This window comes from Solibacillus sp. R5-41, from assembly GCF_002736105.1.
GTDB lineage: Bacteria > Bacillota > Bacilli > Bacillales_A > Planococcaceae > Solibacillus.
In genome coordinates this window covers 3,354,258-3,410,478 of sequence record NZ_CP024123.1, presented here as the reverse complement: position 1 = coordinate 3,410,478, position 56,221 = coordinate 3,354,258, and the positions used below count along the sequence as shown (strand labels likewise).

General features: G+C 39.1%; 53 protein-coding genes, 40 tRNA genes and 3 rRNA genes (2 of these 96 only partly in view). 76 read left to right on the top strand and 20 right to left on the bottom strand.

Annotated features, from left to right (window positions below; genetic code table 11):
• The 3 genes from yunB to CSE16_RS16955 all read left to right on the top strand — a co-directional run.
• Positions 1-127: the final stretch of a sporulation protein YunB gene (gene yunB / locus CSE16_RS16965; protein ID WP_099424979.1), read on the top strand. Its footprint begins 644 nt before the window's first position; 127 of the gene's 771 nt are visible here — the last part of the coding sequence; its start codon lies beyond the left edge, outside the window; it ends in the stop codon at positions 125-127.
• A 101-nt stretch (positions 128-228) separates the two neighbouring features.
• Positions 229-1,140 carry a lipoyl synthase gene (gene lipA / locus CSE16_RS16960; protein WP_099424978.1) on the top strand — a complete coding sequence of 304 codons (912 nt, stop codon included), beginning with the start codon at positions 229-231 and terminating at the stop codon, positions 1,138-1,140.
• A gap of 87 nt (positions 1,141-1,227) precedes the next feature.
• Positions 1,228-1,572 (top strand): YutD family protein, encoded by a 345-nt coding sequence (locus CSE16_RS16955; protein WP_099424977.1) that lies wholly within the window; start codon positions 1,228-1,230, stop codon positions 1,570-1,572.
• 245 nt (positions 1,573-1,817) lie between these two features.
• Here CSE16_RS16955 and CSE16_RS16950 read toward each other — a convergent pair whose 3' ends face one another.
• A complete protein-coding gene (locus tag CSE16_RS16950) occupies positions 1,818-2,084 on the bottom strand; it encodes a DUF3055 domain-containing protein (RefSeq protein ID WP_099424976.1) in 267 nt (88 codons plus the stop codon).
• Positions 2,085-2,175: 91 nt separating this feature from the next.
• On the opposite strand from CSE16_RS16950, the gene CSE16_RS16945 reads away from it, so the two are divergent.
• Positions 2,176-2,628 carry a DUF86 domain-containing protein gene (locus tag CSE16_RS16945; RefSeq protein WP_099424975.1) on the top strand — a complete coding sequence of 151 codons (453 nt, stop codon included), beginning with the start codon at positions 2,176-2,178 and terminating at the stop codon, positions 2,626-2,628.
• Entirely contained in the window at positions 2,625-3,392 is a 768-nt protein-coding gene (locus CSE16_RS16940; RefSeq protein ID WP_099424974.1) for a TIGR01457 family HAD-type hydrolase, read from the top strand. Before CSE16_RS16945 ends, CSE16_RS16940 begins: the two co-directional genes overlap by 4 nt.
• Positions 3,393-3,480: 88 nt before the next feature.
• Here CSE16_RS16940 and CSE16_RS16935 read toward each other — a convergent pair whose 3' ends face one another.
• The gene (locus CSE16_RS16935; protein ID WP_099425865.1) at positions 3,481-3,717 is read right to left on the bottom strand and encodes a YuzB family protein; all 237 of its coding nucleotides are present in this window, start codon (positions 3,715-3,717) and stop codon (positions 3,481-3,483) included.
• Positions 3,718-3,898: 181 nt separating this feature from the next.
• Here CSE16_RS16935 and CSE16_RS16930 point away from each other — a divergent pair, with 181 nt between their 5' ends.
• Positions 3,899-4,966 carry an NAD(P)/FAD-dependent oxidoreductase gene (locus CSE16_RS16930; RefSeq protein WP_099424973.1) on the top strand — a complete coding sequence of 356 codons (1,068 nt, stop codon included), beginning with the start codon at positions 3,899-3,901 and terminating at the stop codon, positions 4,964-4,966.
• Positions 4,967-5,026: 60 nt separating this feature from the next.
• Here the strand turns inward: CSE16_RS16930 and CSE16_RS16925 are convergent, their stop codons facing one another.
• Positions 5,027-5,356: a YuzD family protein gene (locus CSE16_RS16925; protein ID WP_099424972.1), complete on the bottom strand. Its 330-nt coding sequence runs from the start codon at positions 5,354-5,356 to the stop codon at positions 5,027-5,029.
• 28 nt (positions 5,357-5,384) lie between these two features.
• On the opposite strand from CSE16_RS16925, the gene CSE16_RS16920 reads away from it, so the two are divergent.
• Positions 5,385-5,678, top strand: coding sequence for a NifU family protein (locus CSE16_RS16920; RefSeq protein WP_172954397.1), 294 nt, complete (start codon positions 5,385-5,387; stop codon positions 5,676-5,678).
• 92 nt (positions 5,679-5,770) lie between these two features.
• Here the strand turns inward: CSE16_RS16920 and CSE16_RS16915 are convergent, their stop codons facing one another.
• Positions 5,771-6,463, bottom strand: coding sequence for a DUF2225 domain-containing protein (locus CSE16_RS16915; protein WP_099424970.1), 693 nt, complete (start codon positions 6,461-6,463; stop codon positions 5,771-5,773).
• Positions 6,464-6,672: 209 nt separating this feature from the next.
• On the opposite strand from CSE16_RS16915, the gene CSE16_RS16910 reads away from it, so the two are divergent.
• Complete coding sequence (locus tag CSE16_RS16910; RefSeq protein ID WP_099424969.1) at positions 6,673-7,047, top strand: HesB/IscA family protein; 375 nt, start codon at positions 6,673-6,675, stop codon at positions 7,045-7,047.
• A gap of 187 nt (positions 7,048-7,234) precedes the next feature.
• Here CSE16_RS16910 and CSE16_RS16905 read toward each other — a convergent pair whose 3' ends face one another.
• Positions 7,235-7,726 carry a CarD family transcriptional regulator gene (locus CSE16_RS16905; RefSeq protein WP_099424968.1) on the bottom strand — a complete coding sequence of 164 codons (492 nt, stop codon included), beginning with the start codon at positions 7,724-7,726 and terminating at the stop codon, positions 7,235-7,237.
• Between the two features lie 144 nt (positions 7,727-7,870).
• Between CSE16_RS16905 and CSE16_RS16900 the strand changes: the two genes are divergently transcribed.
• Entirely contained in the window at positions 7,871-8,314 is a 444-nt protein-coding gene (locus CSE16_RS16900) for a MarR family winged helix-turn-helix transcriptional regulator (RefSeq protein ID WP_253896106.1), read from the top strand.
• 220 nt (positions 8,315-8,534) lie between these two features.
• On the opposite strand, the gene CSE16_RS16895 is transcribed toward CSE16_RS16900, so the two are convergent.
• Positions 8,535-9,317: a DUF2785 domain-containing protein gene (locus CSE16_RS16895; protein ID WP_099424966.1), complete on the bottom strand. Its 783-nt coding sequence runs from the start codon at positions 9,315-9,317 to the stop codon at positions 8,535-8,537.
• 390 nt (positions 9,318-9,707) lie between these two features.
• Between CSE16_RS16895 and CSE16_RS16890 the strand changes: the two genes are divergently transcribed.
• Both CSE16_RS16890 and CSE16_RS16885 read left to right on the top strand, forming a co-directional pair.
• On the top strand, positions 9,708-10,913 hold the full coding sequence (locus tag CSE16_RS16890; RefSeq protein WP_099424965.1) for an EAL-associated domain-containing protein: 1,206 nt from the start codon (positions 9,708-9,710) through the stop codon (positions 10,911-10,913).
• Between the two features lie 348 nt (positions 10,914-11,261).
• Positions 11,262-12,473 (top strand): NAD(P)/FAD-dependent oxidoreductase, encoded by a 1,212-nt coding sequence (locus CSE16_RS16885; RefSeq protein ID WP_099424964.1) that lies wholly within the window; start codon positions 11,262-11,264, stop codon positions 12,471-12,473.
• A gap of 94 nt (positions 12,474-12,567) precedes the next feature.
• On the opposite strand, the gene CSE16_RS16880 is transcribed toward CSE16_RS16885, so the two are convergent.
• The 3 genes from CSE16_RS16880 to CSE16_RS16870 are packed head-to-tail and all read right to left on the bottom strand — an operon-like array spanning position 12,568 to position 16,089.
• Complete coding sequence (locus tag CSE16_RS16880; protein WP_099424963.1) at positions 12,568-14,217, bottom strand: acyl-CoA dehydrogenase family protein; 1,650 nt, start codon at positions 14,215-14,217, stop codon at positions 12,568-12,570.
• Positions 14,201-15,712 (bottom strand): class I adenylate-forming enzyme family protein, encoded by a 1,512-nt coding sequence (locus tag CSE16_RS16875; protein WP_099424962.1) that lies wholly within the window; start codon positions 15,710-15,712, stop codon positions 14,201-14,203. The genes CSE16_RS16880 and CSE16_RS16875 overlap by 17 nt, the downstream gene beginning before the upstream one ends.
• Positions 15,709-16,089: a MerR family transcriptional regulator gene (locus CSE16_RS16870; protein WP_099424961.1), complete on the bottom strand. Its 381-nt coding sequence runs from the start codon at positions 16,087-16,089 to the stop codon at positions 15,709-15,711. The genes CSE16_RS16875 and CSE16_RS16870 overlap by 4 nt, the downstream gene beginning before the upstream one ends.
• A 267-nt stretch (positions 16,090-16,356) precedes the next feature.
• Here CSE16_RS16870 and CSE16_RS16865 point away from each other — a divergent pair, with 267 nt between their 5' ends.
• Positions 16,357-16,854, top strand: coding sequence for an NUDIX domain-containing protein (locus CSE16_RS16865; protein ID WP_099424960.1), 498 nt, complete (start codon positions 16,357-16,359; stop codon positions 16,852-16,854).
• A 139-nt stretch (positions 16,855-16,993) separates the two neighbouring features.
• The gene (locus CSE16_RS16860; protein WP_172954448.1) at positions 16,994-17,323 is read left to right on the top strand and encodes a YuiB family protein; all 330 of its coding nucleotides are present in this window, start codon (positions 16,994-16,996) and stop codon (positions 17,321-17,323) included.
• 301 nt (positions 17,324-17,624) lie between these two features.
• On the opposite strand, the gene CSE16_RS16855 is transcribed toward CSE16_RS16860, so the two are convergent.
• Entirely contained in the window at positions 17,625-18,116 is a 492-nt protein-coding gene (locus CSE16_RS16855) for a divergent PAP2 family protein (RefSeq protein ID WP_253896105.1), read from the bottom strand.
• A 120-nt stretch (positions 18,117-18,236) separates the two neighbouring features.
• Between CSE16_RS16855 and CSE16_RS16850 the strand changes: the two genes are divergently transcribed.
• From CSE16_RS16850 to CSE16_RS16840, 3 genes are all read left to right on the top strand, one after another.
• Complete coding sequence (locus CSE16_RS16850) at positions 18,237-19,739, top strand: leucyl aminopeptidase (RefSeq protein WP_099424958.1); 1,503 nt, start codon at positions 18,237-18,239, stop codon at positions 19,737-19,739.
• Between the two features lie 121 nt (positions 19,740-19,860).
• The gene (locus CSE16_RS16845; protein WP_099424957.1) at positions 19,861-20,148 is read left to right on the top strand and encodes a hypothetical protein; all 288 of its coding nucleotides are present in this window, start codon (positions 19,861-19,863) and stop codon (positions 20,146-20,148) included.
• Between the two features lie 119 nt (positions 20,149-20,267).
• Positions 20,268-20,831, top strand: coding sequence for a DUF5366 family protein (locus tag CSE16_RS16840; RefSeq protein ID WP_099424956.1), 564 nt, complete (start codon positions 20,268-20,270; stop codon positions 20,829-20,831).
• 41 nt (positions 20,832-20,872) lie between these two features.
• Here the strand turns inward: CSE16_RS16840 and CSE16_RS16835 are convergent, their stop codons facing one another.
• Both CSE16_RS16835 and CSE16_RS16830 read right to left on the bottom strand, forming a co-directional pair.
• Positions 20,873-22,723, bottom strand: coding sequence for a transglycosylase domain-containing protein (locus tag CSE16_RS16835; RefSeq protein WP_099424955.1), 1,851 nt, complete (start codon positions 22,721-22,723; stop codon positions 20,873-20,875).
• Between the two features lie 121 nt (positions 22,724-22,844).
• Positions 22,845-24,074, bottom strand: coding sequence for an MFS transporter (locus CSE16_RS16830; protein ID WP_099424954.1), 1,230 nt, complete (start codon positions 24,072-24,074; stop codon positions 22,845-22,847).
• 196 nt (positions 24,075-24,270) lie between these two features.
• Between CSE16_RS16830 and CSE16_RS16825 the strand changes: the two genes are divergently transcribed.
• Positions 24,271-24,858: a peptidylprolyl isomerase gene (locus tag CSE16_RS16825; RefSeq protein WP_099424953.1), complete on the top strand. Its 588-nt coding sequence runs from the start codon at positions 24,271-24,273 to the stop codon at positions 24,856-24,858.
• Between the two features lie 21 nt (positions 24,859-24,879).
• Positions 24,880-25,122: a hypothetical protein gene (locus CSE16_RS16820; protein ID WP_099424952.1), complete on the top strand. Its 243-nt coding sequence runs from the start codon at positions 24,880-24,882 to the stop codon at positions 25,120-25,122.
• A 95-nt stretch (positions 25,123-25,217) separates the two neighbouring features.
• Here CSE16_RS16820 and CSE16_RS16815 read toward each other — a convergent pair whose 3' ends face one another.
• On the bottom strand, positions 25,218-26,384 hold the full coding sequence (locus CSE16_RS16815; protein WP_099424951.1) for a MalY/PatB family protein: 1,167 nt from the start codon (positions 26,382-26,384) through the stop codon (positions 25,218-25,220).
• Between the two features lie 80 nt (positions 26,385-26,464).
• On the opposite strand from CSE16_RS16815, the gene CSE16_RS16810 reads away from it, so the two are divergent.
• The 4 genes from CSE16_RS16810 to CSE16_RS16795 all read left to right on the top strand — a co-directional run bounded on the left by CSE16_RS16810 (position 26,465) and on the right by CSE16_RS16795 (position 30,212).
• Positions 26,465-26,725, top strand: coding sequence for a DUF1871 family protein (locus CSE16_RS16810; protein ID WP_099424950.1), 261 nt, complete (start codon positions 26,465-26,467; stop codon positions 26,723-26,725).
• A gap of 324 nt (positions 26,726-27,049) precedes the next feature.
• Positions 27,050-27,424 carry a S1 domain-containing post-transcriptional regulator GSP13 gene (yugI, locus tag CSE16_RS16805; RefSeq protein WP_099424949.1) on the top strand — a complete coding sequence of 125 codons (375 nt, stop codon included), beginning with the start codon at positions 27,050-27,052 and terminating at the stop codon, positions 27,422-27,424.
• Positions 27,425-27,641: 217 nt separating this feature from the next.
• On the top strand, positions 27,642-28,886 hold the full coding sequence (locus CSE16_RS16800) for a Glu/Leu/Phe/Val family dehydrogenase (protein WP_099424948.1): 1,245 nt from the start codon (positions 27,642-27,644) through the stop codon (positions 28,884-28,886).
• 162 nt (positions 28,887-29,048) lie between these two features.
• A complete protein-coding gene (locus CSE16_RS16795) occupies positions 29,049-30,212 on the top strand; it encodes an iron-containing alcohol dehydrogenase (RefSeq protein WP_099424947.1) in 1,164 nt (387 codons plus the stop codon).
• 69 nt (positions 30,213-30,281) lie between these two features.
• On the opposite strand, the gene CSE16_RS16790 is transcribed toward CSE16_RS16795, so the two are convergent.
• A complete protein-coding gene (locus tag CSE16_RS16790; protein ID WP_099424946.1) occupies positions 30,282-31,271 on the bottom strand; it encodes a cation diffusion facilitator family transporter in 990 nt (329 codons plus the stop codon).
• 15 nt (positions 31,272-31,286) lie between these two features.
• Entirely contained in the window at positions 31,287-32,006 is a 720-nt protein-coding gene (locus tag CSE16_RS16785) for an MgtC/SapB family protein (protein ID WP_099424945.1), read from the bottom strand.
• A 292-nt stretch (positions 32,007-32,298) separates the two neighbouring features.
• Here CSE16_RS16785 and CSE16_RS16780 point away from each other — a divergent pair, with 292 nt between their 5' ends.
• From CSE16_RS16780 to CSE16_RS16555, 46 genes are all read left to right on the top strand, one after another.
• Positions 32,299-33,189, top strand: coding sequence for a DMT family transporter (locus tag CSE16_RS16780; protein ID WP_099424944.1), 891 nt, complete (start codon positions 32,299-32,301; stop codon positions 33,187-33,189).
• A gap of 335 nt (positions 33,190-33,524) precedes the next feature.
• Positions 33,525-35,081 (top strand): 16S ribosomal RNA (locus tag CSE16_RS16775).
• Positions 35,082-35,291: 210 nt separating this feature from the next.
• A 23S ribosomal RNA gene (locus CSE16_RS16770) occupies positions 35,292-38,218 on the top strand.
• A gap of 123 nt (positions 38,219-38,341) precedes the next feature.
• A 5S ribosomal RNA gene (gene rrf, locus CSE16_RS16765) occupies positions 38,342-38,457 on the top strand.
• Together the 16S, 23S and 5S rRNA genes with 20 tRNA genes alongside form the textbook arrangement of a ribosomal RNA operon.
• Before the next feature lie 10 nt (positions 38,458-38,467).
• Positions 38,468-38,543, top strand: a tRNA-Val gene (locus CSE16_RS16760).
• A 9-nt stretch (positions 38,544-38,552) separates the two neighbouring features.
• A tRNA-Thr gene (locus tag CSE16_RS16755) sits at positions 38,553-38,628 on the top strand.
• Positions 38,629-38,634: 6 nt separating this feature from the next.
• A tRNA-Lys gene (locus CSE16_RS16750) sits at positions 38,635-38,710 on the top strand.
• An 18-nt stretch (positions 38,711-38,728) separates the two neighbouring features.
• Positions 38,729-38,813 (top strand) — tRNA-Leu (locus CSE16_RS16745).
• A 43-nt stretch (positions 38,814-38,856) separates the two neighbouring features.
• A tRNA-Gly gene (locus CSE16_RS16740) sits at positions 38,857-38,931 on the top strand.
• A 5-nt stretch (positions 38,932-38,936) separates the two neighbouring features.
• A tRNA-Leu gene (locus CSE16_RS16735) sits at positions 38,937-39,025 on the top strand.
• Between the two features lie 19 nt (positions 39,026-39,044).
• Positions 39,045-39,121, top strand: a tRNA-Arg gene (locus CSE16_RS16730).
• Positions 39,122-39,143: 22 nt separating this feature from the next.
• Positions 39,144-39,220: transfer RNA gene (locus tag CSE16_RS16725), tRNA-Pro, on the top strand.
• Between the two features lie 6 nt (positions 39,221-39,226).
• Positions 39,227-39,302 (top strand) — tRNA-Ala (locus CSE16_RS16720).
• 26 nt (positions 39,303-39,328) lie between these two features.
• A tRNA-Met gene (locus CSE16_RS16715) sits at positions 39,329-39,402 on the top strand.
• A gap of 7 nt (positions 39,403-39,409) precedes the next feature.
• Positions 39,410-39,486 (top strand) — tRNA-Ile (locus CSE16_RS16710).
• Between the two features lie 18 nt (positions 39,487-39,504).
• A tRNA-Ser gene (locus CSE16_RS16705) sits at positions 39,505-39,597 on the top strand.
• Positions 39,598-39,652: 55 nt separating this feature from the next.
• Positions 39,653-39,727 (top strand) — tRNA-Met (locus CSE16_RS16700).
• Positions 39,728-39,730: 3 nt separating this feature from the next.
• Positions 39,731-39,806, top strand: a tRNA-Asp gene (locus tag CSE16_RS16695).
• 24 nt (positions 39,807-39,830) lie between these two features.
• Positions 39,831-39,906, top strand: a tRNA-Phe gene (locus tag CSE16_RS16690).
• A gap of 4 nt (positions 39,907-39,910) precedes the next feature.
• A tRNA-Gly gene (locus CSE16_RS16685) sits at positions 39,911-39,984 on the top strand.
• 6 nt (positions 39,985-39,990) lie between these two features.
• Positions 39,991-40,067 (top strand) — tRNA-Ile (locus tag CSE16_RS16680).
• An 18-nt stretch (positions 40,068-40,085) separates the two neighbouring features.
• A tRNA-Asn gene (locus tag CSE16_RS16675) sits at positions 40,086-40,160 on the top strand.
• Positions 40,161-40,172: 12 nt separating this feature from the next.
• A tRNA-Ser gene (locus tag CSE16_RS16670) sits at positions 40,173-40,263 on the top strand.
• A 9-nt stretch (positions 40,264-40,272) separates the two neighbouring features.
• Positions 40,273-40,344 (top strand) — tRNA-Glu (locus CSE16_RS16665).
• A gap of 1,094 nt (positions 40,345-41,438) precedes the next feature.
• Positions 41,439-41,514, top strand: a tRNA-Val gene (locus CSE16_RS16660).
• A gap of 9 nt (positions 41,515-41,523) precedes the next feature.
• Positions 41,524-41,599, top strand: a tRNA-Thr gene (locus CSE16_RS16655).
• 6 nt (positions 41,600-41,605) lie between these two features.
• Positions 41,606-41,681: transfer RNA gene (locus CSE16_RS16650), tRNA-Lys, on the top strand.
• An 18-nt stretch (positions 41,682-41,699) separates the two neighbouring features.
• A tRNA-Leu gene (locus CSE16_RS16645) sits at positions 41,700-41,784 on the top strand.
• A 43-nt stretch (positions 41,785-41,827) separates the two neighbouring features.
• A tRNA-Gly gene (locus CSE16_RS16640) sits at positions 41,828-41,902 on the top strand.
• Positions 41,903-41,907: 5 nt separating this feature from the next.
• Positions 41,908-41,996, top strand: a tRNA-Leu gene (locus CSE16_RS16635).
• Positions 41,997-42,015: 19 nt separating this feature from the next.
• Positions 42,016-42,092, top strand: a tRNA-Arg gene (locus tag CSE16_RS16630).
• Between the two features lie 22 nt (positions 42,093-42,114).
• Positions 42,115-42,191 (top strand) — tRNA-Pro (locus CSE16_RS16625).
• A gap of 6 nt (positions 42,192-42,197) precedes the next feature.
• Positions 42,198-42,273, top strand: a tRNA-Ala gene (locus tag CSE16_RS16620).
• Between the two features lie 26 nt (positions 42,274-42,299).
• Positions 42,300-42,373: transfer RNA gene (locus tag CSE16_RS16615), tRNA-Met, on the top strand.
• 7 nt (positions 42,374-42,380) lie between these two features.
• Positions 42,381-42,457, top strand: a tRNA-Ile gene (locus CSE16_RS16610).
• 18 nt (positions 42,458-42,475) lie between these two features.
• Positions 42,476-42,568 (top strand) — tRNA-Ser (locus tag CSE16_RS16605).
• A gap of 55 nt (positions 42,569-42,623) precedes the next feature.
• A tRNA-Met gene (locus CSE16_RS16600) sits at positions 42,624-42,698 on the top strand.
• A 3-nt stretch (positions 42,699-42,701) separates the two neighbouring features.
• Positions 42,702-42,777, top strand: a tRNA-Asp gene (locus tag CSE16_RS16595).
• Positions 42,778-42,801: 24 nt separating this feature from the next.
• A tRNA-Phe gene (locus CSE16_RS16590) sits at positions 42,802-42,877 on the top strand.
• A gap of 4 nt (positions 42,878-42,881) precedes the next feature.
• A tRNA-Gly gene (locus CSE16_RS16585) sits at positions 42,882-42,955 on the top strand.
• Positions 42,956-42,961: 6 nt separating this feature from the next.
• A tRNA-Ile gene (locus tag CSE16_RS16580) sits at positions 42,962-43,038 on the top strand.
• A gap of 18 nt (positions 43,039-43,056) precedes the next feature.
• Positions 43,057-43,131 (top strand) — tRNA-Asn (locus tag CSE16_RS16575).
• A gap of 12 nt (positions 43,132-43,143) precedes the next feature.
• Positions 43,144-43,234 (top strand) — tRNA-Ser (locus tag CSE16_RS16570).
• A gap of 9 nt (positions 43,235-43,243) precedes the next feature.
• Positions 43,244-43,315 (top strand) — tRNA-Glu (locus CSE16_RS16565).
• A gap of 193 nt (positions 43,316-43,508) precedes the next feature.
• Positions 43,509-44,261: a MerR family transcriptional regulator gene (locus tag CSE16_RS16560; RefSeq protein ID WP_099424943.1), complete on the top strand. Its 753-nt coding sequence runs from the start codon at positions 43,509-43,511 to the stop codon at positions 44,259-44,261.
• A 253-nt stretch (positions 44,262-44,514) separates the two neighbouring features.
• A complete protein-coding gene (locus CSE16_RS16555) occupies positions 44,515-44,853 on the top strand; it encodes a TraR/DksA family transcriptional regulator (protein WP_099424942.1) in 339 nt (112 codons plus the stop codon).
• Between the two features lie 108 nt (positions 44,854-44,961).
• Here the strand turns inward: CSE16_RS16555 and CSE16_RS16550 are convergent, their stop codons facing one another.
• Complete coding sequence (locus tag CSE16_RS16550) at positions 44,962-45,879, bottom strand: 1,4-dihydroxy-2-naphthoate polyprenyltransferase (RefSeq protein WP_099424941.1); 918 nt, start codon at positions 45,877-45,879, stop codon at positions 44,962-44,964.
• A 216-nt stretch (positions 45,880-46,095) separates the two neighbouring features.
• Here CSE16_RS16550 and CSE16_RS16545 point away from each other — a divergent pair, with 216 nt between their 5' ends.
• The 6 genes from CSE16_RS16545 to CSE16_RS16520 all read left to right on the top strand — a co-directional run bounded on the left by CSE16_RS16545 (position 46,096) and on the right by CSE16_RS16520 (position 53,477).
• Positions 46,096-47,478, top strand: a complete 1,383-nt coding sequence (locus CSE16_RS16545; RefSeq protein ID WP_099424940.1) for an isochorismate synthase — start codon at positions 46,096-46,098, stop codon at positions 47,476-47,478.
• Positions 47,471-49,204, top strand: coding sequence for a 2-succinyl-5-enolpyruvyl-6-hydroxy-3-cyclohexene-1-carboxylic-acid synthase (gene menD / locus CSE16_RS16540; RefSeq protein WP_099424939.1), 1,734 nt, complete (start codon positions 47,471-47,473; stop codon positions 49,202-49,204). The genes CSE16_RS16545 and menD overlap by 8 nt, the downstream gene beginning before the upstream one ends.
• Positions 49,186-50,004, top strand: a complete 819-nt coding sequence (gene menH, locus CSE16_RS16535; RefSeq protein ID WP_099424938.1) for a 2-succinyl-6-hydroxy-2,4-cyclohexadiene-1-carboxylate synthase — start codon at positions 49,186-49,188, stop codon at positions 50,002-50,004. Before menD ends, menH begins: the two co-directional genes overlap by 19 nt.
• Positions 50,005-50,024: 20 nt before the next feature.
• A complete protein-coding gene (gene menB / locus CSE16_RS16530; RefSeq protein ID WP_099424937.1) occupies positions 50,025-50,849 on the top strand; it encodes a 1,4-dihydroxy-2-naphthoyl-CoA synthase in 825 nt (274 codons plus the stop codon).
• Between the two features lie 160 nt (positions 50,850-51,009).
• Positions 51,010-52,446 carry an o-succinylbenzoate--CoA ligase gene (locus CSE16_RS16525; RefSeq protein ID WP_099424936.1) on the top strand — a complete coding sequence of 479 codons (1,437 nt, stop codon included), beginning with the start codon at positions 51,010-51,012 and terminating at the stop codon, positions 52,444-52,446.
• A gap of 131 nt (positions 52,447-52,577) precedes the next feature.
• On the top strand, positions 52,578-53,477 hold the full coding sequence (locus CSE16_RS16520; protein ID WP_099424935.1) for a transglutaminase domain-containing protein: 900 nt from the start codon (positions 52,578-52,580) through the stop codon (positions 53,475-53,477).
• Here the strand turns inward: CSE16_RS16520 and CSE16_RS16515 are convergent.
• From CSE16_RS16515 to ytzI, 4 genes are all read right to left on the bottom strand, one after another.
• Positions 53,458-54,414, bottom strand: a complete 957-nt coding sequence (locus tag CSE16_RS16515) for a metal ABC transporter solute-binding protein, Zn/Mn family (RefSeq protein WP_099424934.1) — start codon at positions 54,412-54,414, stop codon at positions 53,458-53,460. The two genes, CSE16_RS16520 and CSE16_RS16515, sit on opposite strands and share 20 nt — an antisense overlap.
• A 224-nt stretch (positions 54,415-54,638) precedes the next feature.
• Positions 54,639-54,872 carry a membrane protein insertion efficiency factor YidD gene (yidD, locus tag CSE16_RS16510; RefSeq protein WP_099424933.1) on the bottom strand — a complete coding sequence of 78 codons (234 nt, stop codon included), beginning with the start codon at positions 54,870-54,872 and terminating at the stop codon, positions 54,639-54,641.
• Complete coding sequence (locus CSE16_RS21600; protein ID WP_172954396.1) at positions 54,869-55,027, bottom strand: hypothetical protein; 159 nt, start codon at positions 55,025-55,027, stop codon at positions 54,869-54,871. The genes yidD and CSE16_RS21600 overlap by 4 nt, the downstream gene beginning before the upstream one ends.
• Before the next feature lie 35 nt (positions 55,028-55,062).
• Positions 55,063-55,215, bottom strand: coding sequence for a YtzI protein (gene ytzI / locus CSE16_RS16505; RefSeq protein ID WP_253896280.1), 153 nt, complete (start codon positions 55,213-55,215; stop codon positions 55,063-55,065).
• Positions 55,216-55,530: 315 nt separating this feature from the next.
• Between ytzI and CSE16_RS16500 the strand changes: the two genes are divergently transcribed.
• Positions 55,531-55,974 (top strand): Dps family protein, encoded by a 444-nt coding sequence (locus CSE16_RS16500; RefSeq protein ID WP_099424931.1) that lies wholly within the window; start codon positions 55,531-55,533, stop codon positions 55,972-55,974.
• A 119-nt stretch (positions 55,975-56,093) separates the two neighbouring features.
• On the top strand, positions 56,094-56,221 hold the 5' portion of the coding sequence (locus CSE16_RS16495) for an NUDIX hydrolase (RefSeq protein WP_099424930.1). The gene runs 340 nt beyond the window's last position; 128 of the gene's 468 nt are visible here — the first part of the coding sequence; it begins with the start codon at positions 56,094-56,096; the stop codon falls past the right edge of the window.

The window sequence follows — 56,221 nt, the reverse complement described above, 5'->3', positions numbered from 1 at the left end:
TAACTCGGCCACGGTTCAACAAAGAATTCCGGTTGCAATTGGCTTAGTTAGAGGCTCTGTACCACATATTTATAGTCAAGGAGAAACACCTCAGCCATCGATTGAGGTTCCGATTCCTTTCGATTAAGGGAGAACTTTTTATACAAAGTGAGTTGTTGCAAAAGGTGGAATATGTTACATTGACAACAGTAATATACCTACTTTTAGTTGAGTGAAAGGGAGAAAAAAATGACATCTTGTAAACCAACTAGCAACAAGGAAGAGCATTTACGCAAGCCGGAATGGTTAAAAATTAAATTAAATACGAATGATGAGTACAAAGCGTTAAAGAAATTAATGCGTGAGAATAATTTACACACTGTTTGTGAAGAAGCGCGCTGTCCAAATATTCACGAATGCTGGGGAGAAAGACGTACTGCAACGATGATGATATTAGGTTCAGTATGTACACGTGCATGTCGCTTTTGCGCGGTCAAAACAGGATTACCAAATGAACTAGATTTGGCAGAGCCGGAACGTGTTGCAGATTCAGTGACCATTATGAACTTAAAGCATATTGTCATCACCATGGTTGCTCGTGATGATTTAAAAGATGGTGGGGCAGAGGTACTTGCTGAAACGGTACGTGCAATTCGCCGTAAAAGTCCTTTAACGTCCATTGAAGTGCTGCCTTCTGATCTTGGTGGTCACGAGGAAAACCTCCAATTATTAATGAACGCCAAACCAGATATTTTAAATCATAATATCGAAACGGTTCGTAGACTAACACCAAGAATTAGAGCAAAAGCTACATATGAGCGTTCATTGGAATTTTTAAGACGTGCAAAAGAAATGCAGCCAACAATTCCAACGAAATCATCTTTAATGATTGGATTAGGTGAAACGGTAGAAGAAATCTATGAAGTGATGGATGACCTTCGTGCAAACAACGTGGATATTATGACAATTGGGCAATACTTACAGCCTACGAAAAAGCATGTGCCAGTGAAAAAATATTATTCGCCGATTGAATTTGGTAAACTCCGTAAAATTGCGATGGAAAAAGGATTTAGTCATTGTGAAGCTGGCCCACTTGTACGCAGTAGTTATCACGCAGACGAACAAGTGAATGCAGCAGCACAAAACAACGAGAAGGTCTGATTACTGGGTTGAACACTAAAAATGAGTGAAAGATTGTACTCATCTAAAAATAATACGTAATATAAGAGCAGATAGGTGGTGTCCAACGTGATTATTGCGGATGGTTTTGTATATGAAATTATTGAAGATATTCGTGAAGGCTTTAATGAAGAAGCATTTATAGCGCGCTATTCCGATATTTTATCAAAGTATGACTATATTGTAGGTGACTGGGGATATGGTCAGCTGAGATTAAAAGGATTTTTTGAAGATAAAAATCAAAAATCTACGTTTGATACAAAAATTAGCACGATAGAAGATTATTTGTATGAATATTGTAATTTTGGCTGTTCTTATTTTATTGTCAAAAAAACAGTGCGTGCACCAGAGCAGAGAGTAGAAGAAACTCTTCAGGAGACTGAGGAAGTTTTAGCTGTGAATCAAGAAGTGTAAACATTAAAATAACAAAAATAAAAAACACAGCTCAGTCAAAATTGAGCTGTGCTTTTTAACCTTTTTCAGCAAAATTCACCTATCCCTATAAGTTGAAAGGTGAATTCAAATTATAAGTTACTTTTTTATAGTTGATTGGATATTTGCTGAAATAAGTAATGTCACCGGCGATGTCACAGTTTTTAAGAATTTTTCGAGCGTGCTCGAAAAAATCTGGACGCAATTATGCCGAGGTATAATTAATATTAGCTCAATAATTCCCTTAAGTATTCCCGCAAATCTTCCGTATCTAATTCACTCCGATTGTAGACCTGTTCTAAATAACCCTCTTCCTCTACGTCATCGGCTCCGATAATTGCAAAGCGTCCAAATTGAATATCAAGGACAAGCACTTTTCCAAAAAATCGACCGCTTTGTACGATTGCTAAATCATAGCGTTGTGTTTTACCCGCAAAGCTAACAAAGCGCGTTTTTGTATCTTCTACATCATCATATAAGAAAAATCGTTCCATTTTGTTATGTACCCCTTCCATATCTAAAGAATATGGTACTATATAAGGGAAAACACTATCAACTTTTATTGACTGAATGGAGGCTTTATCTATGTATTTCGTAGATAGAAACAAAATCACTTTAAATTTAGCGCACTTAGACGAACTGTTAGCGCTTTTCGAGGCGAAAAAGGACTGGCTAGCAGATGACATTAGTAAACTTGCTTTACAACGCATCGGGCATAACTTAATGGAAGCGATGATGGATGTTGGGAACCTGATCATTGATGGCTTTATTATGCGTGATCCAGGGAGTTATGAAGACATTATTGATATCTTTGTCGATGAAAAGGTTATTACACCTGAATTGGATGCGCCTATTAAAGCGGTAGTCGGATTACGAAAAATGATTGTCCGTGAATTTATCGCTGTCGATAATGAGGAAGTTTTTAATGTTCTAACAGAAAACTTACCAGCAATGAAGCAATTTTCTGGGAAAGTCCATGATTATTTGACGAATGAATTAGGTCCTGTTTCAGCATTCTTACCAGAGGATCATCAATGAAATCGTACAAAGCATATTGTTTTGACTTAGATGGCACGGTATATCGAGGGAAAGAGGGCATTGAGTCTGCTGTGGTGTTCATTCACCATTTACAAAGTCAGCAGATTGAGCCGTTTTACTTAACGAATAATTCATCTAAAACACCGGAGCAACTACAACAAAGTTTGCATGAAATCGGAATTACTGCGCCTATTTCGCATATTTACTCGAGTTCACTTGCAACAGCAAAGTATGTAGCAAAAAATTGTCCGGACAAATTGGTTAATGTAATTGGGGAGATAGGTCTTCACACTGCATTAGAGGAAGAAGGGCTTATTATTACGGATGAGCCGTGTTCAATGCTCGTAATGGGAATTGACCGACAAATGACGTATGACAAGCTCGTACACGCAAGCCTTGCTGTTCAGAATGGGGCGAAGTTGATTGGAACAAATGGCGATATTAAGTTTCCAACAGAATATGGCTTTGCACCTGGGAACGGCTCATTCGTTCAATTAGTGTCAAATGTAGCAGGGGTAGAGCCAATCTTTATTGGTAAACCTTCTCCTGTTATGCTGAAAATTATTGCACAGGAGCATGGCTTTACAAAAGAGGACATGCTCATGATAGGCGACAATTATGATACAGATATTTTATGTGGTATCCACTATGGTTGTGATACACTCCATGTAAACACTGGTGTCACACCGACACATATTGTGAAACAAAAAGATAAATCACCAACTTATTGTATAGAAAATTTACTGGCGTTAGTAACAAATTGAGCTAGTTTTTGAAAAACGAACATAAAAAAGGACATTCATGCTTGCGCAGATTTGCAAGCATGAATGTCCTTTTTACATGTAGGGAAAACTACCACATTGGATTTTCTTCAATATATTCATAAATGCGCTTTGTTAGTTCAGCGGGAGATTGTGCTTCCACAACATCGCCATTTACGACTGCATAAAAGGATTGCGCACATTTCGTACAATAGCTTAGGCAACCATATTCAAGCACGTCGATATTCGGATCTCTTTCTAGCGTTTCATACGTTTCCTGAGCACCGTTTGCGAGATTACTAATGCAAAATTCTACTAATGGATTCAAAACCGTCACCTCACTCATAGCAATGCTACTTTTTTTTTGATTATACGTCAATTTCTATGTTTTTGTGAAAAGTTTCACAAGATTACACTGAATATATTGTGAATGTTATCACAAAGGGTTATAATGATTTTGGAAACTTTGTGAACATAACATATAATTCATTTGATTTGAGGGAAAAGCTATGCAGAAACTTGTTTTATTAGGCGGCGGTTATGGCAATATGCGAATCTTACTTCGTCTGTTACCAAACTTACCAGCGGATGTGGAAATTACATTAGTAGATCGTACACCATACCATAGTTTAAAAACGGAATTTTACGCGTTAGCATCTGGAACAACAACGGATAAGGAAATTCGTGTTGCATTTCCAGAAAATGAGCGATTAAAACGAGTGTATGGAGAAATTATTCGAATTGATCGTGAAGAAAAGGCAGTTTATTTAGAAGATGGCCAAGAAATCGAATATGATCAGCTTGTGATTGGTTTGGGCTGTGTGGATAAATACCATGGTGTTCCTGGTGCAGAAGAATTCACATATAGCATTCAAACAATTGCAAAATCACGTACAACGTTTGAAAAAGTTTGTGGATTAGCTCCTGGCTCAACTGTTGCAATTATCGGTGCCGGATTATCAGGTATTGAATTAGCAAGTGAACTTCGTGAAAGTCGCTCGGATTTAAATATTAAATTATTTGACCGTTCAGCTCGTATTTTACGTGATTTCCCAGAAAAATTAAGTCATTATGTGAAATCATGGTTCGTAAAACATAACGTAGAAGTCATTGCAGAATCGAATATTACACGTGTTGAAGAAGGCAAGCTATACAATCATGATGAAGTGATCGAAGCCGATGTGATTGTTTGGACTGCCGGTGTACAGCCTGTAAAAATTGTTCGTGAATTAGATGTTGAAAAAGATAAATTTGACCGTCCTATTTTAACTGAACATTATCATGTTATTGGGGACGAAAACGTATATGTTGTAGGAGATTCAGCTTCTTCACATTTACCGCCAACAGCACAACTTGCAGAAGAACAAGGGGAGCGTATCGTAAAAGTATTACGCCACCGCTGGAATGGTGAGCAATTACCAGAAAAGTTAGCAGAAATCAAATTAAAAGGCTTTATGGGCTCACTAGGTAAAAAACAAGGATTCGTTCATTTAGCAGATACGACTGTAACAGGACGTATTGCCCGATTAATGAAATCAGGTTTGCTTTGGATGTACAAACGTCAAAACGATAATTAACTGCTCTTTCAAGATATATTTAAATAAAATGCCAATTCAACAAGCGAATTGGCATTTCGATTAATCAGCTGGAGTAAATCCTAAATTTTCAAGTTTAGAAAATACAGGCTTCAATTGAATATAGCCCTCTCCCACAACTTCATCATTAATGAGTACAAGTGGATAGAAAAATTCATCCTCTTGAATACGATTGGCATACTCGGCATCGCGATCATTATCAATTGCGCCTTCTATATCAATATAGCGAATTGAAAATGACTGATCTGGGTATTTACGTGCAATTGCAGCTTGTAGCCATTCGTATGTATCCTTTGATGATGGAGCATTTACACAGCTAGCACAAATGATTTCAGTACCATAAATTTCGATAACAGGTTTTACGTTAGACATACAAATTCCGACCTTTCGTAATACAATAATGGATTTTTTCACTTCTTCACATTATAATGATTTTAATGAAGGGAGTCGAGTGAAAATGACAGAAACAGAACAAGTCCAACAAGTACAAGAAGTTTTAGATAAATTACGTCCGTTCTTATTACGTGACGGCGGTGACTGTGAATTAGTAGATATAGAAGACGGCATCGTAAAGTTACGTTTATTAGGTGCATGCGGTAGCTGCCCAAGTTCAACGATTACTTTAAAAGCTGGTATTGAACGTGCACTTTTAGAAGAAGTACCTGGAATTATTGAAGTAGAGCAAGTTTTCTAAGTACAAAGCATAAAATGGAGCGACGGATGAATTTCCTACGCTCCATTTTTTTGATGATTCACTATTAGGTAAGCCGGATTAAGGCAATGTCATTAGTGCGCGGAATGCTCGCGTGCCTGTCTTAATAATTCCCATTGCTCCTTTGCCATTGCTACTAGTTGTCCCTCGCCACCAGTGCGTTGACTTTCGATGACGCGTGAGAAAAAGCGTGTGGCATTTTCATAATCTTCTAAACGACGAGAAAGCTCTGCGATGATATACATAACTCGCACACCAGACATTTGCGTACTGGCGTAATCTTCTGTTGAAAAGCTTTCCATGTAATGGTCGCGTGCAAGTTTTAAAAAGCGCATTTCCTGTCCTGTATTTTTTAGTGAGCGATATAGCCATGCCAACCGTAAAGCGAGACCTGAAGTGATAATATATTTTTCTTTTTTAATTGTGGCGCAAAGAAAAGCTAATTTATATGCTTGGATTGCATCAAATACATTGCGTTCGTTTTTAAAGCTATGGGGAATCCACTTTTCACAGATTTGTTCATCTAACTGTTCTTTTACGCCGGGTGCAAAATATTTAGAGAAATCTTCCGTAAATGAAAAACCGCAATGCTGACAAACAAATACATTATAAAAAAGAGCATTTACGTTTTCATTAGCGTATAAAGGTTGAAAATCTGTTTCTGTATGCGCCACTTTAATGAATTTTGAACGGACCTTAAATGTAGGGAAACTTTTTTTGCAATGCATACAATCTATGTTTTTTTCGTAAAAAGGTGAGATTTCCATTTGATTCATACCCCTCGCTTTTTGAATATGTATCTATTATAGCAATAATACTATAAATGCAGTAACTATTTATTAGGTGTAATTGAATAGTGTGGGTATATTTTCCTCTGGTTAGAAATTTCGTTATAGGGATATTAGCTTTAAAGCACATTTGTTGTCAGAAATGGACTGCAATTGATATGATAAATAATAGAAAGCAGGTGACTGAAATGACAAGTGAAAAACAAGTTATTATTTTAACGGAAGCAGCCGCATTTCAAGTCAAAGAAATGATGGCTCACAACGAAGAAGAACACGCTATTTTACGTGTCGCAGTGAAAGGTGGCGGCTGTAGTGGTCTTTCATATGGAATGGCATTTGATCAAGTAGTGAATGAGGACGATTTTACCGATGAGCAACATGGTATCAAAATTATTGTATCCACAGAAGATGCAGCCATTTTACAAAATACGAAAATTGACTTTAAACAATCGCTCATGGGCGGCGGTTTTACCATTGATAATCCGAACGCACTAGCTTCATGCGGGTGTGGAACGAGCTTTAAAGCTGCAGGACGCGAAAGCACACCTGAAGTTTGTGAGTAAATGAATGTCGTGCTAAGATTGTAAATTACTGTAGAAGTTGATGTATCAACAATCCTTAAAAAGTGAAAATACAACCCTAAAAGATATATTTAGGATTGTACACAACAAGCCTTGTCGATTTGTATGCTGCGAAAGCATAACAAATTGAGGAGGCTTTTTTGCGAGGTGTTGTATAAATAAGTAGTTTTTAGCTAATTTGTGCTAAAACTTGGTCATAAATTTCTTCAGAAGATTTATTTAGTACAATGGAGAATTCAGAAAATATAAGTTCCTGTAAAGAAAGAATTAACTTTTCTTCTTGAGTTGGAAACTTTTTTTCAAGCGCTACATAATCAATCTTTTTGCGTAATAGTGTGTTTAGGAGGTGGGCTTGCTTTTGTCTATCACCAGTTTTGATAATTTCTAAGTGAAGTCTCATACGATGAGTGCTTTGTTCAACCCATTCGATACCTGGGGAAGTAAATGAATGTAAAATTTTGATTGCTTCTTCTTTTTTCATAATTTCTCTTAGCTGTTTACCTTCATTGTCAATAGGGGTACGAATTGTTAAATTTGGATCATTTAGTGGTTCTAAGACGTAGTAAGTTTTTGTAATATCGCTAAAGGTTTGTTCACAAATATCTTTTATAGAACAAAGTCCGTGTGATGAGTAAATGACTACATCGCCAACATTGTACATGTAATTTCCCTCCACAAACAATATTGTCAACTTAGTTGACTAAATTAATTGTAATAAATTTAATGATTTTTGTCAACTTAGTTGACTATGGGGGTTTTCTTTTGTATATTAGTTACGAAAAAATATGGAATGAAGGTGAATGAGTTGAAGTACGAATTGCATAATCCTGATGTAATTGATTTGTTGAGCGAACGTTACGAAATACTTCGACGACTCGCTGAACAAAAGTGGATTAATAATAATAATGTATATATTTCCAATTCAGAATGGTCTATTATGGGGAGAATTTATAAAAAACAACTTACTATTTCAGATGTAGCAAAAGGCGTTGATTTTTCTCGACAAGCCACTCATAAATTTATTAAAAGTTTAGAAGCAAAAGAGTTGGTAGAGGTAAGTAGTGTCCAGCATAGTAAAAAACATAAAGCCATTAACATGACTGAATTTGGTAAGACATGCTATGAAAAAAATATACTTTATAAACGTGAAATTGAACAACAACTGATTCAAACACTTGGTGAAGTAGAAGTGACAAAGCTAAAGGAAATCTTGACTTTGAATTGGGATATTGAGCAATTAAAGGTATGAGCTTTAATCACTTATTCTAAGGCGTTTGTGAGTAAATGATTTTTTTACAATAATGAATGAAGGTGAACATACCGAACTTCATTGTGGAATATGCTAAAAAAACAAAAGGATTTGCATTCAAGAATTTATTTCATATGTGCAAGTCCTTTCTATTTGTTATGTTAGTACTGCATGCGTGTTTTGGCTGCTTTTTTCCCTCTTTTATTTGTTAAAATTATCTTTACATATACTTAATGTTCAGCCAATTTTCTGTTTCTGGGTATGATTTATTTTTCAACAAGTATAAATAAAGGGTCGTTGAGAATTTTTTTACATTCCAAGCTACTCTGTGGTTCTTATAGTAATCTTGTTCCTCGTAATTAAATAAGCGTTCAACCCATCTTTTCAATTCAATATCTGACATGCCTTTTTTTAATAATTTATCAATCACATTCAGTAATCTTTCATCTTCTTCGTCAATGTACGCATAGTCTGTTATAAGGCATTTTCGTATGATGTCTAAGCATTTAGTATGTAAACTTTCACAGCATAATGGGTGGGCAATTACATTCGATAGTAAATCACTGCCGTGAGCAACACTATGTGCCCAACCTTTTCCATCTATGTAACCTCTATAATCAAATTCTTGTTGCATATACTCCACACTTTTGTTCAGAGCGTTTGTAACTAATGTTTTTGAAATCTTTTGTTGTGATGCATCTTTATATAAAATTAGCGCAATTACGAGCGCGGAAAAAGAGCGGACTAATACGCTATCATCCTTCTTGGATTGATTTAAATTAAAATATAGATGATTTTCGTCAAGGCAAGTTTCTAATATATGTTCTGTCATGTTTGTATCAATTTTATCTTCATGTATTACGAAACAAAATGCTTGATAAATCAAATTGTCTCGAATATATGAATCTGGATGACCTATATTATCCAACATAAATTTGATATCAAAATGATTATCGGATTTTCCATGTATTAAGTTTTTTAAAGTCATTATATTATTTTCCAATGCAATGCTCCTTTAAATTTTATAGTGGATTTAGTCCAACCACTTACGTATTAAGCGCAAGGTCAATAAAATATTTAGCTTGTTCCACGTCTTTGCGTGAAACAGAAATCACATATTGGTTTTCAAATTTTGAATTTGATCCAAAATCATTTCGAAATCTGCTTACAGATCAATCCGTTGTAATATCCTTCGCTTTGTAAGAATAGTTCATTCCATTTTTAGATAAAACATCTGAGGTTAACTTGATATTTCTTCCATTATAAGGTAAGCGTAAAAATTTGTAAAACCAATCACTTAAGCTTTTTTGCTAAAATAGGTTTAGCCTTTTGTCATCTTACAGAAGATGAACTATGATTATAAAGAGCACATTTTTGATCGAGGAGGTTTCGAATGGGTGTTTTAGAAATGTTAGATAAGCTAGATCAAATAGAGACGTTATACGAACCAATTTATAGTGCGGATGGTCATCGTATCGTAGCATATGAAGTAATTGGCCAATTAGACGATAGTGAAACGATCATTAATATTGAACAATTTACATATGAAGAAGATGTGCCAGAGGATATTCGATTTGAAGTCGAACTATTATTCGTTCGAAAAACAATTGAATCGGTAAAGCATTTATTGGACGATGTAAATTTATATGTTCCGTGTAATCCAAACTTATTAATGTTGGATTTTGGGGAAAGCTATTTTACAATGCTTAAAGAAATCTTGGCTGAGGACTATTTACCAAATATCACACTTGTTATGGCTGAGCATAAATATGAAGGTAGTATAGAGAAGTTGCAACATGCGATTCGTTATATACAAACATATGGTGTAAAAATTGCGCTTGCAGATGTAGGCTCACAAACACAATTAGAACATGTGTTAATGCTAGAACCAGCTGTACTCAAAATAAATGTCGAGCAGCTAGGTTATAATTTATGGGGTGCTCAAAATCATGTGTTTGCAACAATCCGTTCTTTAGCTGTAAAGATGGGGACGCTTCTTTTAATTGAAAATATTGAAACGGTGTATCAGCTACAGCAAGGGTGGAAAAATGGTGCGAGATTTTATAAAGGTGCTTATTTACAGCAGCCTCATAAAGCATTTTTTGCGCGAGATTCATTAAAGGAGCGTTTCCGAAAAGATTGTGAGCAATTTATCGTAACGGAGAAAAAACACCTTTTACAAAAATATGAAGAAATGAAACAGCTTGAAAAAATGATTGGGACGATTGTCGAGCAGTTACAGCCAACTGGCAAGGATGAAATGAAGTTAAAGAAACTTGCAAATGCTTTACAAGATTGCGCTTTTCGAATTTATATTTGTGATAATAACGGCTTCCAAACATCGCCCAATATTATGTGGGAAAATCGTAAGTGGCATGTACAAGAAGAGGCGAAGGGGAGAAACTGGAGCTGGCGACCGTATTTTCTTTTAAATATTATTAAAATGACGAAAGACCATAAAGGTGAATTATCAGCAGTTTATAGTGATATCGAATCAGGTGAGCTTACAAGAACGTATTCAATGGCACTTGCCAATGCAGAATTTTTATTTATCGATATTACGTATGATTATTTATATGAACATAATATTGTCAATTAGTTGTGTGGGAAATTAATACTGGGGATAATAGGGATAATGATATGAATAAATCCATTTTATTTCGTTAATTTCCCCATTGTAATGTTAGACAATTTTTTTCTTTAGCTATAAATATTTTTGTTGTGTATGCATTCTTATTTCGTTCAAGATTATTAGTTCAATTTGAAGGTATCGATAGAATTCTATTGAAATTCGGGCTGAAAAGGTCTAATATAATAGTTAGGAAAAATTTGTCGAAATTAAGTCGACCTAGCGCATAGCAGTTAGGGAAGTATATACGTGTACTTCTTTTTTTCTTTGTCTTGCGCTAGTATAATATACAATAAAATTAAAGGGGTTCTGATTTAAGTGAAAAGACCAACAATTTTAGTATTAGGCGCGGGTTACGGCGGCTTAACAACTGTTGTGAATTTACAAAAAATGGTGAATGTTAACGAAGTAGAAATCATTCTAGTTAACAAAAATGATTACCATTACGAAACAACATGGTTACATGAAGTAGGAGCAGGAACAATCTCACCAGATAAAGCGCGCTACCCAATTTCTAGCGTTATTAATAGCGGTGTGAAATTTGTACAAGCTACTGTTGAAAGTGTTGATGTAAACACGAAAAAAGTAGGTACAACTGCTGGCGAATTCACTTATGATTATTTAGTATTTGGTCTTGGGTTTGAAGGAGAAACATTCGGCATCCCAGGCTTAAAAGAATACGCATTATCATTATCAAATATCAATACTGCTCGCCAAGTACGTGAGCATATTGAGTACCAATTCGCATCTTGGACATTAGATGAAGTAAAAGATGACAGCAAGCTTACAATTATCGTAGGTGGTGCTGGTTTCACAGGTATCGAATTCTTAGGTGAATTAGGTAACCGTGTTCCTGAATTATGTAAAGAATTTGATATTCCACAAGAAAAAGTACGTGTACTTTGTGTTGAAGCAGCGCCAATGGTATTACCAGGCTTTGATCCACAACTTGTAGAATATGCAAAAACACAATTATCGAAAAAAGGCATCGAATTCTCAATCGGTACACCACTTGTTGAAGCGACTCCAGAAGGCGTTAATATCAAAAAAGGTGAAGATGAATTCGAATTTATTAAAGCTGGTACAGTTGTATGGGCTGCAGGTGTTCGTGGTAACGCATTAGTAGAATCATCAGGTATCGAATCAAACCGTGCGCGTATTGCAGTACGTAAAGATATGCGTGCTCCAGGATTTGACGATGTGTTCGTAGTAGGTGACTGTGCATTCTTATTAAACGAAGAAGCGGGTCGTCCATACCCACCAACAGCACAAATTGCAATGCAACAAGCTGTAAACATTGCGAAAAACATTAAGCACTTAATGAATGACCAAGATACAGAAACATTCGTTTATGATGACAAAGGAGCGGTATGCTCTTTAGGTCATGATGATGCAATTGGTAGTGCAATGGGTCGTAAGTTTACTGGTAAAACAGCATCAGCTCTTAAAAAAGTTGTTGATGACCGTGCATTATTCCTAGTAGGTGGCGTGGGCTTAACACTTAAAAAAGGTAAATTTAAATTCCTTTAATCAATTTTGCTAAGTCATAATTGATTCATTAAAAAACTTGCAACGGAAAGGGCAATCCCTTACCTGTTGCAAGTTTTTTGTTTGGTGAATGACCTTATGAATATTGAACAGCCAGTGGTACTTCACCAAATGATATCGTTTTCCATGTTTGCTGAATATAAATTTGTGCCAGCTGTTGCTCGCGCTTGCCGTGTTTTGTCGCATGCTCTAACACAACAACACTTTCATACAAATCGCTTAATTTTTTCATTAATCCTTTTGCCTCTAATGTTTGAACAGGTGCTGGTAATTTGGTGAATTGATCCATTTGAGTCGTGAGATCTTGCAATCGTACCTTAATAAATTGTACTTCGGCTCCTTGTAATGGTACTAACCGCTGCTCTAGTAAAGTGAGAAGTAGCTGATGGCCTTCTTGCTTAATAATTCGGATTAGTTCATGCGCTAATATATTCGCTGTACCTTCCCATACTGTTAATACTTGTGCATCACGCAGTAAACGTGGTGTGACAAAGTCTTCAATATAGCCATTTCCACCATGCATTTCAATTGCTTCATGTGCAAAATGAATCGCCTGCTCAGCTGTTTCTTTTTTCACGAGTGCAATTAATAAGCGGACAATCAATTGCTGCTCTTGACCGACGCGACCAGAAGAAACATCGTCATATAATTGAATTAAATCAAACAATGTTACAAGTGATGCGTGATGCTTTGCTTTAAGCGTTCCAATTGTTTGTTGAACCATTGGATAATCTAACAAGCGATGTCCAAATGCATGACGGCCAGTCGCGTAGTTTGTCGCTTCATCTAATGCGCGCTTCATAATGCCTAATGATGCGGCTGCATTGCAAATCCGTGATAAATTCAGTGCCTCTAACATGTAGTAAATTCCCTTTGATGGATTGCCGACAACAAATGCCTGTGCCCCATCAAATACGACTTCACCAGAAGGTACGGCACGCACACCTAATTTATCTTTTAAGCGTCGTATGGTAATGCCATTCAATGTACCATCTTCACGCTTCCAAGGTACCGCAAATAACGTTAACCCTTTTGATCCACTTGGTGCATCTTCCATTCTGGCAAGCACCATCGCGACACCACACATCCCTGCATTCGAGGCGAAATATTTTTCACCAAATAAATGATAGTGCTCACCATCTTTGACAGCACGGACAACATTGGCACCTACATCTGAACCTCCTTGACGCTCAGTTAGAAATGTCGCACCTTCAAAAAGTTCTACATCGCCCGTTGCCAAAATATGTGGTAAAAAGCGTTGTTTAACGTCCTCATTTGCGAAATGGTCTAGTAAATATGCTGTCGCCATTGTTAATGTGACCGGGCAATAAAAGCCGGGCTCTGCTTGTGATAATAAATAGCCTTGTGCAAAGCTATATACATAATTTCCTTTTTGATTGAGCTCAGGAATTTTTTTGTGCACATAGCCAACAATTCCTGTTTCATATGTTTCTTTGACCGTATTTTTATAGCCTTCATTAACAATGACCTGGCTGACTTCCTCACCGTATTCATTATAGCGCTGTAATCGAGGTTCGCCTTCACGGTCTGTTACTTTTGCTCGTGCATCAATAATAGTGGCAACATGTTTGCCAAACGTCGTAAGTTCTCTGTTTGCATATTGATAAAAAGGTTCACTCAGCATATCCTGCAAAATTTGCTGTAACGTCGTATCGTGTACGTAAAAGTTTTGTGTACGTTCCTGCTGCTCAGCTAATACCTGCATGGTGGCCATCTCCTTTTAACGTGTGCTTTAAAATTTTCCCTGAAGCATTTCGTGGTAGTACTTCTACTTGCTCATACAGTCGCGGAATTTTATAGCTTGCCAAATGTTTGCATAAATAATCTCGAATTTCTGCTTCCGACACCGTTTGCTTCGCTGCATAGATGACTTTTACAGTTTCACCCCATTCAACGTGGGGAACTCCGATCACAGCTACTTCAAAAATAGGTTCAATTTGTAAGAGTACATCTTCAATCTCTTTCGGATATATCGTGATACCACCTGAAAAAATGACATCCTTTTTTCGATCCACAATATATACATATCCATCTTCATCTATTTTTGCTAAATCTCCAGAACGAATCCAACCGTTCTGCAAAGTTACTTGTGTAGCTTCAGGGTTTTTATAGTATTCCTTCATATTGCCTTCACCATGGAGAACAATCTCACCGACTTCACCTGCTGCTACATCTTCAAATTGGTCATTGACGATGCGTAACTCTGTCCCGTATGGTGCACGTTTCCCGATAGAACCCGCACGCTGTGGATGGTCAGCTGCAAGTAAAATGGAACCACTTGGCCCAGCCTCAGTTAAACCATATACACAAACGAGACGATCTGTTGTGAATTTATCTTGTACAAATAAAATTTCCTTTTCTGATAAAGGTGCACCACCATATACCCACCACTTCATTGAAGTTAAGTCATAATCCTGTAATTTAGGAGAGCTTGCAGTTAATAAATAGGCTACAGGTGCCCCGAAAAAGTGAGTTGTTTTGTAAGTTTGAACTGTTTCCAACAATAAATCCGGTGTAAATGTTGGTGTTAATACAGCTGTTGCCCCAACCAGAATCGATGTAATCAAAAATAAATTAAGCGGTGCTGAATGACTAAGTGGCATCATTAAGAGCAGCTTACTTTCTGGTTTTACTTCCATTTCAATTGCAATCATAGTGGATACAGCAAGCACACTACGATGTGTTAACAGGACGCCCTTTGGATTACCTGTTGTACCTGATGTGTAGAGTAATGTGGAGTCGTCATCCTCTGTTAGTGCTGTGCCCAGATCTTCACCAGTACCTGTCAACAAACTTTCAAAGCTAAGCCATTGTTCAAAGGCATCGCCTGTTTTGACTTTCAATCCATTAAAATCAATCGTTTTAGCTGATTCAAAAATCAATGCATGTGCAATGATAGCTTTAGCATCTGCATGATTTAACACAAACTCAATTTCCGTCGCAGTAAATTTCGCATTCATTGGTACAACAATTGCTCCAAGCTTTGCAATGGCAAAATAACTTACAACAAATTCCGTTACATTCGGCATAAAAATCGCTACTTTGTCACCCTTTACAATGCCTTGTTGCTGCATAGACTGTGCGAGCTGATTCGCTTGAAAGTTTAGTGCTGCATAACTAACCGCTTGTCCCATACTTTGAATTGCCGTCTGCTGTGGATATTTACGTGCCGCTCTCGTTAATAATTCCGATGTGTTCATGAAGAGTCTCCCTTCAAAACTTGTAATTTTTTTTGGAAATCATGTTTCATTTGTTCCAGTTCTGTACGAATGTTCATCAGCTCAGCAATTTGTTTATCAATGAGTGCTATTTTTTCATCACCAAATTGAATCGTGCGCTCCAGCTGCTTTATTCCTGTTCGATCCGCATTAAATAGATGCACCATTTCCTTAATTTCATCAAGGGTAAAACCAAATTGCTTCCCTCGAACGATTAATTTCATTTTTGCTTCTTCGCGTTGTGAATAAAGCCTTGTATTCCCTTGGCGATTCGGTGTTAAAATACCAAGTTCTTCGTAGTAACGCAACGTCCGTGCTGTTACTCGATAATGTTTGCTCATTTGCTGAATCGATTTCACGATCCGCACCTCCTGTTACGATTAACTTACCATTTACGTTAACGTCAACTTCAAGAGAAAACAATATTTTTATAAGATAATAGATACACAAAGCAGTATATTTAAGAAGCAATTATGCCGAGATATAAATGATTGTTTAAGTGTTTATTCATTCTCAAGGATGATATAACTTAGGCTCAACTCCTCGCCATGCTTCAAAATCAATAATACCCTTATTAGAGAGCTGAATTTTGTTATGATAGTAGAAAGAGGGGAAGGTGTGGGGAAATGGCGACAGATCGTGGAAAAGTATGGCTTGGTGTAGCCGCAATTGTTGAAAATGCGAACGGTGAGTGGCTTCTTGTAAAAAAAACATATGGTGGTTTAAAAGGGGCGTGGTCGTTGCCAGCAGGTTTTGTACAACAAGCTGAAACTGTCACAACGGCAGTAATACGAGAAGTGAAAGAAGAAACAGGGATTGCATGCGAAGTGATGGGACTTATTGGATTTCGCTCGGGTGTAATTATGAATGATATTAGTGATAATATGGCTATATTTTATTGTCAGCCCATCGAGGGAGATCCAGTTATTCACTTACAGGAACGTGAAATTGCTGAAGCTTGTTGGCTAACGCCTTCATTGATCATAGAAAATGAACATGCTTCAGTGATGCTCAAAGAAATGGCACAGGAACATGTAAAACGGCATATTCATCCAATTATTGAAGGGGTTAATCCGGGTGATGTTTTTGGGTATAGTGAATATCACTTATTTTTCAAGAAATAACAATTATAATTTGCGTAAATTTTTCACATTATGGAGAAGTTTTGACAATTCATTGCTTCTCTTTTTTATTGTCAATGTAGAATTGAAAGCATGCTCTTAATCATGTAAACTTGTGAGAGATAAGATGGAGGGTATACATATTATGAATGACGTTTCCTTAGTACAAGTAATTATTTCGGTTGTTCTCTTTTTTGTAATGTTTTTTGGGATTGGTTTCCTTCTAAATATGTTATTACGTATGACTTGGTTAATGGCTATTGTTTATCCAGTCGTTGTCGTATTTATCATTGACGAGGTGAGTTTCCTGGATTATATCTTTAAGCCTGGCTCAGCTTTCCCAGAGCTTATGGATAGATTCCAAGCGTTGCATTTAGTCGACATTGTCATTTTATCGGGTGGGTTTGGCGGTGCGGTTGTCGCAGGTTTTGTGATGATTGCATTACGTAAAGCTGGCTATCGTATGTTTTAACTTGCTTCAGCAGAAGTTCGTCACTACTATAAGTGGGGGATGAATGCAAAATATACACTTAACTCAATGTGGGTTCAACCCCGGCTAAAGTAGGGGAAATCAGGCGAAGAACATTGCATCTTGCGGCAAAGCCTGATTGACCAACATCGTGTTGGCCCAAAGCCCCGACAGATGTCCCAGATTTTGAAAGGAAGCTTTTCGAGCGGGTTCGAAAAAAATCTGGACGCAATTACGCCGAGGCGTAATTGATTTGTAAAAAGATCACAACTCCATTTCTGTGCGAGTTGTGGTCTTTTTCAATTTAAAAATTGCCAAAGCTGTATACAACAACGGCTAAAAGAATGCCCGATAAGCCACCGATGAAAACTTCACTTTTTTTATGACCAAGCAATGTTTTTAAATCCTCAATTTTTTCCTGTTCGTTCAATTCAGGCCATCGTTTGATTTCTTTGAAAAATAGCTGTAGCTCGTGGCGTATTTCATTGAGGACCGCAGCATGTTGTCCAGCTTGAAAACGAACATGGCTTGCATCGTACATGACAATTCCTGCGAGCATCGTAGCTACCGCAAAAGTGGGGGATTCAAAGCCAACTTCAAAGCCAACAGCTGTTGCAACGCTTGTTACAGCAGCAGAATGCGAGCTTGGCATCCCACCTGTCGATGTAAGTAAGCCCCAATCAAGTTTTCGTGTAATGATGAAGTTAATGGGAACTTTTAATAGTTGCGCAAAAATAATAGCAAAAATACCGAGCCAAAGTGGTACATTTTGTAATATTCCGATAATTACACCCACTTTCTATTGATTAACAATAGTATACCATGGTTACATAAAAATTATAAAATGAGTTATTTCGTTTCCCGAATTAACAAAACTTGTATATAATGAATCTATTAATTGAGAGGGGATTTAACGATGAATATCGAGAATAACGTAAAAACATTTGAAACAGTAACTTCTGAAACATTAATTATCGGCATACAAAAGCACCACGAACAAATGAAAAATTGGTCATTATTTAATGAATTTTTTGGTGAAAAAATTGACGTTTGGTTACGAAATGGAGAAATTAGTACCGATGCGCATAAGATAACGAAAATCCCATATACAGGTGTAAATTCTCAACTGAAGCGCATTATTTTTGTTGGCTTAGGTGAACGAAAAAATAGTACAACAGACGATTTACGAGAAGTATTTGCGGCAATCGGAAAAGAAATGAGTGTATCTAAATTAAGCGACATCGCGATATGGGTAGAGTCGTTCGTAACGGATCAAATAGATGAAGTAAAAAGCGCATTTTTAGCGGGAGAAGGTTTGCATTTGGGCAATTACACATCACCAAATTATAAAACGTCCTCTAATGAAACAGATGTGTATTTCGATGCAGTACAATTTGTAACAACAGCAAATATTGAAGAAGTTGTATCGAATTTTGAAGTAGGTAAAATTTATGCGGACGCAGTAAATGAGGCACGTTCATTAATTAATTTACCACCAAATATGTTGACTGCGACGGATTTAGCAAATTATGCAGTTGAAGTAGCTACAAAATATGATTTTGAAATTGAAGTTTTAAATAAAGCGCAACTTGAAGAAATCGGGATGGGCGGTATTTTAGCGGTTAACCGTGGATCTGTAGAAGAACCTCGATTAATTACGATTAAATACCAAGGTACTCAGAATTGGGAAAACGTAATCGGCCTTGTAGGAAAAGGTGTAACGTATGATACAGGTGGTTATTCATTAAAGCCAAGAGAAGGTATGATTGGTATGAAAGGCGATATGGGCGGTGCGGCAGGTGTATTAGGCGCGATGCAAATTATTGGTGCAACACGTCCTAAACAAAACGTCATTGCGGTTATTGGCTCAACGGATAACATGGTTTCAGGTGATGCGATGAAGCCGGATGATGTTATTACGATGTATAATGGTAAAACGGTAGAAGTATTAAATACAGATGCTGAAGGGCGTCTCGTGTTAGCTGATGCAACAACATATGCAAAACAGCAAGGGGCAAACGTTTTAATCGACGTGGCGACATTAACGGGTGGCGTGATTGTTGCGCTTGGTAATGATAAAACAGGTGCTTTAACGAACAACGAGGAATTTTTTGCTGAATTTATGGAAGCGGCGAATGAAACAGGCGAATTTGTATGGCGTTTACCATTAACGGAAAATGATAAAAAGCGTATTCGTAAATCAGATGTTGCTGATTTAAATAACTCGCCAGGTCGCGATGGTCACATGATTTTTGGTGGTGGCTTTGTTGGTGAATTTGCAGAGGATACACCTTGGATTCATTTAGATATCGCAGGTACATCAGATGCATCTGCACCACATGTCCTAGGACCAAAAGGTGGAACAGGTGTCATGGTTCGTACATTGGCAACATTAGTAGAAAAGCGAGCGAATAACTAAATACCTTTCATTTAGAGAATGTCATGATAACAAGTGACATTCTCTTTTTTAGTTTAGAAATAGGCAGGGGACTAACTAAAGGTAAGAACACGCATAAACTATTGTAAAAGGAGGGAGATTAATGGTAAATCGACAAGGTAATTTCAATCGTGGAGGCTTCGGTAGAGGGGGCTTTGGTAGAGGTGGATTCGGAGGAGGATTTGGCGGACCATTTTTTGGCGGATTTGGCGGACCGTTTTTAGGAGGACTTTTAGGTAGCTTCCTAGGAGGGTCTATAGGTGGAGGCTACCCATCACAACCACCATACTACTATCCACCATATCCACCGAACTATTATCCACCAAACTATTATCCACCAAACTATTACCCACCATATTATAAACAGCCATATCATAGAAATCCTTGGTAATTTGAACAAACCAAATCACACACAATATGTTAATATAAGTGGAGATTAATTTTTTGTAGGATATATACCTAAATTAAATAAATAATAAGAGAAATATAAATTTTGAGGTACGAACATTTATGAAAAATCCATATTTATATGGTTACTTACCACTAATCACCATCATTTTATTTAGTCTTTCATTTGGCATATTTGCTGTATCGGAGTCGTTGGAATTATTCTATGCGATAGGTGTTTACAATGGTATGCGGGAATTTTTATCTGATTTAGAATTACGTTTTGTTTTACTTATTGTGTTTGCGCTCGTATTTTTTATGTTATTTTCAGCATTAAAATTAATCGGCGAAACAATCCATGAGCTTGGCATGCTGTTTTTTTCAAAAGATCAGGCAGGCGAAACGATGAGTGTCGCTCGTGGCGGCTATGTGATTTTCTTCTTCGGATCTTTTGCATCTGTTATTGGCATCCAATCATTACTTATTTTGATTATTGTCTTTATAGCGACCGTTTTTAGTTATTTCATTTATACGATTTATAAAACGAGCCAATTTATGACGATTAGTGGCATGATTGGGCTCATCTTTTTTGAGGTCATCACATGGTTTATTTTTATTACATTAATCGTGTATGCGCTTATTAAATTATACAATGGAATACTTGCAAGCTTACCATTTGCAACATAGGAAAAGGAGCGATCTCATCATAACGAGGAGATCGCCCCTTTTTAATCTGTTATCGCATTAAAAATAGAGAAATGAATTTTGGATTTTTCGATAGCTTCCATAGAGCGAGGGGTGTCGTACCCAATCCATACAGCTGCTGTGTAATCATTTGTTAAGCCTGTCACCCAATAATCCTTAAATTGATTCGTTGTTCCGGTTTTGGCCCCGATATAGCCAGATGAGCTGTACAAGCCTTTACCTGTACCACTTTTTACAACGTCGGTTAAAATGTCGCGCATCGTATTGACGGTATGGGCAGACCAAATTTCTTGTCGTTCTTTTGGCCAGCTGTAAAGTATATTGCCATTTAAGTCGGTCACTTTTCGAATGCTGTGGGCAGGAGAATAATAGCCGTCCACAAAGCTTGAATACGCATCGGCCATTTCAAGCGTTGTCACACCATAAGATAAGCCGCCTAAAGCTGCCGCATATGTCCGATCTTCTTTAACGATGGAATTGAACTGAAAACGATCGATATATTGGAAGGCGGTATCAACTCCAATTACTTCAAATAAACGGAGCGCACTCGTATTAATACTATGCTTAAAGGCAGTTGAGATTGTCACATTACCATAAATACTTCTCCCGTAGTTTTCAGGACAGAAATTGCCAACACAATAAGCACCACCACTGACAATTGAATTTTTAGATGCATTTGTCGTTTCAAAATAAGGTGCATAAACACTTAAAGGCTTAAAGGCGGATCCAGGTTGTCTCGGTGATTGGAAAGCGCGATGCAAATCAAATTTTTTATAATCCTTTCCCCCGTAAATACTAACGATTTCTTGGGTTGAATTATCAATCACAGTTGCACTTGCCTGTAAGTCTGGTACGTTTAGGATGGAATTAATAGCGGCTTCGTCCTGCGCCTGTTTTTCGGGCTGAAGTGCTGTGTAAATATTAATCCCACTATTTACAGCATTATCTACCAGCTTGTTTAACTCAAGCTGCAAATATTCCTTTTCCATTTTATCTTCTGTTTGGGCTATTTTTTGTGCATAGCCGGATTGTTCAGCAATTAACCATTTTAGCTCCTGTAATACGTATGTACTATAGCTAGGGTAAAGTTGAATTTTGTTTTTCACGGCTAATTCAATCACTTCATTTTTATGTGTAAGTGCCTCAGCAGAAGAAATAATTTGATGCTCCGTTAACTTGTCGATTAACCGTTCTTGCCGTCTTTTTGTATTGTCAAAATTTTTAATCGGGTCATATAAAGACGGGTTATTTGGAATTGCAGCAATAAAAGCAATTTCAGCTAGTGAAAGCTTGATAAGAGGCTTATTAAAATAATAAGTAGCTGCTGCACCAATGCCGTAAACTTGGTTGCTAAAATACATTTCATTTAAATACATTTCAAAAATTTGCTCTTTTGAATAAAGTTTCTCAAGCTCATACGCGTAAAATAATTCCATCAGCTTCCGTTCGTACGTTTTTTCTTCTGTTAAATAACGCATACGAACAAGCTGCTGTGTAATTGTACTACCGCCTTGTTGAATTGATTGATCAGACGTATTAGCAACGAAGGCGCGGGCGATGGCACTTACATCGAAGCCGATATGAGTAAAGAAATTTTCGTCTTCACTAAGTAAAAATAATTGTTTAACAACCTCTGGCATATCTTTCAATGACATAGGCTGTGACCATTCGGTATATTCTTCGCTAAAAATTTGACCATTTGCATCAAAAAGCGTTATAGGTGATGAAGAAACAACTTCTGGTAATTCGATGGACTGTTCAATTAGTTGTCCGTGTTGCTTCGCTTTTGCGATTTCTTTCCAAACTTCACTTCCGATTAACAGGAGTATCGGTATGCTACAAACGATAAGTAAGTAGCCAAAAAATTGTTTCATTTAACTTCCTCCAAACACATCACTAAAAGAAGAGTAACATAAATGGATGTGTGAATTAAGGGGGATTTTTATTTATATAGACTGAAGTTGATACTTTTTTGTATAAAAAAATCAGCCCGCTTTATTTTTGTGCGAGCTGATGTTCTTTTAATAGGTCATCCATCTGCTGTGAAGGCAATTTCCGGAGCCAATACACGACGATAAATGATAGGGCAAATAGCATCCCTGTTGTATAGAAAACCGAATGAATCCCACCAACACTTGCCACAAGCCCACCTAATACGGGGCCTAAAATATTCCCTAAAAAACGGAAACTTTGGTTGTACCCCATCATTTCACCTTGCACTTCAATCGGAGCTTCACGTCGGATTAATGCGGTAGTAATAGGAATTAATCCGCCAGCCACAATCCCAAATAAGAAACGTAAAATGATTAACTGCCATAAGGCGGTTACAAAAGCTTGTGGAATAATAAATAGGACTGAAACGATAAGTAGGAAGGATAGAACCTTTTCATACCCATGATGGTCGCTTAATTTCCCCCAAAAGCGTGCAAATGCAATATTCCCTAAGCCAGCTGCACTAAAAGTTATGCCTGCAAGCATGGCTACTTCTTGGGAAGGAGTCAGCTCGGATACATAAAGTGACAGTAAAGGCTGAATACTAAAGTTTCCAATTTGAATTAACGTTGTTACGAGCATAATATTTAGAATCAGGCGATGATGAAAAATTGCCCATAAAACATTTTTTCTTGAATAAATCGAGCTTTTCTTTTTTCGAATAATTGTCGGTTCATGAATACCGAAAATAATAATGATTGCCGCGATGGTGATGGCAATCGCAGTAATGGTAAATGTATATTTAAAGCCAACAGCATCCGCCATCATCCCGCCGATTACAGGACCAAAAAGGGTCCCACCAACACTTCCCATTTGAAGGGTGCCGAGCGTTTTACCGGCAATTTCTTTTGGTGTATGTTTACTTATGAAGGCCATAGAAGTAGGGATAAAGCCTGTTACCACGCCCATTCCTAAACGTAAAATGAAGAATTGCTCAACGTTTTGAACATAGCCCATTAAAAATATACTGATGGCAATTCCGAAACAGTTAATAATCATAATCGGTTTATAGCCATATTTATCAGCAATTCGTCCCCAAATTGGTGACATTAAAAGGGCTGTAATGAATGTAGCAGCAAAGATTAACCCTGCCCATGTTTGGACATAGTCTGCAGAAAAATGGCCTAAAGTATCAATATAGAGAGAAAGGAAGGGCATGATCATCGTCGCGGAAGCTGCAACAATAAAGTTGGCGATTAAAATGATAATGAAATTACTTTTCATATTTTGCAATAGAATCACATTCCTCCAGTGAGTATTTAAATAATTACATTCAATTATAACTTATTTCGGGACTCGAAGAAAGTGGTTATCAAGTTATTAGCGGAAGTTGTTAGATTTATGGTAAAATGGAACATGGTATAAAGGAATTATAGGTTTACTTATGTATACCCATTCAACAATTATTCAAATTAAAGGAGAGACAAAAATGTTACCACAATTAACGAAAGAACTAAATCCTGGTGAAGTATTAGTCGAAATGAATACAACGATGGGTGCAATCAAAATTAAATTATTCCCAGAACAAGCACCAAAAACGGTTGAGAACTTTTTAGGACATGCTAAATCAGGCTATTACAACGGAATTATTTTCCACCGTGTTATTCCAAAATTCATGATTCAAGGTGGCGATCCAACAGGAACTGGTATGGGCGGCGAATCAATTTGGGGTGGAACATTTGAAGATGAGTGTGTGCCAGAATTATTAAATATTCGTGGCGCATTATCAATGGCCAATGCAGGTCCTGGTACAAATGGTTCTCAATTCTTTATTGTCCAAGCACCTCAAGTAGAAGTTTCTATGCTGAAGCAGATGGAAGTTCGCGGATGGGGTAAAGATGAAGTAGAATTATACAAGAAAAACGGTGGTACACCATGGTTAGATGGTAAGCACACGGTATTCGGCCAAGTTGTCGAAGGCATGGATATTGTTGACAAAATTACGAACGTTGACCGCAATATGCACGATAAACCTAAAGAAGATGTTAAAATTGAATCAATCACTGTAATCGACTAATAATAAAGGACGTGTGAGCGAGTGAATCAATTTTTAATAAACTTCTCGGGAGGGTTTTTATACTTCCCAGAAGATAAGTCACTTTATCTACCAGCCGCTATCGAATTTGCCATTTTAATGATTATCGTATTTGCTACGTATCGTTGGATTCGCCGTATTGCAGCTCGTCAAGCCGAAAAAGCGCAACATTTAGAAAAACGCGCTTTACAAGAACGAGATGACCGTATGGCACAAGAAAAAATGGTAAGTGAAATTCAAAAATAACAGAGAAAGGCAGAAACGTTTTACCACGTTTCTGCCTTTTGCTGTTATTCCGCATGAACGGGCAGTAAAAATCAACTATCTGTACAAGCTTTGTTTTATAGTAATGCGTGCTTAAATCGTGCAATACCATCTTTTAATGTTTCGAATGGGCAAGCAACATTAATACGTAAGAACCCTCTACCTGCTTCACCGTATTTTGTACCTGGATCTAATGCAAGTCGCCCTTTCGTTAATAAGCGTTGCATGATATCCTGCTCAGATAAACCAGTTCCACGGTAGTCAATCCACATTAAATATGTAGCTTCTGGAATTACGACACTTATTCCGTCTATTGCATTTAATTCATCGGAAACATATTGCATATTTTCCTTTATATAAGAAAGAAGTTCGTCAAGCCATTGTGCTCCTTCGGTATAGACAGCTTTTACAGCTGTGCATGCAAAAATATTAAGCGAAAGGACCCCGTGTGCTTGGGCGTTCAAATCGAGCGCTGTATATAAATCCTTGTTCGGTGCGACAATCATCGCTGCATGAATACCTGCAATGTTAAAGGTTTTCGTTGGAGCAATACAAGCCAGTATTTTCGCTTGATCCGCGCCTTTTACAGAAAGTGCAGGTGTATAATTTTTTGAAATTAAAATATCCGCGTGAATTTCATCAGATAATAAATAAACATCATATTGAATACATAATTGGACTAACTTTTCCAAATCTTCGCGGCTCCATACAATACCCGCTGGATTATGAGGATTACATAAAATATATAATTTTATGCCAGATTGGAATAGTTCTTCCAGTACACCAAAATCAAATGCATAAGCGCCATCTTTTTCCGTTAAATCAGCTGTCACGATCTCACGCTGTTGTGCAATCGGAACATTGAAAAATGGTGGATAAGCAGGTGTAGACATCCCGATTTTATCTCCAACCTCTGTAAAAGTTTCAATAATTGTGGCAATCGCAGGTACGACTCCTTGTTGAAAAAGAATTGTAGAAGGATCGATTGTCCATTGGTGACGCGTTTCGTACCAGTTTGTTAAGGCCTTTTTTACTTCGTCGTTCGGAAAAGTGTAACCAAAGACAGGGTGTTTCAGTCGTTCATTGATAGCATCTGCTAGTACTGGTGGTGCAGGAAAATCCATATCCGCTATCCACATTGGTAAAATAGAAGAAGTATCTGGAATATTATAAATTTCACTCATATTATCCCACTTAATGGAACTTGAATTTCTACGTTCATGATAATCATTAAATCTCGACATAATTAACCTCTTTTCTTTTTGATCTTTTCAAACTTATGTTATCATACTAACTATTAAAAAGAGTAGTAGGGTGTGCGAAAATGGAAAATATAGAAATGAATCGAAAGTCGGTTCTATTATTACAAGAGTGGGACCCCTTTAACTTTGGTGCTGAAAGCTATGATACAGAAACTGCCGATGTCGTGGCAGCCTTACAAGGGATTGACGATCCATCGGAGCTTGCGAAAGTGATTCAAACTGTATATGAACACTCATTTGAGCAGTGGATTCCGTTTGAAAACTGTGTCTCAATAGCATATAAGTTAATTGCGGTAAAATTTGAAGCAAAGTGTATTATTTAACTTGCTGCAGCAGAAGTACTAACTTTATAAGTGATGGGATGAATGTTGAATATTCCCTTATATCAGTAGAGATTCAAACCCCAGCTGAAGTAGTGGTTGTATCTCGAATAATTTTGTACGAGGTAAGCCTTTCAAAATATAAAAGGACAGGAATTGTTTGGTAAATTTTGTTTTGGTATATCAATCATAAGGTTTAATGTAGCTTTTTTGCTCTTTCGGTAACTATTATGGCTAGTTCAATGCGATTCTTTGTTCCGGTTGTTTTCATATGTTATAATTTAACATGAAAATTACGTATATATGAAGAGAAGGTAGGAGCAAAGTATGGCAAAAAAAATCGAAGTGGGTGACGTGTTAACCGGTACAGTAACAGGGATTCAACCATACGGTGCTTTTGTTTCGCTAGATGAACAAACGCAGGGACTTGTTCATATATCGGAAATAACGTATGGTTTTGTGAAAGACGTTGGAGAGCACTTAGCAGTTGGTGATGACATCGAGGTGAAGGTGTTAGAAGTCGACGCGGAGCAAAGAAAAATTAGTCTATCCATTCGCGAGTTACAGGTCATGCCTCACCATCGTAAAAAAGAAATTCAACCCCGAAAGTCATTGCAAGATCGTGTCGATGAATTTGACGCAGATGGTTTTAAATTACTAAAGGATAAATTACAAGATTGGATCGAACAATCTGGTCAATAACTGTTTGAAAAGGCATCAATGGAAAGCGCATTGATGTCTTTTTTAATTGACAAATATTATTGATTTGAAAGTAAAATAGCAAATTATTAGTGAATTCAGCAACATTATAATAAAAGTGTTCAAAATGTGACAAATAATCTAACAAAGTCGGAAAGAAGTGTGTTACAATGTTGGCGGAAAGACTCAAAAACATTAAATTTTAAAGAGGCGAATAACAATGGCTGAAAATTTAAACCTGTTCACATCAACTCAAGAAGTAATTCATGAAGCATTAAATAAACTGGGCTATGATGAAGCGATGTACGAATTATTAAAAGAACCGATTCGCATGCTTTCAGTTCGTATTCCTGTAAAAATGGATGATGGCACTACAAAAGTATTTACAGGTTACCGCGGGCAGCATAATGATGCAGTCGGACCTACAAAGGGTGGAGTACGTTTCCATCCAATGGTTTCTGAGGAAGAAGTGAAAGCGCTTTCGATGTGGATGACGTTGAAATGCGGCATCGTCGATCTTCCATATGGCGGTGGTAAAGGTGGAGTTGTTTGTGACCCACGTGAAATGTCGATGGGCGAGCTTGAACGCTTAAGTCGTGGGTATGTGCGTGCGATTAAACAATTCGTAGGTCCAACAAAAGACATTCCTGCACCAGACGTATTTACAAATGCTCAAATTATGGCATGGATGATGGATGAATATAGCCGTATGGACGAGTTTAACTCTCCTGGATTCATTACAGGTAAGCCGATTGTGCTAGGTGGTTCACAAGGTCGTGACCGTGCAACAGCAGAAGGGGTAACAATTGTTATTGAAGAAGCTGCAAAAAAACGTAATATCGAAATTAAAGGAGCACGAATCGTTATCCAAGGTTTTGGAAACGCAGGTAGTTTCTTAGCGAAGTTCATGAGTGACTTAGGTGCAAAGGTTATCGGTATTTCAGATGCGCAGGGGGCATTACATGATCCGAATGGTTTAGATATCGACTATTTATTAGATCGTCGTGATTCATTTGGGACAGTTACAACGTTATTTGAAAATACAATTACAAATAAAGAATTACTTGAATTAGATTGTGATATTTTAGTACCTGCTGCAATCGAAAATCAAATTACAGCAGACAACGCACATCAGATTAAAGCGAATATCGTAGTAGAAGCAGCGAACGGTCCAACTACTGCAGAAGCAACAAAAATTTTAACTGAGCGCGGGATTCTTTTAGTGCCAGACGTATTAGCATCAGCTGGTGGGGTAACAGTATCTTATTTCGAATGGGTACAAAACAACCAAGGTTACTACTGGACAGAAGAAGAAGTTCGTGAAAAATTATACAAAAAAATGGTAACAGCATTTGATAATGTATATACAACAGCACAAAATCGTAACATCAACATGCGATTAGCAGCATACATGGTTGGCGTACGTCGCACAGCGGAAGCATCTCGTTTCCGTGGTTGGGTGTAAATCCTCCTAATTATTAAACCTCACTTAGTTATTTTCTGAGTGAGGTTTTTATTTTTAATTGAAAAGCGCCTTTCTAATAGGGGGAATAATATTAGCTATTTAATGTGAATGGTGAGAAAATGAACATATAAAAGTAGTTTTTTAATTAGAGGAGGGCTAAGGATGAATGCTTTTTCATTTTACAATCCGGTAAAAATCCATTTTGGTAAGGGGAGTATCGAAAACTTACGAAAAGAGTTACCACAATACGGTAAAAATATTTTGCTTGTATACGGTGGGGGCAGTATTAAATCAAATGGTGTTTACGATAACATCGTGGCTCTCTTAAATGAGCTTTCAATGGAGATTTTCGAGTTATCTGGAGTGGAACCAAACCCTCGAGTGGAAACAGCGCGTAAAGGAATTGAAATTTGTAAAGAACAAAAAATCGATCTTGTTTTAGCGGTAGGTGGCGGTTCTGTAATTGATTGTGCAAAATTAATCGTAGCGGGTGCTAAAATAGAGGAAGATGCGTGGGATATTGTAACAAAGAAAGTATTCCCGAAAGATGCATTGCCATTAGCTACGGTACTTACGTTAGCAGCAACAGCATCTGAAATGAACTCAGGCTCCGTCATTACGAATTTAGCAACGAAAGAAAAATTTAGCTGGGGAAGTCCCGCTGTTTTTCCTAAGTTTTCGATTTTAGATCCTACTTATACGTATACAGTACCGACGAACCAAACAATCAATGGCATTGTTGATACGATGACACATATTTTCGAGCAATATTTTAATAATGCAACAAGTACGCCACTAATGGATGAGATGAGCGAGGGGGTTTTACGTACAATTATTGACGTAACCCCGAAAGTTTTGGAAGATCCAACAAATTACGGGTATAGAGAGACATTGATGCTTGCGGCGACATTAGGTTTGAATGGCTATTTATCATTAGGAGCTCGCGGAGATTGGGCGACACATAATATCGAGCACGCAGTTTCTGCATATTATGATATTGCGCATGCAGGTGGATTAGCAATTCTTTTCCCGAATTGGATGCGCCATAATGTTCATGTAAACACTGCAAAATTTGCAAGACTAGCAGAGAAGGTTTTCGGAATTGAAGTAGCTGATAAATCCAATGAACAAATTGCTATAGAGGGAATTGAAGCTCTTTCAGCATTTTGGACTTCCATCGGAGCGCCGAAAAAATTAGCAGATTACGAAATTGATGAAACGCATTTTGATGATATGGTCCACCATTGTATGGTCAATGGTCCATTCGGTAACTTTAATAAACTGCAATCTGAAGATGTACGAAAGATTTTAGAGATGTCTTTATAAAATAAGAAAAGAGACTAGAACTCCTTTTAGGAATGTCTAGTCTCATTTTTTATTGAAAAAAGTGATGGCTTAAATTCTCCCTTTATTTCCCTCGGGTATCGTTGCTGTATGTGTCCATGCGCGCTCACCATCATCTTCATCGAACGCCATTGTCACCTTTGTAACCCCTTTTTGATTTAATAATAATTCTGTTAAGTGGTCTCTGACATCATCTAAGTAAGCTAATGATAACTTTGAATCTGTTTCTGCAACGAGTTCCACATGTAAAAATTCTCCCTCTTTAATCACTTCGAGACGAGCAATATCCGCCACATTGGGATCTTGCATAACCAGATTACCAATGTGAACTAACATTTCCTCATCCGTTTCCCCAATCGCTCCACGTGCATTATCAAGGAATACACGACCTACAACATAAAACATCATTAATCCAATGATAATGGATACTAAGCCTTCCAATCGATAAAATCCAGTAAAATGAGCAATGACAATCGCTAAAATTGCGAGAACATTACCACCCGTTGCAACTAAATCTTCCATCCATACTAATTTTGTAGCAGGTTTAGCACGTTTTAAATAGCGGACAGATTGAAAAATTGCAAGACCTTTACCTTCCACCCCAACTTCATGGAGCACTTCTTTCGCTGCTTTATTTAAAACAATTAACTCTAAAAACGCCCCTATTGCTAACACGCTAAGTGCAATATACATACCACTCGATTCGGTAGCGGGATGCAAAAAGTGGTGCAAGCCTTCTTTAATTGTTTCATAAGATAAAATTGCAACAATCAATACCGCGCCAAGGCACACAAGATTCACTACGCGCCCATAGCCGTTAGGGAAACGAGGAGAAGGTGCTTTTTTGGATAAGGCTGAACCGATAAAAACAAAAAATTGGTTCGCTGCATCACCAAATGAATGCATCATTTCGGCAAACATGGCTACATTTCCTGTTAAAAAGAAGGCTACACCTTTAAGGGTACCTAAAAATGCATTGACGAGTGCTGCGAGTAAGGATGGCTTATTTCCGCCCTTTAATAAACTGACTAGATCTTTCATTCGTATACTCCTCCGCTAATCTAAATATTCGATTTTAATTTTTTTTACGTAACTAAGTTCATGTAATCGATTATACAACTCTAAAGTATTATTAGTCCTTACTGTTGAAAAGCGTACATCGACTTCGTGTAAAGAGGTTTCGGAATCCGCCACATCACGGATGCAAAGATTTTCAATGTGCATATCATTTTGTCGCATGTAATCTAATAAATTTTTTATATTTACAGCATGCTCTGCCAAGATGGTTAGGGAGACTTCCCTCATTCGTAACCGTTTTGGTCCGATTTTAAACAATAAAGGTGCTAAAACCTCTATTCCTAAAACAACAATTAATACGGTCATGAAAGCTTGAATGTAAAAACCTGCACCAACAGCAATTCCAATGGCAGCAGCTCCCCAAATCATAGCGGCAGTTGTTAAACCGGTTATACTATTATTTTCCTTTCTTAAAATAACGCCTGCACCTAAAAATCCAATACCACTAACGATTTGAGCGGCTAGTCGTAAAGGATCCATTGTTATATTAATGTCATCTCTCGCGGGGGTGGTGTAAGCAGTTTCTATGGAGATAATTGTTAACAAACAGCTAAATGTCGCAATAACTAAACTTGTTTTTAATCCAACGGGTTTCTTTTTTAGTTCTCTTTCAATGCCTATAATTAAGCTTAAAGTTGCTGCGACTAAAAGTCTGAAAAAAATTTCTAATGAAAAATCATCTACCACAAGCCACTCCAATCAGTTCAACTCCTTTGTAATCTAGGTGCAAAAATGCAATTTGGAGTAAGCAAGAAAAATCGAACCATTGAACGGGACGGACAATAATTTTTTTCTAGTCTTATTTATTGTGAGCAAGTAAAATGTAGTGATGTGATTTTATTTTTTTTATCGAAATATAATCGGTCATATTCAATGTTTTTTCTAGTGAACTCCAATGAATAAACTTTTAAATCATTTATAGTAATTAAGAAGAAATACTAAATTGAATTCATTTAAATTAAGAATTAAAAGAAGGAGTGAAGGTATAATAATGAACAAACCGCCTATTAATCCATATATTCCGATATTTATTGGTGTAATTTCCGTTGCGCTGTCGGCCATATTTGTAAAACTAACAAATGCGGAATCGGGCGTCATTGCATTTTACCGGATGTTATTATCAATTTTAATTATGCTTCCATTATTTTTAATGAAGTATCGGCATGAACTTAAGCACTTATCAAAACGGGATTGGATTTTTTCTTCAATTGCAGGAATCTTTTTGGCGTTCCACTTTATTTTATGGTTTGAATCGCTTAACTATACTTCGGTTGCGAGTTCCACTGTATTAGTTACGATGCAACCATTATTCGCATTTGTCGGGACTTATCTATTTTTTAAAGAAAAAATCACTCTTAAAACAATTGCCGCGGGTGCCATTGCAATTGCGGGGAGTGTATTAATTGGCTGGGGAGATTTTCAAATCAGTGGCAATGCACTATATGGTGACATTTTAGCGCTCATAGCTTGTGCGCTTGTCACGGGGTATTTGTTATTTGGTCAAGATGTTCGTCAAAGGTTATCATTAATTACATATACAATGGTTGTTTATTCTATTAGTACGATTACATTGTTCTTTTATGTATTGATAAAGGGCGAGTCATTTGGTCCTTATCCGGCAATAGACTGGTTTTGGTTTTTACTATTAGCGATTATCCCTAATTTGCTTGGTCATAATTTATTTAATTGGTCTTTAAAGTGGGTGAGTACAAATGTTATTTCTATTGCTATTTTATTTGAACCAATTGGAGCGGCAATATTAGCGATTTTTATATTTGATGAGTACTTAACGGGCACTCAAATACTAGGTGGAATCATTGTGCTTTTTGGAATAATGCTATTTATAGTTGATGTTAAAAAAATCTTTTCAAAAAAAGCTTGATTTAATGTTCCTCTTAGGATATATTATTACTTGTCCCTAAGAGGAACATTCACTTCGGAAAATTATTTCGAAATAATGATTGACTCCAAATGGATTATGCTTTATATTAATTAAGTCCCTAAAACAGTATCGAAAAGCTTTGAAAAAAGTTATTGACATGATAATGTAAGGGTGATAATATAAAGAAGTTGTTTTTCTAACATAACAACATGAACCTTGAAAACTGAACAAGCAAACGTTAATGATTTAAACGTTTAAGTGATGAACTTAAACAAAACATAGATATCAACTTTATGTTGATACGCTAGCAAAGCAAATGAGCTTTCAAACTAACTTTTATGGAGAGTTTGATCCTGGCTCAGGACGAACGCTGGCGGCGTGCCTAATACATGCAAGTCGAGCGGACTTTCATTGGATGCTTGCATCCTTTGAAAGTTAGCGGCGGACGGGTGAGTAACACGTGGGTAACCTACCCTGTAGATTGGGATAACTCCGGGAAACCGGGGCTAATACCGAATAACACTTTTGAGCTCATGTTCGAAAGTTAAAAGATGGTTTCGGCTATCACTACAGGATGGGCCCGCGGCGCATTAGCTAGTTGGTGAGGTAACGGCTCACCAAGGCAACGATGCGTAGCCGACCTGAGAGGGTGATCGGCCACACTGGGACTGAGACACGGCCCAGACTCCTACGGGAGGCAGCAGTAGGGAATCTTCCACAATGGACGAAAGTCTGATGGAGCAACGCCGCGTGAGTGAAGAAGGATTTCGGTTCGTAAAACTCTGTTGCAAGGGAAGAACAAGTAGCGTAGTAACTGGCGCTACCTTGACGGTACCTTGTTAGAAAGCCACGGCTAACTACGTGCCAGCAGCCGCGGTAATACGTAGGTGGCAAGCGTTGTCCGGAATTATTGGGCGTAAAGCGCGCGCAGGTGGTTTCTTAAGTCTGATGTGAAAGCCCACGGCTCAACCGTGGAGGGTCATTGGAAACTGGGAAACTTGAGTGCAGAAGAGGATAGTGGAATTCCAAGTGTAGCGGTGAAATGCGTAGAGATTTGGAGGAACACCAGTGGCGAAGGCGACTATCTGGTCTGTAACTGACACTGAGGCGCGAAAGCGTGGGGAGCAAACAGGATTAGATACCCTGGTAGTCCACGCCGTAAACGATGAGTGCTAAGTGTTGGGGGGTTTCCGCCCCTCAGTGCTGCAGCTAACGCATTAAGCACTCCGCCTGGGGAGTACGGTCGCAAGACTGAAACTCAAAGGAATTGACGGGGGCCCGCACAAGCGGTGGAGCATGTGGTTTAATTCGAAGCAACGCGAAGAACCTTACCAGGTCTTGACATCCCATTGACCACTGTAGAGATACAGTTTTCCCTTCGGGGACAACGGTGACAGGTGGTGCATGGTTGTCGTCAGCTCGTGTCGTGAGATGTTGGGTTAAGTCCCGCAACGAGCGCAACCCTTATTCTTAGTTGCCATCATTTAGTTGGGCACTCTAAGGAGACTGCCGGTGACAAACCGGAGGAAGGTGGGGATGACGTCAAATCATCATGCCCCTTATGACCTGGGCTACACACGTGCTACAATGGACGGTACAAACGGTTGCCAACCCGCGAGGGGGAGCTAATCCGATAAAACCGTTCTCAGTTCGGATTGTAGGCTGCAACTCGCCTACATGAAGCCGGAATCGCTAGTAATCGCGGATCAGCATGCCGCGGTGAATACGTTCCCGGGCCTTGTACACACCGCCCGTCACACCACGAGAGTTTGTAACACCCGAAGTCGGTGGGGTAACCTTTATGGAGCCAGCCGCCGAAGGTGGGATAGATGATTGGGGTGAAGTCGTAACAAGGTAGCCGTATCGGAAGGTGCGGCTGGATCACCTCCTTTCTAAGGATATATTCGGAATCATTCCTTATGGAATGAAACATTAACGTTTGCTGTTCAGTTTTGAAGGTTCATCTTTATGATGAAATACTTCAAAACTTGTTCTTTGAAAACTGGATAAAACGACATTGAAAGCAATAAACAAACAAATGATCAAGAAATTGATCGTGCAATCTTTTAAAATCTTACTCATCTGAGTAAGTGTAACTTATTGGTTAAGTTAATAAGGGCGCACGGTGGATGCCTTGGCACTAGGAGTCGAAGAAGGACGGCACTAACACCGATATGCTTTGGGGAGCTGTAAGTAAGCTTTGATCCAGAGATTTCCGAATGGGGGAACCCACTATGTTTAATCACATAGTATCTTCACGTGAATACATAGCGTGTTGAGGACAGACGCAGGGAACTGAAACATCTAAGTACCTGCAGGAACAGAAAGAAAATTCGATTCCCTGAGTAGCGGCGAGCGAAACGGGAAGAGCCCAAACCAAAGAGCTTGCTCTTTGGGGTTGTAGGACATTCTATACGGAGTTACAAAAGAATGAGATAGTTGAAGCGGCTTGGAAAGGCCCGCCATAGAAGGTAAAAGCCCTGTAAGTGAAACCTCATTCCCTCTTGAATGTATCCTGAGTACGGCGGAACACGTGAAATTCCGTCGGAATCTGGGAGGACCATCTCCCAAGGCTAAATACTACCTAGTGACCGATAGTGAACCAGTACCGTGAGGGAAAGGTGAAAAGCACCCCGGAAGGGGAGTGAAATAGATCCTGAAACCGTGTGCCTACAAGTAGTTAGAGCCCGTTAATGGGTGATAGCGTGCCTTTTGTAGAATGAACCGGCGAGTTACGATTACGTGCGAGGTTAAGTTGATGAGACGGAGCCGCAGCGAAAGCGAGTCTGAATAGGGCGAATTAGTACGTGGTCGTAGACCCGAAACCAGGTGATCTACCCATGTCCAGGGTGAAGGTGAGGTAACACTTACTGGAGGCCCGAACCCACGCACGTTGAAAAGTGCGGGGATGAGGTGTGGGTAGCGGAGAAATTCCAATCGAACCTGGAGATAGCTGGTTCTCTCCGAAATAGCTTTAGGGCTAGCCTCGTGATTGAGAATACTGGAGGTAGAGCACTGTTTGGACTAGGGGGGCATCTCGCTTTACCGAATTCAGACAAACTCCGAATGCCAGATATTTATACACGGGAGTCAGACTGCGAGTGATAAGATCCGTAGTCAAGAGGGAAACAGCCCAGACCACCAGCTAAGGTCCCAAAGTAATCGTTAAGTGGAAAAGGATGTGGCGTTGCTTAGACAACCAGGATGTTGGCTTAGAAGCAGCCACCATTTAAAGAGTGCGTAATAGCTCACTGGTCGAGTGACGCTGCGCCGAAAATTTATCGGGGCTAAACGATTCACCGAAGCTGTGGATGCATCCGTATGGATGCGTGGTAGGAGAGCGTTCTAAGGGCGTTGAAGTCAGACCGGAAGGACTGGTGGAGCGCTTAGAAGTGAGAATGCCGGTATGAGTAGCGAAAGACGGGTGAGAATCCCGTCCACCGTATGACTAAGGTTTCCTGAGGAAGGCTCGTCCGCTCAGGGTTAGTCGGGACCTAAGCCGAGGCCGATAGGCGTAGGCGATGGACAACAGGTTGATATTCCTGTACCACCTCCTCACCGTTTGAGAAATGGGGGGACGCAGTAGGATAGGGTAAGCAGAGCGTTGGTTGTCTCTGTTCAAGCAGTAAGGCGTGTGTGTAGGCAAATCCGCACACTAATACGTTGAGCTGTGATGACGAGTCCGTATGGACGAAGTTCCTGATTTCACACTGCCAAGAAAAGCCTCTATCGAGGTGAGAGGTGCCCGTACCGCAAACCGACACAGGTAGTCGAGGAGAGAATCCTAAGGTGTGCGAGAGAACTCTCGTTAAGGAACTCGGCAAAATGACCCCGTAACTTCGGGAGAAGGGGTGCTCTTGAGCGTGCAAGCGCACGAGAGCCGCAGTGAATAGGCCCAGGCGACTGTTTAGCAAAAACACAGGTCTCTGCAAAACCGTAAGGTGAAGTATAGGGGCTGACGCCTGCCCGGTGCTGGAAGGTTAAGAGGAGTGGTTAGCGCAAGCGAAGCTACGAATTGAAGCCCCAGTAAACGGCGGCCGTAACTATAACGGTCCTAAGGTAGCGAAATTCCTTGTCGGGTAAGTTCCGACCCGCACGAAAGGCGTAACGATCTGGGCACTGTCTCAACGAGAGACTCGGTGAAATTATAGTACCTGTGAAGATGCAGGTTACCCGCGACAGGACGGAAAGACCCCGTGGAGCTTTACTGTAGCCTGATATTGAATTTTGGTACAACTTGTACAGGATAGGTAGGAGCCAGAGATCTCGGAGCGCCAGCTTCGAAGGAGGCGTCAGTGGGATACTACCCTGGTTGTATTGAACTTCTAACCCATGCCCCTTAACGGGGTAGGAGACAGTGTCAGGCGGACAGTTTGACTGGGGCGGTCGCCTCCTAAAGAGTAACGGAGGCGCCCAAAGGTTCCCTCAGAATGGTTGGAAATCATTCGTAGAGTGTAAAGGCATAAGGGAGCTTGACTGCGAGACCTACAAGTCGAGCAGGGTCGAAAGACGGGCTTAGTGATCCGGTGGTTCCGCATGGAAGGGCCATCGCTCAACGGATAAAAGCTACCCCGGGGATAACAGGCTTATCTCCCCCAAGAGTCCACATCGACGGGGAGGTTTGGCACCTCGATGTCGGCTCATCGCATCCTGGGGCTGTAGTCGGTCCCAAGGGTTGGGCTGTTCGCCCATTAAAGCGGTACGCGAGCTGGGTTCAGAACGTCGTGAGACAGTTCGGTCCCTATCCGTCGTGGGCGTAGGAAATTTGAGAGGAGCTGTCCTTAGTACGAGAGGACCGGGATGGACACACCGCTGGTGTACCAGTTGTCTTGCCAAAGGCATCGCTGGGTAGCTATGTGTGGACGGGATAAGTGCTGAAAGCATCTAAGCATGAAGCCCCCCTCAAGATGAGATTTCCCATTACGCAAGTAAGTAAGACCCCTGAAAGACGATCAGGTAGATAGGTTCGAGGTGGAAGTGTGGCGACATATGGAGCTGACGAATACTAATCGGTCGAGGACTTAACCACAATTTATTGCACATTTTCAATGAAACGTTTATCCAGTTTTGAAAGAATAAAATTTATTTTTTACCAATAAAGTATTGATTTTTATTAGTAAATACGATATAATAAATCTTGTCTTTTAAATTGTCTAGTGATGATGGCAAAGAGGTCACACCCGTTCCCATACCGAACACGGAAGTTAAGCTCTTTAGCGCCGATGGTAGTTGGGGGCTTCCCCCTGTGAGAGTAGGACATCGCTAGGCATATTACCCAGGAGGATTAGCTCAGCTGGGAGAGCATCTGCCTTACAAGCAGAGGGTCGGCGGTTCGAGCCCGTCATCCTCCACCATTTCTAAATGCCGGTGTAGCTCAGTTGGTAGAGCAACTGACTTGTAATCAGTAGGTCGAGGGTTCGACTCCTTTCGCCGGCACCATTTAGAGAGCCATTAGCTCAGTCGGTAGAGCATCTGACTTTTAATCAGAGGGTCGAAGGTTCGAGTCCTTCATGGCTCACCAGTTTTATATATGTCTGCTGCGGGTGTGGCGGAACTGGCAGACGCACTAGACTTAGGATCTAGCGCCGCAAGGCGTGGGGGTTCGACTCCCTTCACCCGCACCATTAAATTAAATACATTGTCAGAATAAAAAATTCTTAAGCATATGCGGAAGTAGTTCAGTGGTAGAACACCACCTTGCCAAGGTGGGGGTCGCGAGTTCGAACCTCGTCTTCCGCTCCAAATATGCCGGGGTGGCGGAACTGGCAGACGCACAGGACTTAAAATCCTGCGGTGAGTGATCACCGTGCCGGTTCGATTCCGGCCCTCGGCACCATTTTCTTTTAAATAAATATGCGCCCGTAGCTCAATTGGATAGAGCGTCTGACTACGGATCAGAAGGTTGTGGGTTCGACTCCTGCCGGGCGCGCCATATAAATTTTAATGATATTTTTCGGAATGTAGCTCAGCTTGGTAGAGCACTTGGTTTGGGACCAAGGGGTCGTAGGTTCGAATCCTGTCATTCCGACCATTTCATGGGGCCTTAGCTCAGCTGGGAGAGCGCCTGCCTTGCACGCAGGAGGTCAGCGGTTCGATCCCGCTAGGCTCCACCAAACAATTTTAACCATATAAAGATCCTGGCGGTGTAGCTCAGCTGGCTAGAGCATTCGGTTCATACCCGAAAGGTCGTGGGTTCGACTCCCTCCGCCGCCATCTTAAAGGACCTTTAGCTCAGTTGGTTAGAGCAGACGGCTCATAACCGTCCGGTCACAGGTTCGAGTCCTGTAAGGTCCACCAGTAAATTGAATGATTCATGGAGGTATACCCAAGTTCGGCTGAAGGGATCGGTCTTGAAAACCGACAGGCGGGTAACACCGCGCGGGGGTTCGAATCCCTCTACCTCCTCCATTTTTTAAAAGTAATGGTGTTCAATAGGATAAAGAATAGAATAAAGTAATATTGTCGCGGGGTGGAGCAGTGGTAGCTCGTCGGGCTCATAACCCGAAGGTCACAGGTTCAAGTCCTGTCCCCGCAACCAAATGGTCCCGTGGTGTAGCGGTTAACATGCCTGCCTGTCACGCAGGAGATCGCCGGTTCGATCCCGGTCGGGACCGCCATTTATATTTATGGAAGAGTATTATGGGTCAGTAGCTCAGTTGGTAGAGCATTAGATTGAAGCTCTAAGTGTCGGCGGTTCGATTCCGTCCTGACCCACCATAATGCGGGTGTAGTTTAATGGTAAAACCTCAGCCTTCCAAGCTGATGTCGTGAGTTCGATTCTCATCACCCGCTCCATTTTAAGGGCCTATAGCTCAGCTGGTTAGAGCGCACGCCTGATAAGCGTGAGGTCGATGGTTCGAGTCCATTTAGGCCCACCATTAAAACATCATAATTATTCCGAAGTAGCTCAGTGGTAGAGCAACCGGCTGTTAACCGGTTGGTCGTAGGTTCGAGTCCTACCTTCGGAGCCATTTTTATTCTATGGGGAAGTACCCAAGTGGCTCAAGGGGCGCCCCTGCTAAGGGTGTAGATCGCGTAAGCGGTGCGAGGGTTCGAATCCCTCCTTCTCCGCCATAGAATGTAGGCCCGTTGGTCAAGCGGTTAAGACACCGCCCTTTCACGGCGGTAACACGGGTTCGAATCCCGTACGGGTCATCATAAAATGTAAAAAAGCGCTGCATACGTATAAAACGTATGCAGTGCTTTTTATTAATTAGCTATATTAAATAATAATGTTGATTTTTAAAATAAGTACGAGGGGACTCAAGTATTAAGTGGGTTCCCTCACTAATTTAATAACCTCTGTACATTATTTGAAATCAATGTTTTTAGAAATACAAGTTCATCTTTCTCAAAATCCTAAGTATCAATATCAGTATCATTTGAATAACATTGAACCACTTTTACAACAGTATTTTTCATCTCTTTTGGGACCATCTATTATTCCTTCCCTAATATTTTTCCTATCTCAATCTCGATGTATTGTGATTGAGATAGGAAAATTGTGACGAACGCCATTTTTTATCTTAGGTGATATCAATTGAATGAAGAACAGGCTACTTCAATAATCATCTTTCTAACTGTTGTGTCGTCATTTCATTGCCAACAATTCACTCTCGATTAATTTTCTATATCTTTTATAGATCGAAAGTAAGTGAGGTTCTCTACTGGGCTTAATTAGCCGAAATCATGTTGATAGAGCTTCTATATCAAGCGAATTGATGTATGAATATGAATAATGATCTGACCATTTATTTGTGCAGCAATGCTATTCATGCTACAAAAAGAATGCGATAACCAAACGAAGGCAATTTATTATGATTCTATATCAAAATCCCTTAGATAAACGATCAAACAAAGACTCTTGGAATAAGACAGTTAGCTCTTAAAATTAACGATAAGTGGCGAAGCTGGTTTTCATTAAGTGTATAAATAGGGGGATTATGGTCGAAAAATAAACACGATTTTATAAACAATTACTTATATTTTGAATCATAATGGATTGTTAAGTGAAATATTTGGAAATAGTAGTTGATAAATAATTGTAATCGTATTAAACTTTCGTTATGCCTTTTAAATTTTTCTAATTAACAAGTTTAACTAGCAAATATCAACTTTTAAAAAAATAATAATATTTTTAAAAAAAGTTATAAAAAACTATTGCATTTCACTCAAAATCTTGATATTATAAATCTTGTCCTTAACAATTAGGTTTTGAAGTTCTAAGGAATCAGTTCTTAATATCCCATGGAGGATTAGCTCAGCTGGGAGAGCATCTGCCTTACAAGCAGAGGGTCGGCGGTTCGAGCCCGTCATCCTCCACCATTTCTAAATGCCGGTGTAGCTCAGTTGGTAGAGCAACTGACTTGTAATCAGTAGGTCGAGGGTTCGACTCCTTTCGCCGGCACCATTTAGAGAGCCATTAGCTCAGTCGGTAGAGCATCTGACTTTTAATCAGAGGGTCGAAGGTTCGAGTCCTTCATGGCTCACCAGTTTTATATATGTCTGCTGCGGGTGTGGCGGAACTGGCAGACGCACTAGACTTAGGATCTAGCGCCGCAAGGCGTGGGGGTTCGACTCCCTTCACCCGCACCATTAAATTAAATACATTGTCAGAATAAAAAATTCTTAAGCATATGCGGAAGTAGTTCAGTGGTAGAACACCACCTTGCCAAGGTGGGGGTCGCGAGTTCGAACCTCGTCTTCCGCTCCAAATATGCCGGGGTGGCGGAACTGGCAGACGCACAGGACTTAAAATCCTGCGGTGAGTGATCACCGTGCCGGTTCGATTCCGGCCCTCGGCACCATTTTCTTTTAAATAAATATGCGCCCGTAGCTCAATTGGATAGAGCGTCTGACTACGGATCAGAAGGTTGTGGGTTCGACTCCTGCCGGGCGCGCCATATAAATTTTAATGATATTTTTCGGAATGTAGCTCAGCTTGGTAGAGCACTTGGTTTGGGACCAAGGGGTCGTAGGTTCGAATCCTGTCATTCCGACCATTTCATGGGGCCTTAGCTCAGCTGGGAGAGCGCCTGCCTTGCACGCAGGAGGTCAGCGGTTCGATCCCGCTAGGCTCCACCAAACAATTTTAACCATATAAAGATCCTGGCGGTGTAGCTCAGCTGGCTAGAGCATTCGGTTCATACCCGAAAGGTCGTGGGTTCGACTCCCTCCGCCGCCATCTTAAAGGACCTTTAGCTCAGTTGGTTAGAGCAGACGGCTCATAACCGTCCGGTCACAGGTTCGAGTCCTGTAAGGTCCACCAGTAAATTGAATGATTCATGGAGGTATACCCAAGTTCGGCTGAAGGGATCGGTCTTGAAAACCGACAGGCGGGTAACACCGCGCGGGGGTTCGAATCCCTCTACCTCCTCCATTTTTTAAAAGTAATGGTGTTCAATAGGATAAAGAATAGAATAAAGTAATATTGTCGCGGGGTGGAGCAGTGGTAGCTCGTCGGGCTCATAACCCGAAGGTCACAGGTTCAAGTCCTGTCCCCGCAACCAAATGGTCCCGTGGTGTAGCGGTTAACATGCCTGCCTGTCACGCAGGAGATCGCCGGTTCGATCCCGGTCGGGACCGCCATTTATATTTATGGAAGAGTATTATGGGTCAGTAGCTCAGTTGGTAGAGCATTAGATTGAAGCTCTAAGTGTCGGCGGTTCGATTCCGTCCTGACCCACCATAATGCGGGTGTAGTTTAATGGTAAAACCTCAGCCTTCCAAGCTGATGTCGTGAGTTCGATTCTCATCACCCGCTCCATTTTAAGGGCCTATAGCTCAGCTGGTTAGAGCGCACGCCTGATAAGCGTGAGGTCGATGGTTCGAGTCCATTTAGGCCCACCATTAAAACATCATAATTATTCCGAAGTAGCTCAGTGGTAGAGCAACCGGCTGTTAACCGGTTGGTCGTAGGTTCGAGTCCTACCTTCGGAGCCATTTTTATTCTATGGGGAAGTACCCAAGTGGCTCAAGGGGCGCCCCTGCTAAGGGTGTAGATCGCGTAAGCGGTGCGAGGGTTCGAATCCCTCCTTCTCCGCCATAGAATGTAGGCCCGTTGGTCAAGCGGTTAAGACACCGCCCTTTCACGGCGGTAACACGGGTTCGAATCCCGTACGGGTCATCATAAAATGTAGAAAAGCGCTGCATACGTATAAAACGTATGCAGCGCTTTTTATCATCCAATTTTTTATTTCAGTAGAAAGATTCAATATTAGTGATCAGGGAATAATTGTCCAATTCCTACAAAAAAAATTTCCTTTACCATTGACCTTACCGTTACGTTATCCTTTATAGTAAAACATAGAGGTGATGGAATGCTTATTAATGAATTAGCAAAACTGTCTGGGGTGAGTAAACGGGCGCTCCGGTACTATGATGAAATTGGGTTATTGATTCCTTCTGAAATCGGGGAAAATGGTTATCGGCATTATAGTGATGCCGATATTGACCGACTGCAACAAATTTTATTTTATCGAGAGCTTGATTTTAAATTAGAAGAAATTAAAAAATTTTTAGATGCCCCGGAATTCAATGTGAATGAGGCACTTAGGAATCAACATGAATTGCTAGAACGAAAACGAAGTTATTTAGATGGGCTTATTAAAACAATAAAAAATACGATTCAAGTAATGGAAGGGGAAAAAATGATGACAAACGAACAAAAGTTTGAGGCGTTTAAAAATAAGATGATTGAAGACAATGACAAGCAATATGGTGAAGAAGTCCGAGAAAAATACGGGGAAGAGCAAATTTTGGCAAGCTATGGAAAGCTAAAAAATATGACAGAGGACCAATACAAGTCTGTCAATCAACTGGAGCAAATGTTATTTGAGCGCTTAAAGGAAGCAATGGTGAGTGGGGATGCAAGCGCTGAAGTGGCGATGGAGGCAGCGGAATTGCATAAACGTTGGCTAAGCTTTTATTGGGCAAAATATACACCGCAAGCTCATGCAGGCTTAGCGCAAATGTATTTACATGACGAGCGCTTTACTGCATATTATGACGAGCGTGTTGGTAAGGGCGCAACGCAATTTTTACATGATGCGATTATGGAATATGTGAAGTAATTATGCTTACGCATCAATTACGCCTAAGCTAACTCGTGTTCAGATTTTTTTCGAGCTCGCTCGAAAAACTCTCCTAAAAATCTGTGACATCCGCCGGGGTTTGAACCCTCACTTAAAAAAATGCATTTTTGGAATTCATCACCTACTTATAGAAGTAGGTAACGAATGATGAAACAAGTTAAATTTCTAATTCCCTAGCTATGTTTAAAATCAAAAATATAGGAAATAAATATAGGGATTAGGGGGACTAAAAATGGATGCAAATAAACTAAATCAATTAAAAAAACAGTTAACGGATGAATTAATGAATTTACAATCGCATATTCATGAGGTACCAACTGCGGAAAATTCGGAGCTGTCATCGGTAGAAACGCACCCGGCAGATGCTGCAACAGATTTAACAACGGTAACGACAGAAATTGCGATGGACGATTTTAAAGAAGAAGAAATTGAAAAAATACAACTCGCTTTAAAAGCAATAAAGGAAGGGACTTATGGTCAATGTATCGAGTGTCATAAGGAAATTCCATATGAACGATTAGAAGTGGTTCCAACAGCTCTCACATGTGTCGAACATTCCGATGATGTATAACAATGTTCGCTATAAAAAAATCCAGCCATTCGTGCAAAATTTGCACAAATGGTTGGATTTTTTAATGTAAAAAGTGTAGGACATCAAATTGTAATATTACTATGTCCATTACAGGAGGTAAGAAATAATAATGCCGATGCCAAGTAGGAAGCCGAAAAAAGTATTCGTTTGTGCGGTATATTTCATTGCAGGCATTACTTCTAGTGGCAGCTCTTTCGCACGGAATAATTGAACCGCATCGATTGGTTTTTTAATACTTAATAGTACAAGTAAAGACCATGACGTTAACCCATTGAAAATGACTAAACCAATAATCCACAAATACGAAACGATAAAGAATAAAGCTAAAATAGTAATCGCGTGATGACGACCGACTAAAATCGCCATTGTTTTACGACCGCCCTCGGTATCTCCAACAATATCTCGAATATTATTAGAGAGCATAATCGCACCAACTAAAATCATACTTGGTACGGAAATGAGTACCGCATCGATTGTAACCGTTTTTGTTTGGATGAAAAATGCGATTAACACAATGCCCATTCCCATAACAGCACCTGATACAAGTTCTCCAAATGGTGAGTAGGCAATTGGATATGGCCCGCCTGTATATAAAAAACCGATCAGCATACAGACTAAACCGACTGAGACAAGCCACCAAGAGGAAACTGCACAAATATAAATACCTAATAGAATGGCGATGCCGTAAAAGCTTAGTGCAATCATCATGATCGTTTTAGGGGCAACCCCGTGACGGACGATTGTTCCACCAATTCCAACAGAATCTTCGTTATCAAGCCCGAGTTTAAAATCATAATATTCGTTAAACATATTCGTTGCTGATTGTATTAACATACTTGCTATAAGCATCGCAAAAAAGAGTAAATAATTAATTACTTGATTTTCTACAGCTAAAGCAATGGCTGTTCCTAAAAATACGGGTACAAAAGAAGCTGTTAATGTATGAGGACGTGTTAAATGCCACCATACTTTAAAGTTTGTATCCGCTTCAATGACTTTTGTCATAAAGTATTACGCTCCTTAAATAAACAATATCTACACTATTTTAAACGAAAGAAAACAAAATGAATAGGGCAATAGCTTATACATACAACCTTTGATTGAAAAATGGTATGATAAGAAGGACATTATTTACAGGGCGAACGTAAATAAGTGAATAAATTGATGAAAATAATGAACTAACAAACTTAGTGAATATGCAACGTGACGGAGGGAATTTTCATGCAACACAAGTGGTACAATGCCACTGAGATAGAAGTAGGCTTAAATTCGAAGCGAAGTTTTTATATGGAAACAATAGAGGTGAGCCATTTATCCGCGTTGGCTTTTTTTACGGCGGGTGAATCGCTTTACGGGAAACGTCGATTTTATTGGCAAAATCGTGAAAAAACGTTTACATTAGTTGGCTTAGGACATGCTTATGTAATCGAAAATAACGATGGAGATAATCGTTTCGATCAAGTAGAGTGTGAATGGAAAAAATTGACGAACCAAATTGTTCAAGTAGAACATGAATTACAGCCAATTTTATTTGGTGGCTTTACGTTCGATCCAAAAAATGAAGTATCCGGGGAATGGACAAGTTTTCCTCAAAGCTATTTTACAGTGGCCACGCATCAACTAGTCATTCGTAATGACAAAGTGTATGTAACGATTCATTTAATTACAGACGACAAAAATAGTGAATCGATTTTGGGAAATTTACGAAAAGAGCGTGATGAATTCATTCATGCAGTACAGATGAATGAAGTTAAAACGTATTCGAAGCCTTTAATGATTAGCTATGAGGAACCTCATAAAGAAGCGTATTTACAATCAATTGATCAAGTAACGGATTTGATTAAAGCGAAAGAGGCACAAAAGGTTGTTATTGCACGTTCATTAGCGTTGCAATTTGATCAAGCCATATCATCTCCTCAAATTTTATCGCGTGTTGTAAATGAACAGCCTGAGAGCTATTTATTTGGATTGGAGCATCAGGATATGCTATTTTACGGGGCATCTCCTGAACGATTAGTTAAAGTAGAAAACGGTAAAGCTTATTCTTCTTGTATTGCAGGTTCAATTAAGCGCGGCCAAACAGTAGAAGAAGATGATGCGCTTGGACAAAGCTTATTAAATGATACGAAAAACCGTGGTGAGCATCATTATGTAGTGGAAATGATTACAGAAACATTCGAAAAAAATTGCTCAGAGGTAAAAGTGCCAAACGGTCCAAAATTATTAAAAATAAGAGATATTCAGCATTTATATACGCCAGTGGAAGGTAAGTTACATGAGGATGCGACAATTTTACAATTAGTAAAGCATTTGCACCCAACCCCTGCTCTAGGTGGTGTTCCGAGAATTCAAGCGCTCGAAATGATTCGAAAATATGAGCCAATGAATCGCGGGCTTTATGCAGCTCCAATTGGCTGGTTGGACGCCGATGGAAACGGAGAGTTTGCCGTTGCAATTCGTTCGGCTACGTTAGTGAAGGACAAGGCTTATTTATATGCAGGGGGCGGCATTGTAGAGGATTCTGAAGCCGCTTCAGAGTATGACGAAACGCTCGTGAAGTTCCGTCCAATGTTACGAGCTTTAGGGGGACAATTACATGAATGAACGTGAAATATTAACAAATTATGTTTATAAAATTGTCGCAACGCTTGTACAAGCAGGTGTTAAAAATGTGGTTGTTAGTCCTGGATCACGCTCAACACCACTTGCTTATGCATTTGCATCAACAGAAGCGTTACAATTGCATCGACAAGTTGATGAACGTGCGGCATCCTTTTATGCGCTAGGATTAGCAAAATCAACAGCGGAGCCAGTAGTACTTTTATGTACTTCTGGCACGGCCGCAGCAAATTACTACCCAGCGATTATAGAGGCAAAATATGCTCGTATTCCACTGATCATTTTAACGGCGGATCGTCCGCATGAATTACGTGAGGTTGGCGCACCGCAAACGATTAATCAAGTGCGTATATATGGTGAAAATGTAAAATGGTCGGTAGAATTTCCAATTCCAGATGATGCACCTCAAACATTGCCATTTATTGAGCGACATACAGTGCGCGCGGTTAATATTGCGATGACTGCCCCTTATGGACCGGTTCATCTCAATATCCCGTTCCGTGAACCATTATTAATTGATTTTCAAGAAAATTTACCTAAATCAATATTTACTCGCAGCTTTATTAGTGAGTTAGCTCCTTCAAAAATAGCGATTTCAGAATTATCACAAGTTATTAATCAAACGCGTACAGGGATGATTATTGTTGGGGAATTGCCACTTGGGACAGATACGTCTTACTTATGGGATTTCGTTCGCAAAGTACAATGGCCTGTCTTGATTGAAAGCTTATCAAATTTACGAACAGAAGTACCTGAAGACTGCCAGCTTTACGCGATTTCTACATATGATGCATTATTGAAAAACGAGCGATTTAAACGCAATGTCACACCACAAACGGTCATTCGCTTTGGTGCACAGCCTGTATCGAAGTTTTTAATGAAATTTATTGAACAGGCAATGCCACAAAGCTATGTCATTATTGACGAAGATCCAATATACCGTGACTCAACACATGTTTCTACCCATTTTATTCACGGGCTTGTTGGACAATGGTTAGCTGACATGACGATTGATAATCGATTAACAGAGGTTCCGTTTGCACAATTTTGGAAAATGGCTGATTTGCTCGCATTAGATGTCATTGAAAAATATGCAAATAATGCGACGGATGAAGGGGCAATGGTGCAGGCGATGCTCGAAAACTTACCGAATGAAGCTGATTTATTCGTGAGTAGTAGTATGCCAATTCGTGATTTGGATACGTTTTTGACAACTTCTCAAAAAGATTTACAAGTGTTTGCGAATCGGGGGACAAATGGTATTGACGGTGTGATGTCAACAGCGCTTGGATTTAGCAAGGGGCGACCACAGCGTCAAACGTATCTATTAATCGGGGATTTAGCATTTTTACATGATCTGAATGCTTTTATTGCCACGCGTTATCAATCATGTGATTTGACGGTTATTGTAATGAATAATGACGGTGGAGGCATCTTCTCCTACTTACCACAAGCATCGGTGGAAGCGCATTATGAGCAGTTATTCGGTACGCCAACAGCACTTACATTCGAACAAGTTGCGGACATGTACGAATTTGATTATAAGAAGGCATCGAACGTCGAAGAACTTGTCACAGCACTACAGGAACCAAAACAAAGTGCTGTGAAAATTATTGAAGGATTTACGAATCGGGCAGATAATGTCAAGGAACATCGTGCATTATGGAGCCGCATTCAAGAGGTGCTAAATGAATGGCTCGAGTCACTGTAAATGAGCAATCGGTTCATGTGGAAATTTATAATGAACTAGCAAAAAAAACGCTGGTACTTTTACATGGTTTTACAGGTAGTACGAAAACATGGCAACATGTTGTAAAGGAACTACCTGCTTCAGTGAAAATCATTGCAATTGATTTAATCGGACATGGTCAAAGTACAGCGCCACAAACAATGGATGCCTATTCAATGGAAGTGCAAATTCAATTGCTAGAGGACCTATTTGAGCAGCTAGCTATTCAGGCATTCACACTTGTCGGTTATTCGATGGGGGGACGTGTTGCATTAAGTTATACTGCGCGTTTCCCTAAGCGAGTCACTCAGCTTATTCTAGAAAGTGCATCACCTGGACTTGAAGGACAGGCAGAACGTCTGGCTCGAAAAAATGCGGATGATGCATTAGCGGATAAAATTGCTCAGAATGGTTTGCAATCATTTATTGAGAAGTGGGAGAATATCCCCCTTTTTGCCTCACAAAAGAATTTACCACAAATCATTCAAGCAGAAATACGAAATGAACGAATGATGCAACGAGAAATAGGCTTAGCGAATAGTTTACGCGGGATGGGTACAGGTGTTATGCCAGCACTTTGGAATCAATTGCAACAGATTACAATGCCTGTTACGTTAATTACTGGTGAATTGGATAAGAAATTTATAACGTTAAATGAACAAATGCAACAGCATCTTCCAAAAGTAAATCATATTATTGTCCCAGCAGTTGGACATGCAATTCATGTGGAAAATCCGACAAAGTTTGCTACAATAGTAAAGGAAACGATTTCACAAATTTAAATGAGTAAGGGGAAATTACGATGACTAAGCAACGTTTATGGACTTCATTACATACGTATGAAGACATTAAGTATGAGTTTTATAACGGCATCGCAAAAATAACGATTAACCGTCCAGAAGTACGCAACGCTTTCCGCCCAAAAACAACAGCGGAAATGATCGATGCATTTACGCGTGCTCGCGATGATGAGCGCGTAGGTACAATTATTTTAACAGGTGAAGGCGAACATGCATTCTGCTCAGGCGGCGACCAAAAAGTTCGCGGTAACGGAGGCTATGTAGGCGAAGATAACATTCCTCGTTTAAATGTTTTAGATTTACAAACGTTAATCCGTAAAATTCCAAAGCCAGTAGTTGCGATGGTTGCAGGTTATGCAATCGGCGGTGGTCACGTATTACATGTTGTATGTGATTTAACAATTGCTGCTGAAAATGCTCGTTTCGGACAAACAGGTCCAAAAGTAGGTTCATTCGACGCTGGTTACGGTTCAGGCTATTTAGCTCGTATCGTTGGTCATAAAAAAGCACGTGAAATTTGGTACTTATGCCGTCAATATGATGCACAGGAAGCACTAGATATGGGCTTAGTCAATACAGTTGTACCATATGAGCAATTAGAAGATGAAACTGTAAAATGGTGTGAAGAAATGCTTCAAATGTCACCAACGGCACTACGCTTCTTAAAAGCTGCAATGAACGCAGATACAGATGGTTTAGCAGGTATCCAGCAATTAGCTGGTGACGCGACATTATTATACTATACAACGGATGAAGCAAAAGAAGGTCGTGACGCATTCAAGGAAAAGCGTCAACCAGACTTCGGTCAATTCCCGCGTTTCCCTTGATGGATAAGCATTCATCACAAAAAGAGCATACAATTTGTGTGCTCTTTTCTTGTGGAATAGAACGTAAAGGTTATGTAAAAAATTAATATAATGAATGGGCATCTACACAAATGAATATAAATAGAGTGATGCTGTTCAAATAGGAAAGTTGAGGAAAACAATGCAGCCAAATTGGATCAAACAACGCGCATATTTAACACCGAACCGAATTGCCTTAAGTTTTCACCAGCAACAATGGACATTTCAAGAACTGTATGAGCAATCAGTAAAAATGGCGTATCAATTAAATGCTTACGGATTAATAAACGGAAAAAGGGTTGCGATTTTAGCACCATCTACCCCACAGCTTATCCAAGTAATTTATAGCTGCATGCAAGCGCAATGTGAAATGGTCATGTTAAATAGTCGCCTTTCTAAGCAAGAGTTGGTGTATCAAATTGAAGATGCCGATGTAGATGCGATTTTAGTCCATGATGATGACCTTTTAAAGCTCAAACCAGATGCGCGGATTATTCGCTTTTCACAGCTTGCGAAAAAACAAGAGCAACCTTTTGAAATCGCACAGGAATGGGACGAGCAGTTTGCAATGACCATTATGTATACGTCTGGAACGACAGGTTTTCCAAAAGGAGTTTGCCAAACTGTTGGAAATCATAGTGCGAGTGCAATTAGTTCCGCATTAAATTTAGGCATAAAAGAGCAAGATACATGGCTTTGTTCCGTACCGATTTTTCATATAAGTGGTTTTTCAATTGTAGTGAGGTCATTATTATATGGAATGAAAATACGTTTATATGAAAAATTTGATGGCAAGCAATGTGCAGAAGAAATTATCCAAGGTACCGTTACGAAAATGTCGGTCGTTGCTGTGACGTTAGAAACGATATTAACAGAGATGGAGCAGCAAAATAAAAAAGCGAACCCCCAATTTACGACGATGCTTGCGGGGGGCGGACCAGTGCCAGTGGATTATTTAAAACGTGCGAGTAAATTAGAAATGCCTGTTGCGCAAACATATGGGATGACGGAAACTGCCTCTCAAACGGCAACATTAGCGAATGAAGATGCATTGAGGCACCTCGGTTCAGCTGGGAAACCTCTGTTTTTTAATCAAATTCAAATTGCTAAACAACAGGGTGAAAAAATTGGTGAAATCGTCGTTCGAGGCCCTCATGTTACCCCGCGTTATATCGGAAAATATAAAGATACCCCAACTACCGTAGATGGTTGGTTGCATACGGGAGATTTGGGCTATTTAGATGATGAAGGTTATTTGTATGTGGTGGATCGACGCGCGGATTTAATCATTTCAGGCGGTGAAAATATTTATCCAGCTGAAATTGAAAATGGCCTTTTAGCACATCCTTCGATAAAAGAAGCGGGGGTTTGTGGTATTCGTCATGAAAAATGGGGGCAAGTACCAATCGCTTTTGTTGTAAAGAAAAATGAAGTAACGGAGCAGGAAATAATCGACTTTTGTAAATTAAGTCTTGCGAACTATAAAATACCGAAAAGTATTTATTTTGTAAATGAATTACCACGGAATGGTTCGAGTAAATTGGTTAGAAGAAATTTAAGTCAACTTCTCGACGATTGAAAATTAATGAAATAAAATAGTTTATTAAATAAAACCAAGGTATAGTATAAAACTATTAAAAAACCAATGATTTCAATTATAGAAGTGAATCGTAAAAACGACTAATATAAAACATTTGGAGGTCCCCCATTATGAAAAATATAGTACGTTTATTATTAATAACTTTATTACTCTTTAGTACATTACTGACCACGTTTGGATTTAATTGGACAAATGTAGCGTACGCAGAGCAAGTTTCTACTGAGAAAACATTAAAAGAAGATATTTTGAATCAAATGGGAAATTATAATAAAAACTTTACACTTTCTTATGATGGGGATTTTTCAAAATTAAAGACATTAATAAAAAAAACGATGGATGATATTAGAAAAGAGAATCAATATATTTACGAAAACACTTCCAAATGGCAAGTGACAATGAAGTCCGTCGGGAATAAAGGGACGATTTCCTTTGAGCTGACTTATTTGACGGATCAGGCAAAAGAAATGTATGTTAATGCTGAAGTGGATAAAATTTTACCGAAAATTATTAAAAAAGGTGCGACGGAGTTTGAAAAGGTGAAAGCCGTCCATGATTATATTGTTTTGAACGGTAGCTATTCAAGTAAAACAAAAAATAGTCAATATACGACCTATACATTTTTAACGGAGCAAAAGGGCGTTTGTCAGGCTTATGCATTGCTCATGTATAAAATGCTAGAAGAATTAAACATAGATGCTAAATACGTCAAAGGCTATTCCGATAATGAACGTCATGCGTGGATTTTAGTCAATGTAGACGGTAATTGGTATCATGTGGATCCAACATGGAATGACCCTATTGGAAACAAAAATGATGAGGTTCGCTATAAATACTTTATGTTAACGGACAAGCAAATTTCCAAAACACACTTTTGGGAAAAAGAAGAATATCCCGCTGCAAAAAGTGAGAAGTACAAAGATTTTAAAGTAGCCAAATACAATGCAAAAAGACATTTTGACCGAAGTCAAAATGTCTTTTCCTTATGGTCGATTAATGCGACAGTGCTTTAGTTAATGCGTCCATATTTTTTCGCATGAGCGTAAAGTAATTTTCATTATTGGCGACATCCTCTTTCGTAAGGACACTTAAATTGTGTAATATTAACGTTTCTGCACCCAATTCTTTTTGAATGATTTTTGTTAAATTAGACGAGACATTTTGCTCGAAGAAAATATAATGAATGTTTTCTTGTTTTGCCAAATCAACAATTGCCGTTAATTCCTTCTGGGAAGGCTCACTTTGCGAATTTAATCCTGCAACTGGTACTTGTGTTAAACCATAATGACCAGCTAAATAACCAAATGCTGCGTGTGATACGAAAAATGTCTTTTTCGAAGTTGCCGCGGCCTTCGACTCCAATTCACTATTTAAATCGTTTAATTCGCCCACTAACTGTTCATAATTTTTATTAAAAACCGCTTCTTGCTCAGGTAGTGCTGCGACTAATTCATTTTTAATCGAACGTGCTAATTCTTGAGAAATGATTGGAGATAGCCACACATGTGCATCAATTTCGTGATGTCCGTGGTCCTCATCACCTTCTCCCTCTTCATGTTGGTGACCAGTCGAAATATCAAGCTGTTCTTCCGTAACATTTTTGGCAGTGGCAACGAATTTAACGTCTTCTTTTGACAATGATTTTTGTGCGTTTTCAACAAACCCTTCAAGACCTAATCCAATGTAGAAAAATAAGTCGGCATCAGCTAAAGCCATCATATCCTTTTGCGTTGGCTCAAATGTATGCTCGTTTGCTCCTACAGGGTATATAGAGGAAACTTGGACAAACTCTCCACCAATTCGCTCAGTGAAGTATTGCAATGGGTAAACCGTTGTATAAACCGATAATTGATTTTCCGTCGGTTGATTATTTGGAGTAGCCGAATCATCTGCGCTACAAGCTGTTAATAATAAAGCGAAAATCGAAAATAAAACGAATATTTTTCTCATAGATTTAAACTCCCTAAATAGTAATTGTTACGATTTGTGTTTTGACATTTTTAATCATACATTAGGATTGCCCAAAACACAATAAAAAAACAGCAACCCATACAAAAATAGTATGGGTTGCTGTTTTTTTATTCATTTTCAATGATATGGATAGAAACCTCAAACTGAAGGATAGAAATATTATCCAATAAAATTTGTTGAGGTAATTGCATAATTAGTATTATTCACCCTTTTTTCGAAGGCCATTTATCTGGAACCGGATCAAAACCACCTGGGTGAAGGGGCTGGCATTTTAATACGCGAATAACGGTCATGATGAATCCTTTTATCGCACCATGCTTTTCCATTGCCTCGATACCATAGTTTGAACATGTAGGATGAAAGCGGCAAGAGGGTGGCTTCATTGGTGATAAATATTTTTGATAAATTCGAATGAGCCCAACAAATAGTTTTTTCAATTCTTTTCCTGCTCTCCATTTTTGTAGGCACGTACAGGATTTGCATCGACGGTTTGTTTCAAAGAGACATTATTTTTCTTAGCTAGGAAGAAAATAGCAAATGCAAAAATCCCCATAATTGTAACGATAATAATAAGTACGATTGGTAAACTCATCATTTCACCTCATTTAATATAATAAAGGAAATCAATTAATTTTGGTCTTTTTTGCTCTCGGTAATATTAGGACCATGGGAAATTTCATCAATTGTATGCTTTACACGATAACCTGTATTAATAGCGAACAGAAATAGCCCAGTTATAACGATGACAACTAATAAACAAATGATAATAACCAATGACATAGACAAAATACTCACTCCTTAGTTGAAGACCTCTCTCCATTTTACAATAAAAAATTTGCTTTAAATTTGACTAAACGTTGAATTTCGAATGTTTGAAATTTATTAGAAAGGAAATAATATATATAGCTCAATAATGTCAACAATTTGTCACAACCAAAAATGTGCGATAGAGGTATTATATTGGGTAAATGATATATTTTAGTGGGTGAGCAGATAATGTAATCCACAGTAGAAAGGACATTAACGCCAATAATTTTTTGCGTGCTGTATCTTTCTAATCATTAGGTATTAATATAAAAAGATGGAGTGATTAAAATGACGAAACCAGAATTAAATTACGAGTTAAATGAGTTAGTAGCAACTTGGTCTGTCCTTTACACAAAATTACACAATTATCACTGGTATGTAAACGGGCCATCTTTTTTCACATTACATGAAAAATTTGAAGAGCTTTATAATGAAGTGACGTTAAATTTAGATGAAATTGCAGAACGTATTTTATCTAAAAATGGCAAGCCCGTCGCAACGTTAAAAGAGCATTTAAACTTATCGCTCATTCAGGAAGCGACAGGGGATGAATCCACAGAAGAGATGGTAAAAATAACAATTGAAGATTTCCGAATCATTATGAAGGCATTGAAAAGAACGATGGAAACGGCCGCTGAAGAGGGAGATGATCGAACAGAGGACTTATTAAATGCCAACTATCAAAGCTTAGAAAAGCACGCTTGGATGTTGAATGCATTTTTAGGGAAATGAGTATTTTCTAATGAGGGGATGCCCAAAGAGCCCACTATTCTCAAATGAAAGCTGTTTTCTAAGTTGAATGTATGACAATCGTTCGCTACACTACTAAAGAATAGGAGATGAGCGAAACGATGTTTACATTTACAGATGAAAATGGATTTCAAGTTGATTTAAGATTTGATGAAGGACCGTTTGAAGTGGAACCAAAGCATGTGTTAGTACTTGTGCAGTATGAGGGGAAATGGCTTTGCACGATTCA

Coding starts and splice junctions, on each gene's coding strand:
- CSE16_RS16915 (WP_099424970.1), bottom strand. CDS start 6,463: ATGGAAATCTCACCTTTTTACGAAAAAAACATAGATTGTATGCATTGC.
- CSE16_RS16865 (WP_099424960.1), top strand. CDS start 16,357: ATGGCGACAGATCGTGGAAAAGTATGGCTTGGTGTAGCCGCAATTGTT.
- menD (WP_099424939.1), top strand. CDS start 47,471: ATGAATGAACGTGAAATATTAACAAATTATGTTTATAAAATTGTCGCA.
- CSE16_RS16875 (WP_099424962.1), bottom strand. CDS start 15,712: ATGAACACATCGGAATTATTAACGAGAGCGGCACGTAAATATCCACAG.
- CSE16_RS16780 (WP_099424944.1), top strand. CDS start 32,299: ATGAACAAACCGCCTATTAATCCATATATTCCGATATTTATTGGTGTA.
- CSE16_RS16835 (WP_099424955.1), bottom strand. CDS start 22,723: ATGAAACAATTTTTTGGCTACTTACTTATCGTTTGTAGCATACCGATA.
- CSE16_RS16810 (WP_099424950.1), top strand. CDS start 26,465: ATGGAAAATATAGAAATGAATCGAAAGTCGGTTCTATTATTACAAGAG.
- CSE16_RS16930 (WP_099424973.1), top strand. CDS start 3,899: ATGCAGAAACTTGTTTTATTAGGCGGCGGTTATGGCAATATGCGAATC.
- CSE16_RS16790 (WP_099424946.1), bottom strand. CDS start 31,271: ATGAAAGATCTAGTCAGTTTATTAAAGGGCGGAAATAAGCCATCCTTA.
- CSE16_RS16880 (WP_099424963.1), bottom strand. CDS start 14,217: ATGCAGGTATTAGCTGAGCAGCAGGAACGTACACAAAACTTTTACGTA.
- CSE16_RS16545 (WP_099424940.1), top strand. CDS start 46,096: ATGCAACACAAGTGGTACAATGCCACTGAGATAGAAGTAGGCTTAAAT.
- CSE16_RS16890 (WP_099424965.1), top strand. CDS start 9,708: ATGGGTGTTTTAGAAATGTTAGATAAGCTAGATCAAATAGAGACGTTA.
- ytzI (WP_253896280.1), bottom strand. CDS start 55,215: ATGTCATTGGTTATTATCATTTGTTTATTAGTTGTCATCGTTATAACT.
- menB (WP_099424937.1), top strand. CDS start 50,025: ATGACTAAGCAACGTTTATGGACTTCATTACATACGTATGAAGACATT.
- CSE16_RS16795 (WP_099424947.1), top strand. CDS start 29,049: ATGAATGCTTTTTCATTTTACAATCCGGTAAAAATCCATTTTGGTAAG.
- CSE16_RS16825 (WP_099424953.1), top strand. CDS start 24,271: ATGTTACCACAATTAACGAAAGAACTAAATCCTGGTGAAGTATTAGTC.
- CSE16_RS16520 (WP_099424935.1), top strand. CDS start 52,578: ATGAAAAATATAGTACGTTTATTATTAATAACTTTATTACTCTTTAGT.
- CSE16_RS16555 (WP_099424942.1), top strand. CDS start 44,515: ATGGATGCAAATAAACTAAATCAATTAAAAAAACAGTTAACGGATGAA.
- CSE16_RS16925 (WP_099424972.1), bottom strand. CDS start 5,356: ATGTCTAACGTAAAACCTGTTATCGAAATTTATGGTACTGAAATCATT.
- CSE16_RS21600 (WP_172954396.1), bottom strand. CDS start 55,027: ATGAGTTTACCAATCGTACTTATTATTATCGTTACAATTATGGGGATT.
- CSE16_RS16500 (WP_099424931.1), top strand. CDS start 55,531: ATGACGAAACCAGAATTAAATTACGAGTTAAATGAGTTAGTAGCAACT.
- CSE16_RS16515 (WP_099424934.1), bottom strand. CDS start 54,414: ATGAGAAAAATATTCGTTTTATTTTCGATTTTCGCTTTATTATTAACA.
- lipA (WP_099424978.1), top strand. CDS start 229: ATGACATCTTGTAAACCAACTAGCAACAAGGAAGAGCATTTACGCAAG.
- CSE16_RS16945 (WP_099424975.1), top strand. CDS start 2,176: ATGTATTTCGTAGATAGAAACAAAATCACTTTAAATTTAGCGCACTTA.
- CSE16_RS16845 (WP_099424957.1), top strand. CDS start 19,861: ATGGTAAATCGACAAGGTAATTTCAATCGTGGAGGCTTCGGTAGAGGG.
- CSE16_RS16840 (WP_099424956.1), top strand. CDS start 20,268: ATGAAAAATCCATATTTATATGGTTACTTACCACTAATCACCATCATT.
- CSE16_RS16940 (WP_099424974.1), top strand. CDS start 2,625: ATGAAATCGTACAAAGCATATTGTTTTGACTTAGATGGCACGGTATAT.
- CSE16_RS16910 (WP_099424969.1), top strand. CDS start 6,673: ATGACAAGTGAAAAACAAGTTATTATTTTAACGGAAGCAGCCGCATTT.
- CSE16_RS16560 (WP_099424943.1), top strand. CDS start 43,509: ATGCTTATTAATGAATTAGCAAAACTGTCTGGGGTGAGTAAACGGGCG.
- CSE16_RS16525 (WP_099424936.1), top strand. CDS start 51,010: ATGCAGCCAAATTGGATCAAACAACGCGCATATTTAACACCGAACCGA.
- CSE16_RS16850 (WP_099424958.1), top strand. CDS start 18,237: ATGAATATCGAGAATAACGTAAAAACATTTGAAACAGTAACTTCTGAA.
- CSE16_RS16815 (WP_099424951.1), bottom strand. CDS start 26,384: ATGTCGAGATTTAATGATTATCATGAACGTAGAAATTCAAGTTCCATT.
- CSE16_RS16950 (WP_099424976.1), bottom strand. CDS start 2,084: ATGGAACGATTTTTCTTATATGATGATGTAGAAGATACAAAAACGCGC.
- CSE16_RS16920 (WP_172954397.1), top strand. CDS start 5,385: ATGGATTTTTTCACTTCTTCACATTATAATGATTTTAATGAAGGGAGT.
- CSE16_RS16905 (WP_099424968.1), bottom strand. CDS start 7,726: ATGTACAATGTTGGCGATGTAGTCATTTACTCATCACACGGACTTTGT.
- menH (WP_099424938.1), top strand. CDS start 49,186: ATGGCTCGAGTCACTGTAAATGAGCAATCGGTTCATGTGGAAATTTAT.
- CSE16_RS16550 (WP_099424941.1), bottom strand. CDS start 45,879: ATGACAAAAGTCATTGAAGCGGATACAAACTTTAAAGTATGGTGGCAT.
- CSE16_RS16800 (WP_099424948.1), top strand. CDS start 27,642: ATGGCTGAAAATTTAAACCTGTTCACATCAACTCAAGAAGTAATTCAT.
- yugI (WP_099424949.1), top strand. CDS start 27,050: ATGGCAAAAAAAATCGAAGTGGGTGACGTGTTAACCGGTACAGTAACA.